Genomic DNA, 57,005 nt, shown 5'->3' on the forward strand with positions numbered 1-57,005 from the left:
CGGGCTTCGGCGGCGCCGACCTCGCGCGCAGCTTCGGCAATAATGCGGGCGGTTTGCCGTTCACCGTCGTGATCGACGCAAAAGGCGTGGTCCGGTCGACCAAGCTTGGTGAAGTCAACGTCGCCGAACTTAAGCGTACACTCGACGCGCTGTAAAAATTCGCTGCGTTTTTAACCGAAGTGTCGCTCAATAGGCAGCAAGTTAGCAGGTTGAACGCCGATCTTGCCGGAACTTCGCTCTTTCGCTACGACTTGTCCGAACTTCTGCCCTACTGATCGGACCCTGTCGGAACGGTAAAACTAGACAAAATTCTCTAAAGAGCGCTAAAGTGCGCCGAATTCCGCACAACCCGAAGCGACCATGAACACTCAACCGGTGCCGCAAGGCGACATTGCTGTCGAAACCGACACGCGTTTGGTGCGTGTCGACCAGCCTTTTCGCAGGCCATCGGGGAGCGCGCTTCAAAACGATCACGATGACGCATTCGACATGAACGCGCCTTGCGTGCCAATCGATTCTGCCGCCGCAACTTCGGCTCACGTTTGGTCCAGCGCACGGCGCTTGCAGCGAACGCGTGCCGAAGCGCTGGCCCTGCCGGTCTGCGGCTGACAGTCAGAACACCACAAAGTCAAGTTAAGCACCGGGGGCAGTCCCGGTCTCCAAGCATTGAAAGGGGAATTTTCGATGGACCTTCGTAAACTTAAAACGCTGATCGACCTCGTCTCGGAATCCGGCATCTCGGAACTCGAAGTGACGGAAGGCGAAGGCAAGGTTCGCATCGTCAAGAATGCGGCGCCGGTCTACATGCAGGCGCCTCAGCAATACGCGCCGCAAATGCAGGCCGCACCCGCGCCGTTCGCCGGCGGCGCAGGCGAAGGTTCGGCGGCGCCCGCCGCGAGCCCCGCTGCCGTCGCGCCGCAAGGACACATCGTCACTTCGCCGATGGTCGGCTCGTTCTACCGCGCGCCTTCGCCGGGCGCGGATCCGTTCGTCCAGGTCGGCGATACGGTCAAGGAAGGCCAGACCATCTGCATTATCGAAGCCATGAAACTCCTGAACGAGATCGAAGCCGACAAGTCTGGCGTCGTGAAGGAGATCCTCGTCGAGAACGGTCAGGCGGTCGAATACGGCCAGCCGCTCTTCGTGATCGGCGACTGACGCGTTACGCCGGACGACGCCGGATGCACCTCATCACGATGGCTCGCACCGTGTTTTCGATCTCCGGCTGCCCGCCGTGTCCGCGCGCTTCGCATCGGTTTTCCACGATGCCCGAACCGCGCGCCGCCGATTCGATTCCCGAGGGCGCGCCCGTCGCGCCCGTTGATGAGCCGACCCACAGCCATGTTTGAAAAAATCCTCATTGCGAACCGCGGCGAGATCGCGCTTCGCATCCAGCGCGCGTGCCGCGAACTGGGCGTCAAGACCGTTGTCGTCTACTCGGAAGCCGACAAGGAAGCAAAGTACGTGAAGTTGGCCGACGAAGCCGTGTGTATCGGTCCGGCGCCGTCGAACCTCAGCTATCTGAACATGCCCGCGCTCATCAGCGCGGCCGAAGTCACGGACGCCGAAGCCATCCACCCCGGCTACGGCTTCCTTTCCGAGAACGCCGATTTCGCCGAACGCGTCGAGCAATCGGGCTTCACGTTCATCGGGCCGCGTCCCGAAACCATCCGCATGATGGGCGACAAGGTCACGGCCAAGCAGACCATGATCAAGACCGGCGTGCCGTGCGTGCCGGGCTCGGAAGGCGCGTTGCCGGACGATCCAAAAGAGATCGTGAAGATTGCGCGCACGGTCGGCTATCCGGTCATCATCAAGGCGGCGGGCGGCGGCGGCGGACGCGGCATGCGCGTCGTGCATACGGAAGCGGCGCTCGTGAACGCGGTCAACATGACGCGCGAGGAAGCGGGCCGGGCGTTCGGCAATCCGCAGGTCTACATGGAGAAATTCCTGGAGAACCCGCGGCATATCGAGATTCAAGTGTTGGCGGATTCGTTCCGTAACGCGATCTGGCTCGGCGAGCGCGACTGTTCCATGCAGCGCCGACACCAGAAAGTGGTCGAGGAAGCGCCGGCGCCGGGCATCGCGCGGCGGCTGATCGAGCGTATCGGCGACCGCTGCGCCGACGCGTGCAAGAAGATGGGCTATCTCGGCGCGGGCACGTTCGAGTTCCTGTACGAGAACAACGAGTTCTACTTCATCGAAATGAATACGCGCGTGCAGGTCGAGCATCCGGTGACGGAACTCATCACGGGCGTGGATATCGTGCAGGAACAGATTCGCATCGCGGCTGGCGAGAAGCTCTCGATCCGCCAGAAAGACATTCAGTTTCGCGGCCACGCGATCGAATGCCGGATCAACGCGGAAGATCCGTTCAAGTTCACGCCGTCGCCGGGACGTCTCACGTCGTGGCACGCGCCGGGCGGTCCGGGCATCCGCGTCGATTCGCACGCCTACAACGGCTATTTCGTCCCGCCCAACTACGACTCGATGATCGGCAAGCTGATCTCCTATGGCGCGACGCGCGAGCAGGCGATCAACCGCATGCGGATCGCGCTCTCGGAAATGGTCGTGGAAGGCATTCAGACCAACATCCCGCTGCATCGCGAACTGATGATCGACGCCAAGTTCGTCGAAGGCGGCACGAGCATCCATTACCTCGAAAACAAGCTCGCCGCGCGCAAGGCGGCGGTGGCCGAAGAGTCGAAGGCATAAGCGAGTCGATTAGCATGAGTTACCGGGAATTGATCGCCGAGCTGGATCGCGAGCACGCGGAAGCGCTGTCGGATGCGTTGCTCGACGTGGGCGCGCTGTCGGTCTCCGTCGAGGACGCCGACGCCGACACGCCTGACGAGCAACCGCTTTTCGGCGAACCCGGCCTCACGCCGGAGACGAGCGCGTGGAAGCGTTCGCGCGTGGTCGCGCTGCTCGCCGACGACGCCGATCCCGCCGTGCTTCTCGCGGCCGCCGCGAATGAAATCGGTCTTGCCGACACGCCCGCCTATTCCCTGCGCGAAGTCGAAGAGCAGGATTGGGTGCGGCTCACGCAAGCGCAGTTCGATCCGATTCATATCGGCGAGCGTATCTGGGTCGTGCCTTCGTGGCATGACGCGCCCGACCCGGACGCGCTCGTGCTCGAACTCGATCCGGGCCTCGCGTTCGGTACGGGCAGCCATCCGACCACGCGGCTCTGCATGGAGTGGCTGGAGCAGTCGGTGAAACCGGGACAGTCGTTGCTCGATTACGGTTGCGGCTCCGGCATCCTCGCGATCCTCGCGAAGAAGTGTGGCGCGCAGCCGGTATATGGCATCGACATCGACCCGCAGGCGGTGGAATCCGCGCGTCAGAATAGCGAACGCAATCACGCCGACGTCACCTACGGTCTGCCCGACGAATGTCCTGCCGGCGAGTTCGATATCGTCGTTGCCAACATTCTGTCCAATCCGCTCAAGCTGATGGCGTCGATGCTTGCCTCGAAGGTGAAAGCGGGCGGCCGTATCGCGTTGTCGGGCATTCTCGCGCGACAGGCCGACGAGGTTGCGGCGGTCTACGCGCAGTGGATCGACATCGCTGTCTGGCGCGAGCACGAAGGCTGGGTGTGCCTCGCCGGAACTCGGCGCGAAAGCCTTTAGAATAACGCCATCGTCCACGACTAGGCCGCGAGGCCAATGGCACTCTCCTATGGCGCTGGCAACCCGCTGCCCACACTGCGAAACCGTCTTCAGGCTGGACCCGCATCTGCTCGCGCCGCATGACGGCCGCGTGCGTTGCGGCCATTGTCAGGAAGTCTTCGACGCCGCGCATCATCGCTTCGAGCTTCCGGAAGAGCACGCCGCGCCGCACGAGGCGCAACATGCGGCGATCATCGACGATGAAGTCGCCGTCGGTCCTGCAAGCTTTGCGTCCGACGCGAATGGCGATGCATCGGCGAATTCGGTGGCAGCGGAATCTCCGGGTGTTACGGCGCCGGCAGCGCCGAAGATAGCGAAGGAAGTAGAGAAGCCGGCGACGCCGAGTCCGGCAGCGCCTGCCGCTGTAAAGCCTTCTACGCCTCCCGCCGCCAAGCCGATCACGCGAAAGACACCTGCGCCGGTTCCAAGCGGACCGTCTGCATCTGCGCCTCGACCGCTCGATCTGGGCGCGAATAATCCGCCCGCGCCGCCCGTGCCTTTAGCGCCTAAAGAGGACAGCGACCGCACCGTCTACGCGAATACGCCTGCATCCACGCAACCAGCGCAGAACCATCCCGCGAAGCAGTTCGTTCGTGTCGATGCACCGCCAGCCGATCACGTCGCCCCGGCCGCACAATCTCCAACGCGCCCTGTCCCTCCGTCCGAGACACCCGCCGCACGCTTCGTTCCGCCGGACGATCGCGCGGAGCCGTTCATCGGCCCGACGCCGACCGCGGCCGAACCGCCGCGTCCCGCACCGGAGCCCGCGCCCGCCGCCGACTGGGGCAAGGACCCCGAGCCGGCCTTCGGCGCAAAATCACCGCGCCCGCCGGGCGCCGCGCACGCGGCCAGCGCCAACGAAGCGTTCCCGGTCATCCGCGAATCGCGCGATGCACTCGGTCCGCTCGATCCGCCCGATCCCGAATGGACGCGTCCGCGCACGGGCTGGCGCGCGGCGGGCATCGTGCTCTCGGTGCTGCTCGTGCTGACGCTGATCGGCCAGATATTGTGGTGGCAACGCGAATCCGTCATGGTCTACGTTCCCGGCACGCATTCGCTCTACGCGGATATCTGCTATCAGCTCGGCTGCACCATCGCGCCGCCGCGCTATATCGACGGGCTGCAGATCGAGAGCTCCGGGCTGCGTCAGGTCGACGGTCCGCACAAGCTCGAACTGAAGCTGTCGCTGCGCAATCGGTCGGATGTGTCGCTGGCTTATCCTGCGCTCGAACTCACCCTGCTCGACGACAAGAGCAACGTCGCCGTGCGCCGCGTGCTGTGGCCGCAGGATTACGCCCGACCGGGTACGATATTCGCCATCGGCCTTCCGCCGCAAAGCGCGCAGCCGGTCGTCGTGAGGCTGGATACGGGCGATGCGGTCGCCGCGAACTACAGGGTTCAAGTTTTCTATCCGTGATGCGTGCCCGCGCGGCCGCACGAACCCTGTCCCTTCTGACGCGCGCGTTGGCATCGAAGATGAACGAACGCGCGCGCTTTCCCGTCAGCATCTGACACATTCTCTGGAGCGCAACATGAGTCAAGTTACCCTCGGCGGCAATCCTATCGACGTACGCGGCACGTTTCCGGGCGCCGGACAGCAGGCGGCCGAATTCACGCTCGTCGGCGCCGATCTCGGCGACGTCAAGCTGGCGAATTTCGCGGGCAAGCGCAAAGTGCTGAACATTGTGCCGAGTCTCGACACGCCGACCTGCGCGACCTCGACGCGCAAGTTCAACGAAGCCGCCGCCGGCCTCGACAACACGGTCGTGGTAGTCGTCTCAGGCGATCTGCCGTTCGCCGCCAAGCGCTTCTGCACGACCGAAGGCATCGAAAACGTGGTGACGGCATCGACGTTTCGCGGTCACGAATTCGCGGAAGCTTATGGCGTGGACGTCACGAGCGGACCGCTCAAGGGCCTGACGGCACGCGCCGTCGTTGTCCTGGACGCAGACAACAAGGTGCTGCATTCGGAACTCGTGCCGGAAATCAAGCAGGAGCCGAATTACGACGCCGCGCTTGCTTCGCTCAAGTAAGGTCGACGGCATGCCGGACCGCCGCGGCGGTCCGGCGGTCCGCATACGGGACGCGGTGGACGCTCATAAGGGTTTCACCGCCGCGCGCCGTATGCGCACCCTCTTCCTCGGCACCTAAACTTAAAGGACGTTCGCCTTGGCTACGCTTATCTGCGGCTCGCTCGCCTACGACAACATCATGACTTTCCAGGGCCGCTTCGGCGACCACATCCTGCCGGACCAGGTGCACATGCTGAACATCAGCTTCCTGGTGCCGACGATGCGGCGCAACTTCGGCGGCTGCGCGGGCAACATCGCCTACGCGCTCAAGCTACTTGGCGGCGATCCCAAGATCATGGCGACACTGGGCGCGGCGGATGCTCAGTTGTATATCGACCGGCTCGACGCGCTCGGTATCTCGAAAGAGTACGTGCGCGTCTTGCCGGACCAGCACTCGGCGCAATGCTTCATCACGACCGACCTGGCGAACAATCAGATCACCGCGTTCCATCCCGGCGCGATGATGGAGTCGCACCTGAACCGCGCCGACGAAGCGAAGAACATCTCGCTTGGCATCGTGGCTCCGGATGGCGCCGACGGCATGCGCGAGCACGCGGCGCAGTTCGCGTCGGCGGGCGTGCCGTTCGTGTTCGATCCGGGTCAGGGTCTGCCGATCTTGGAAGGTGTCGAGCTTTGTCGCATGATTGAACTTGCCACTTACGTGGCGGTCAACGATTACGAAGCCAAGTTGTTGAGCAACAAGACCGGATGGTCGATCGAAGACATCATGAGCCGCGTCGATGCGCTCATCATCACGCGCGGCGAGCATGGCGCGCAGATCTATCACGAGGACGGCGTGCTCGAAGTGCCCGCCGTGAAAGCGCGGCAAGTCGTCGATCCCACTGGCTGCGGCGACGCGTTCCGCGGCGGCCTGCTGTACGGTATCGAAAACAAGCTTGGTTGGGAAAAGACGGGCCGTCTTGCAAGTCTGATGGGCGCATTGAAGATCGAACATCAGGGTCCGCAAACTTATGAGCCGGCACGTGCCGAAATTGAAGAGCGTTACAAGCAGGCTTTCGGAAGCAGCCTGTCGTGATTGAGTGGAGTAATGGAATGAAAACGATAAGTCGTATCGCGCTTGCAGTAGCGCTCGTCGGCTCGGTGGCGCTCACGGGCTGCGCCTACAACAGCAGTTCGCCGGACGTGTACACGGCTTCGCAGGCGCAACGTGAAGAGACGGTGCGCATGGCGACCGTCGAAAGCGTGCGGGGCGTGAAGATCAGCTCGAACAACGGTCAACCGACCGGTCTCGGCACCATAGGTGGCGGCGCGCTCGGCGGCGTGGCCGCAGCCAGCGTCATTGGCGGCGGCAACGGGTCGATCATCGCGGGCATCATCGGCGGTCTGGCGGGCGCGGTCGCGGGTAACGCGGTCGAGAACAACGTCGCCATGAAGAACGGCCTGGAGATCACCGTGCGTCTCGATAACGGCGACATGCGCGCCATCACGCAAACCTCGAACGGAGAAGTGTTCCAGGCAGGCGAGCGGGTTCGCCTGCTGTCGAGTGGCGGCGTCACACGCGTCACGCACTAAGGTATTCAGCGGAGGATTAGCCCTCGTGTGGGCTCGTCACATCGAGCGCACGCAGGTCTTTCGCGTTCCGAACGAAGCGCATGTATCGAAAGATGCATGCGCTTTTTTTGGGCTCACGAAAACGCGGCGAAGCCCCAAGTCATGCGAACGGAAAAACCCGCCGCCAGGTTTCCCTGAGCAGCGGGTTTGAGGCCGGGTAGGCCTACCCGGTCGAAAGGCACATCGGTGTGTGCCGTGGTCCTGCCAACTACGAACGTAAAGACTTACGGACGGCTGCCCGTCGGGAACGGCCATGCTGCCGCCGGATTCAACGCCGTCTTGACTGCGGCGGCCGGAGCCGGAGCAGGCGTCGATACGGTCGTTGCCGTCGTTGCAGGAGCGGCAGCCGTAGTCTTCTTCGCAGCAGCGGCCTTTTTGGCCGGAGCTTTCTTGGCTGCGGGAGCCTTCTTCGCTGCGGGAGCAGCGGAAGCAGGAGCGGCAGCGGGGGCAGGCGCGGCGGCGGGAGCAGGGGCAGCAGCGGTTTTGGCGGGAGCCTTTTTCGCGGCAGCCTTCTTTGCAGGAGCCTTTTTCGCGGCAGCCTTTTTCGCGGCAGCCTTCTTCGCGGGGGCCTTCTTCGCCGCAGCCTTCTTAGCAGGCGCCTTCTTGGCAGCAGCCTTCTTCGCTGCGGCCTTCTTCGCAGGCGCCTTCTTCGCGGCTACTTTCTTGGTGGCTACCTTCTTCGCTGCAGCCTTCTTGGCGGGCGCCTTCTTGGCAGCAACCTTCTTCGTTGCGACCTTCTTCGACGCTACCTTCTTTGCTGCCGCCTTCTTGGCCGGAGCCTTCTTCGCTGCAACCTTCTTCGCCGCGACCTTCTTCACCGCGACTTTCTTGGCTGCTACCTTCTTCGTGGCGACCTTCTTGGCTGCTACTTTCTTCGCCGGGGCGGCCTTCTTTGCGGTGACTTTCTTTGCTGCAACCTTCTTGGCTGCGGGTTTTTTCTTGGCAACTGCCATGGTTTTTCTCCTTCAGGTTTTCAGATGAGAGTCAGTTCAAACTACACCCTTCGTCAAAACCCGCTTCCCACGCGTCGCTTCTCAAGGCGCACGCTACGAAGCGGATTATTCATCGGCGTACGCTGATCCCACCTGCTTACGCTAATGAATACGGCAAGGCGCGCCGTGCCCTTTGGCACCGCGCGCCAGATAGTGTCAGCACCGCTGATACGCGGCGCCGGCCATCGCTTGATCGAGCCAGCGAGCTTGCCGCTGGCGTTTTCCGGGGGGAAGTTTGCCCATCCCATTGAAGGGATCGCAAAAGGCCTGTCTTCTATCGCAGCCGTGTACGAGCACGGGCTAGCTAAGTCACAAGGCGCACTCTGCATCAGGCGACCGTTCTCCTAAACCTTGTCGGCCGAGCGCGCGTGAGTGTCACGCCGCTGCCCGGCCGTCCCATCGATTTCGTCTGCAACACGTCCTGGGCTTGTTGTTATTCCCAGGTCAGCGCGCCGCCGGTTTGATACTCAATCACGCGTGTCTCGAAGAAGTTGCGTTCCTTCTTCAAGTCGATCATTTCGCTCATCCACGGGAACGGGTTTTCCTCGTTCGGGTAGAGCGGGTCAAGCCCGATCTGCTGGCAACGCCGGTTGCAGATGAAGCGCAGGTAGCTCTTGAACATCGACGCGTTCAGGCCGAGCACCCCGCGCGGCATGGTGTCTTCAGCGTAGCGATATTCAAGTTCGACCGCCTCCTTGAAGAGCTCGCGGATCTCGGCCTTGAAGTCGGCGGTCCACAATTGCGGCTCTTCGAGCTTGATCTGGTTGATGAGGTCGATGCCGAAATTGCAGTGCATCGATTCATCGCGGAGGATGTACTGATACTGCTCGGCAGCCCCCGTCATCTTGTTCTGGCGACCCAGCGCCAGGATTTGCGTGAAGCCTACATAGAAGAACAGCCCTTCCATGATGCAGGCAAACACGATCAACGACTTCAGCAATTTCTGGTCCGCTTCCAGCGTGCCCGTGGTGAAGGCCGGGTCCGTCAACGTCTGGATGAACGGAATCAGGAACTCGTCTTTCGCGCGGATGGAAGCGACTTCGTGATAGGCGTTGAAGATTTCGCTTTCATCGAGCCCGAGCGATTCGACGATGTACTGATACGCGTGCGTATGGATGGCTTCTTCGAACGCCTGGCGCAGCAAGAACTGGCGGCACTCGGGAGCGGTGATGTGACGGTACGTACCGAGCACGATGTTGTTCGCGGCGAGCGAGTCTGCCGTGACGAAGAAGCCCAGGTTGCGCTTGACGATGCGGCGCTCGTCGTCCGAAAGACCGTTCGGGTCTTTCCACAGGGCGATGTCGCGCGACATGTTCACTTCCTGCGGCATCCAATGGTTCGCGCAACCCGCAAGGTACTTTTCCCACGCCCACTTGTACTTGAACGGCACCAACTGATTGACGTCGGTCTTGCCGTTGATGATGCGTTTGTCCGCGACGTTGACGCGTGCTTCGCTTTGCGCGGCGATGACGCCAGCGGAAGGAGTCGCGGCTGCGGGCGGAACGAAGCCATCGGAGAAGATGTTGTTCGCTTGCGCGATCTGATGAGCAGCTTGATGAGCTTGGGCAGCACGATGATCGACATGCGCTGTACCTTGCGTACCGAAAGTCGTGCCTTGAGCGTTCTGCAACGGGTTCTGTTGCGAAGCGCTCGAGGGAGCTACGGCAGTGGTCTCGTCATCCCAGTTGAGCATAAATTCTCACCATCAATTTAGTTCGGTTTGTACCATCTTTCCATGAGCATTAAAAGAGTTTGCTCATGGAAATTCTCGTTTTCACGCGTTTTAGTTTCGGCGTTGCTTCCTGCATACAACATTTGGTTCATCACATCGTGTGTGAAGCGTCATGCAAGATCGGTGGAAGCGTGTGTGAAGCGGTCCTGATCGAGTGTGTTTGATGACATCGGCGAGCGCTTCGACCGTGTTCTCTCGAAGCTCTGAGAGCGTTGCCGCATAAGGCTTTGCGGCTGACAATCAAATCATGTCGCGTGACTTCGCGCTTGCTCGATGACTCTCTTCGCGATAGATGCCGCGTAGCGCTGACGTTCTTGCTTGCGATGTTCGAGCGATGCAATGTCGAGCGATGTCACAAGACTCAAGCGCTTGGATGATTCGTGGTGTCGATACGTCATCTCTGCATGCTCTTCGCCGTGCTTCGATGTGCTTTGCCGTGGTCTCGCGAGACGCGGATGCATGAGCTCGACGAGTGACTCGATGCAAGGGTTCGAAGCCTGTTCATGCATGCACCGAAGGCTGTTTCCGACCTCTCGGCAAAGCGCTCCGATGCGTCGAAACCGTTGCCGAAGTCTAGCATTTGGCGCATCCAATTTCCACTAGATATTGTGTCTTGCGTTCCCGGCAAATACAACCTATAGCGCTTGACGCACAGCCTCAGCGGCCTCGTAGCGGATCGAGCAGAGAGCGCAAATTGTTATGGTCGATCTCATGCATGAGCGCAAGCAGGCGACCCAGCTTGCCCTCTGGAAAACCCTCACGCGCGAACCACGCGAGATAGTGAGCGGGCAAGTCGGCGATGAGCCGGTCCTTGTACTTGCCGTAGGGCATCGTCTGCGTGACGAGTCGTTGCAGGTCTTGCGGGTCCATCGCTTCCACTCCTCTTCCATGTTCATCGCGGCGCGTTGCGAGTTTCGTACTCGTCGGCTGCTCCATATCGGTGCCATAATCGCCGCTCTCGCTGCCTCGTGTCGAACGCGATTCTCCATGCCGATCGCCAAAGCTCTCATCGCCCCTCTCATCGTCGCGTGCGCGATGTTCATGGAAAGCGTCGATGCCAATGTCATCGTCACTGCGATTCCCGAAATGGCGCGTGCCTTCGGGCGCGATCCCGTCACGCTGAAGATTGCCGTCACGAGTTATGTGCTCGGCCTCGGCGTCTTCATACCGATCTGCGGCTGGGTCGCCGACCGCTTCGGCGCACGCACCGTGTTTCGTGCGGCCATCGGCGTGTTCGTGGTCGGCTCTATCCTCTGCGCGGCGTCCACCTCGCTCGGACCATTCACGGTGGCGCGCTTCATCCAAGGCGTCGGCGGCGCGATGATGGTGCCGGTCGGGCGCATCATCATCTTCCGCTCGGTGCGGCGCGCGGACTTCATTCGCGCGATGAACTATCTCTCGCTGCCCGCAATGCTCGGACCCGCCGTGGGGCCGCTGCTCGGCGGTTTCATCACGACCTATCTGCACTGGCGGCTGATCTTCTTCATCAACATTCCGATCGGCATTCTCGGTATCTATCTGACCAACCGCTACATCGCGGATTCGCGCGAGGAGCATCCGGGCAGGCTCGACTGGTTCGGCTTCTTTCTCTCGGCGGGCGCGGGCGTGCTGCTGCTGCTCGGCTTGTCGCTCGTGGGCGGCGAGCTCGTGTCGCCAAGCGTGGCCGTTGCGATGTGCGTCGTCGGCGCGCTCATGGTCTCGTTCTACATCATGCATGCGGCGCGCGTCGAACGGCCGCTGCTCGATCTGCGCTTCTTCAAGGTGCCGACGTTTCAGGCGAGCGTGATCGGCGGATCGCTCTTTCGCATCGGGCTTGGCGCGGTGCCGTTTCTGCTGCCGCTCGCGTTGCAGGAAGGGCTCGGCATGACGGCCTTCAAGTCCGGCGCGATCACCTGCGCTTCGGCTTTCGGCGGCATGTTCATGCGCTCGCTGGCGTCGCGCGTGTTGCGGCGCTTCGGCTTTCGACGCACGCTCTTCTTCAACGCGGCGCTTTCCGGCATTGCCATCGCCGCCTGCGGGACCTTCTTTCCGGGCACGCCGACCTGGCTGATCTGGGCAGTCGTGCTGCTCGGCGGCTTCTTTCCCGCATTGCAGTTCACGAGCCTCAACTCGCTCGCTTATGCGGAGATCGAAACGCGCGATGTCGGACGCGCGACGAGTCTCGCGAGCTTCGTGCAGCAGGTATCGCTCGGGCTGGGTGTGACGATCGCCGGCGTGACGCTCGAGTTCTCGCAGTATCTGAACGGACATTCGGCTGTGCAGTGGTCGGATTTTTGGCCCGCGTTTTTCGTCGTCGGAATGTTTTCGTTTTTGTCGATGCCGATAACCGCGCGATTGCCGCTCGATGCCGGATCGGAGATTTCGCGAGGAACGCGAGGTTGATGAAAGCCTGAAGCGCCACGCTGCAAAGCCGCGAAGCAAACAGAACGATCGAACCAAAACGAAACCGGGCCGGCACCGCGCGCTTCCTTCAACGAAGCACGCAATGCCGGCCCGGCGTGAAACATAAAGCCCTACCTGATCAAACCGCCAGCAACTAGCTTACTGACAAGCTTCGCACTCGTCGAAGCCGGGGTCGCCGGGACGCATCATGCAGACGGGACCATCGGCTTGCTGAGCCGCTTCAACCGGCACGGCAGCAGCCACCACCGCCGCAGCGTTGAATCCGCCCGCCGCCGCACCGCCAACCGCGCCGCCGTTGAATCCGTCCGCACCACCGGCGCCAGCGGCACCGCTACCGCCATCGCCTGAAGGAACCGCGTTGAGCGCGCCGTGCGCCACCGTCGACTTCTCGACGTGCGTCGCCGCCATCGTGCGGAGATAGTAGGTGGTCTTGAGGCCGCGCAGCCATGCGAGCTTGTAGACCTCGTCCAGCTTCTTGCCCGATGCGCCGCCCATGTAGATATTGAGCGACTGCGCCTGATCGATCCACTTCTGGCGACGCGCCGCCGCTTCCACCACCCACTTCGCGTCCAGCTCGAACGCGGTGGCGTAGATGGCGCGCAGATCGGCCGGAATGCGGTCGATGCGCGACAGCGTGCCGTCGAAGTACTTCAGGTCCGACACCATGACTTCGTCCCACAGGCCGCGCGCTTTCAGGTCGCGCACCAGGTAGTCGTTGACCACCGTGAACTCGCCCGACAAGTTCGACTTGACGTACAGGTTCTGGAACGTCGGCTCGATACACGCCGACACGCCGATGATGTTCGAGATCGTCGCCGTCGGCGCAATCGCCACGCAATTCGAATTGCGCATGCCGTGCGTCGAGATGCGCGAACGCAGCACGGACCAGTCCATGGATTCGGACGTGTCGACTTCGACATAACCGCCACGCGCCTCGGCCAGCAACTGCAGCGTGTCCTGCGGGAGGATGCCGCGATCCCACAACGAGCCGCGATAGCTCGAGTAACGGCCGCGCTCTTCCGCCAGTTCCGTCGACGCGTAGTAAGCGTAGTAGCAGACGGCTTCCATCGAACGATCCGCGAACTCGACCGCTTCTTGCGACGCATACGGCGTGCGCAGCAGATGCAGGCAGTCCTGGAAGCCCATGATGCCCATGCCCACCGGACGATGCTTCAGGTTCGAGTTACGCGCCTTCGCCACCGCGTAGTAATTGATGTCGATGACGTTGTCGAGCATGCGCATCGCCACACTGATGGTGCGCTTGAGCTTCGCGTGATCCAGCGCGAGCGTGCCGTCCGCCTGTTTCGCCAGGTGCGCGACCAGGTTCACGGAACCCAGATTGCACACGGCGATTTCGTTGTCGCTCGTGTTCAGCGTGATTTCCGTGCACAGGTTCGACGAGTGCACGACGCCCACGTGCTGCTGCGGCGAGCGCACGTTGCACGGGTCCTTGAACGTGATCCACGGATGACCGGTCTCGAACAGCATGCCGAGCATCTTGCGCCACAGTTGCGCCGCGGGCAGCTTCTTGAACAGCTTGATCTCGCCGCGCGCCGCTTTCTCTTCGTAAGCCGTGTAGGCCTTTTCGAAAGCCGCGCCGAACAGGTCGTGCAGGTCCGGGCAGGTAGCCGGCGAGAACAGCGTCCAGTCGCCGCCTTCGTGCACGCGCTTCATGAACAGGTCGGGAATCCAGTTCGCCGTGTTCATGTCGTGGGTGCGGCGACGGTCATCGCCCGTGTTCTTGCGCAGTTCCAGGAATTCCTCGATGTCCAGGTGCCACGTCTCCAGATACGCGCACACCGCGCCCTTGCGCTTGCCGCCCTGATTCACCGCGACGGCCGTATCGTTCACGACCTTCAGGAACGGCACGACGCCTTGCGACTTGCCGTTGGTGCCCTTGATGTGCGAGCCGAGCGCACGCACGCGTGTCCAGTCGTTGCCGAGCCCGCCCGCGAACTTCGAGAGCAGCGCATTTTCCTTGAGCGCTTCGTAGATGCCGTCGAGGTCGTCGGCGACGGTCGTCAGATAGCACGACGAAAGCTGGGAACGGCGCGTGCCGGAGTTGAAGAGCGTGGGCGTGGACGACATGAAGTCGAACGACGACAGCACGTTGTAGAACTCGATGGCGCGCGCTTCGCGGTCGATCTCGTTGAGCGACAGACCCATTGCGACGCGCATGAAGAACGCTTGCGGCAGTTCGATACGCTTGCCTTCCGTGTGCAGGAAGTAGCGGTCGTACAGCGTCTGCAGGCCGAGATAGCCGAATTGCAGATCGCGGCTCGCGTCGAGCGCGGCGCCGAGACGCTTCAGGTCGAATTGCTGGAGCTTGTCGTCGAGCAGTTCGGCTTGCACGCCCTGCTTGATGAATTGCGGGAAGTATTCGGCGTAGCGCTCGCCCATTTCGGCTTGCGTCACTTCGCCTTCAAGAATTTCGCGGCGGATGGTGTGCAGCAGGATGCGCGCGGTGACCTGGCTGTACGCCGGGTCTTTTTCGATCATCGTGCGCGCGGCGAGGATGGCCGAGTCGTAGACCTGGCTCATCGGCACGCCGTCGTACAGGTTCTTCACCGTTTCGGCGACGATCGGGTCGGCGGAGACGGCATCGCCCAGATTGGCGCAGGCCGAGACGATCAGAGCCTTGAGCGCGCCCAGATCGAGCGGATGCGTGACGCCGTTGTCCACCACGTTGATGCCGCTCGCGTTCGCCCGGACTTCCGGCGCGTGCGCGCGCTCTTGCGTGCGCTTCTCGCGATACAGCACATAGGCACGCGCGACGTTGTGCTCGCCGCCGCGCATCAGCGCGAGTTCGACCTGATCCTGAATGTCTTCGATATGGAACGTGCCGCCATGCGGACGGCTTCGCACGAGCGCGCGCACGACGGCTTGCGTCAGTTGGTCGACGAGTTCGCGCACGCGAGCGGACGCCGCGCCCTGACCGCCGTTCACGGCGATGAACGCCTTCGTGACCGCGATGGCGATCTTCGACGGCTCGAACGACACCACGCTTCCGTTGCGGCGGATGACTTTGTAGTCCGCGTACGTCGTGTTCGGCGCGAGCGCTGGCGCGCCCGATGCATTGGCGCCGCCCTGCGGCCGCGCGGATGCGCCTTCGAAGGAAGTCGTGGCGTTCTCGGTGGTTTGCATGTGCAAAACTCCTGATGTTCGAGTGGTGCGGATGGTCCGCGGATTTATCACTTATGCCGCGCGCGTTTGCTGTCGTCGTTGAACCGATGCGACACGCGCGATGTTTGACGGTAAAGCCAGGCTGTGAATACAGCAGGCTCGGAACACGAATCGCGCAAAAAATAGCGCCGATAACGGCCCGCATTGTTTCTGGCGTCTCATGCGATGCCCGCGTTGGCGCGCGGTGTCGGTCGACGCGATTTCACGTTTCAACTCGCGTTCCGACTCACGTTCCGACTCACGTTTACTTGCATGCCTTCTTCACGGTGCTTCTTGCTGGCGCTCGATACACCCGATGCCCCATTCCTCGCAGATGGAAGCGTCGCGCGCACCGCCCCGGGCCAGCCAACTTCTCTTACGCCGGAAAGCCGACGGCGCCGGCTCATTAGAGCGGGCGCCGCCTCAACAACACAAGATATAGTGCAAAGTACGTCTTTCGGCACCAAGTATAGTGGACTTTCGCACAGTCTCAAAAAGTTTTATTTGCTCTGACCATGCGCTCACGGGGTTGACTTTTGCTGCGTCAAAGCACGGCAAGGGATCGGGCGTGAGCTTGCTGCGGCGCAGCGAGACGGAGCTTCCGCGAGGCGTTTATAACGAAGTCAAGATGTGTGGACAGGCGTGAATCGGGCGCGTGATTGCGCTATACGCGAAGGCCGATTTGAGTCTTTGCGCGTGCGGGACGTTCACGCCGATGCCATCCTGGCGATGCAGGCGTTAGCAGTCGGCGAGAGTTTAGATGTATGAGACTGCGCTCGCCGCACTATAGACGCCGCAAACCGCATCTCACGTTCACGGTTGGCTAAGTAGCCGCCGCATGCGCTTAGTGCGTGTCAATGGAGGATGACCGTGCTTACCGCAGCACGGCCTTTGCGGGAACAGCGCGCCTTTGCGGTCTGCAAGACATCCTCGACGTGAGGCGGCGCATGTTCGTTTCGGCACCGAAGGCTCAACGCGCGTCGCGCCCTCGCGGGCTCGCGGCATGACGTCGCGCGTGTTCATCGCAACAAAAGCGCTGTCCCGCCACCACGATCGACTCGCTGCGTGGCGTATGCACGCCGCATTGCACGCAGCGGATGAGCGGATCGGTGAGCTGCGGAGCATCGCTCGCAGCGGCGCCGCCACGCGTGCGACGCGCACCAGTGGCACCCGCAGCACCCGCAGCGCCCGATGAACCCGGCGCGCCGCTTCCCGCCGACGAACGCGCATCGGCTTGAGCGCGCTCGTTGGCGCGGCGCAGTTTCTTCAGGAGCCATTGGGTCACGAAGAAGAGCGCGATCAGAAGAATGAAGTTTCGCATCGACTTGAACAGGTTGGAAATGCCGCGCTCACACCACTGCGCGATGCAGCAGCACTTCGAAGACGAACCGGCTGCCCACGTAAGCCAGCAACAATGCGACGAACGAAGCGAGCACCCAGCGCAAGGCAGCGCGTCCGCGCCAGCCGGAAACGCGTCGCGCGGTCAGCAGTGCGCCGAACATTACCCAGGAAAGGAACGCGAACACGGTCTTGTGATCGAGACGCAGCGCGCGATCGACCAGTTGCTCGTTGAACGCGATGCCCGACACCAGCGTCAGCGTAAGCAGCACGAAGCCAGCCGCGATCAATCTGAACAGCAGCTTTTCGAGTGTAAGCAGCGGCGGCAAGGTATCGAGCCAGCTCGCGAGCCAGCCGCCATTGGCCGCATGACGCGTGTTGAGGCCGCGCATGCGCTGCAGCCGGCGCTCGAGCAGCAACATGAGCACCGCATGCAGCGCCGCGATGGCGAACAGCCCATAAGCGATATTGGCGATCAGAAAATGCAGCTTGAACATTGGCGCGGCGGAATACGAAAGCACGCGCACGCCGCCGAACAGAAGCGGCAGCAAGGACGCCACGCAAGCGAGCGGCAACACGAGCAGACGCAGGCCGTCGAGCGGAAAGAAGAAGCTTTCGATCCAGTAGATGCCCGCGCCCAGCCAGAACATGGCCGAGAGCGCGAACGCGAAGCCGAAGATCATCGCGTTCTGCGGAAAGATGGTGGTGTGCAGCAGAACGCCGTGCACCAGCAATGCCACTAATAATAAAGCGCGCCCGACACCGCTCATGCCCGATGCGCGCGACGTCGATGTCATCGAGCCTACGCCCGCAGGCACGCCCGCCAGCGCCGGTTCGACGGCGGTATGACGATGCGCGCGCCACCCCGCCACGGCTAGTCCGCCGTAGAGAAGCGCAGTGAGGGCATACAGTACAATATCCATGTTCGAAGTTTACACTAGGCCCCGGTTCCGCGACGCCTTCACCCTTGCGCCAGCATAGTGCGCAGCGCGGTGAGCGCGCCATGTCACTGTGAATTCTGGGCCGCATTCTATAGCGCTCCCCATGCTCGACAACCTCACTCAACGGATGGCGCGCGTCGTCAAGACGCTGCGCGGCGAGGCCCGCCTCACCGAGGCCAACACGCAGGAGATGCTGCGCGAAGTGCGTCTCGCGCTTCTCGAAGCAGACGTGGCGCTGCCGGTCGTGCGCGAATTCATCGCCAAGGTGAAGGAAAAGGCGCTCGGCGAGGAAGTCCTATCGAGCCTTTCGCCGGGCCAGGCGCTCGTCGGCGTCGTGCAGCGCGAACTGACTGCCGTGATCGGCGGCGACTACGAAGGCAAGGCCGCCGAACTGAATCTCGCGGTCACGCCGCCCGCCGTCATCCTCATGGCCGGCTTGCAGGGCGCGGGCAAGACCACGACCACCGGCAAGCTCGCCAAGCTGCTGCGCGAAAAGAGCAAGAAGAAGGTGCTGACGGTTTCTGTCGACGTGTATCGTCCGGCGGCTATTCGTCAGTTGCAGACGGTGACCGAGCAGGTCGGCGCGGACTTCTTCCCGTCCGAGCCGGATCAGAAGCCCGCGGATATCGCGCGCGCGGCAATCGACTGGGCCAAGCGCCACTACCATGACGTCGTGATCGTCGACACGGCCGGCCGTCTCGGTATCGACGAAGCCATGATGAAGGAGATCAGCGAGCTACACGCGCTGCTCAAGCCCGCCGAAACGCTCTTCGTCGTCGACGCCATGCTCGGTCAGGACGCGGTCAACACCGCCAAGGCGTTCAACGACGCCCTGCCACTCACCGGCGTCGTGCTCACCAAGCTCGACGGCGACTCGCGCGGCGGCGCGGCGCTCTCCGTGCGTCATGTCACCGGCAAGCCGATCAAGTTCGTCGGCGTCGCGGAAAAGCTCGACGGTCTCGAAGTGTTCCATCCGGATCGCATGGCGAACCGGATTCTCGGCATGGGCGACATTCTCGCGCTCGTCGAGGAAGCGCAGCGCGGCGTCGACACGCAAGCCGCGCAGCAACTCGCCGACAAGGTCAAGAAAGGCGGCGACTTCGACCTGAACGACTTCAAGGCGCAGCTCTCGCAGATGAAGAAAATGGGCGGCCTCTCTTCGCTCATGGACAAGCTGCCCGCGCAGTTTCAGCAAGCGGCGCAAGGCGCGGACATGAACAACGCCGAGAAGCAGATGCGTCGCATGGAAGGCATCATCAATTCCATGACGCTTCAGGAACGCGCGAAGCCCGAGCTCATCAAGGCCGCGCGCAAGCGTCGTATCGCGGCGGGCGCGGGCGTGCATGTGCAGGAAGTCAACCGCATGCTGAACCAGTACGAGCAAATGCGCGGCATGATGAAGAAGCTCAAGGGCGGCAACCTGCAAAAGATGATGCGCGGCATGAAGGGCATGATGCCCGGCATGCGCTAGGCGCGACAGAACAGGCCCGCGCTCGCGCCGAACGCCGCGAGGAGCGCGGGTTTATCATAGGGCGCACGCCGCCGTTTCTTTCCACACTAAGTAGTCCGCCTCCCCGCTTCCCTCTATGAATCGCGAAGAAGCTCTCCATATTTTCAGCCACTCCGAAGAGATCGTTTCGGTCGAAGCCGTCAACGCATCGATCGAACGCATGGCTGCAGCCATCAAGGCGGCAACGAGCGACGATTTCCCGCTCGTGCTTTCGGTCATGGGAGGCGCGGCCGTTTTCACCGGCATGCTGCTGCCGCATCTCGACTTCCCGCTCGAGTTCGACTACATCCATCTGACGCGCTATCGCAACGCCATCAAGGGCGGCAGCGAAATGCAGTGGCGCGTGGCGCCGGCCGAATCGGTGAAAGATCGCGTGGTGCTCGTACTCGACGATATCCTCGACGAAGGCGAAACCATGGCTGCTATCCGCGACCGCATCATGGCGATGGGCGCGAAGCAGTTTTTGTCGGCGGTGCTGTGCGAGAAGATCATCCCGAAGGCGAAACCGCTGCGTCCTGATTTCTGCGGCTTCGAAGTGCCGGACCGTTATGTGTTCGGCTGCGGCATGGACGCGAAGGGTTATTGGCGGAATCTACCAACCATTCGCGCGCTAACCGAAGGCGCATGAGCGTTCGTTCGGTAGTCAGTGAAAAAAAGCGGCCGAGGCCGCTTTTTTCATAGCTGATGCACGAAGGTCCGTATGCCCGTGAGCATCATCTCGACCGAAATGGCCACGAGCACGAGCCCCATCAAGCGCTCGAATGCCGTCACCGCGCGCTCGCCGAGCCAGTGTTGAATCTTCTCGGCCAGCACGAGCACGATGGCGCACACGACCATGGTGACCGTGAGCGCGCCGATCCATTCCAGCATCTTCCCCGGCGCTTGCGATGTCAGCAGCATTACCGTGGCAAGCGCGGACGGTCCCGCAAGCGCGGGAATGGCGAGCGGCACGATAAGCGGTTCGCCGCCGCGCGAGTCGCCGCCCATCGGGCCGTCAGGATGCGGAAAGATCATTCGCAGCGCGATCAAAAACAGCACGATCCCGCCGCCGATACGCAACGACAGATCCGTCAAGTTCATCGCGCGCAGGAAGCGGTCGCCGGCCAGCATGAACACCAGCAGGATCACGAACGCAATCGCCACTTCCCGCAAGATCACGACGCGACGCCGCTCGATAGCGACGCCGCGCAGTGCGTTGATGAAGATTGGAATATTGCCGAGCGGATCGGTAATCAACAGAAGCAGAATCGTCGCCGACAGGAAGTTGTATTGCACGTTACTTCGCGAGCGCCTCACGAATCTTGGCCGTCACCATGCCCGCTGCCTCGTCCACCGGCACGAGCGTGGCTTCGGTATCGCGGCGCGCCTGATATTCCAGCTTGCCGTCCTTGAGCCCGCGATCGCCAATCACGATGCGATGCGGCACGCCGATCAACTCCCAGTCCGCGAACATCACGCCCGGGCGCTCACCGCGATCGTCGAGAATTACGTCGAGGCCGGCTTCCTGCAAGGTCGCGTAGAGCTTGTCGGCCTGCTCGCGCACGGCTTCGCTGCGGTCGTAGCCCATCGGGCAGATCACGACTTCGAAAGGCGCAATGGCTTCCGGCCAGATGATGCCCTTGTCGTCGAAGTTCTGTTCGATGGCTGCGCCCAGAATACGCGTGATTCCGATGCCGTAGCAGCCCATCTGCATGGGCGCGGGCTTGCCGTTTTCGTCGAGGAAGGTCGCGCCCATCGAATCCGAGTATTTGGTGCCAAGCTGGAACACGTGGCCCACTTCGATACCGCGACAGATTTCGAGCGTGCCCTTGCCGTCCGGCGAGGGATCGCCCGCGACGACGTTGCGGATATCCGCGACTTCCGGCTCGGGCAGATCGCGGCCCCAGTTCACGCCGGTCGTGTGGGAATCCACTTCGTTCGAGCCGACCACGAAGTCGCTCATGTTCGCGACCGTGCTGTCGGCGATTACGCGCACCGGCTTTTTCGTGCCGATCGGGCCGAGATAGCCCGGCGGCGTGCCGAACCATTCGACGATCTCCGCTTCCGTCGCGAAGCGATAACCCTTGAGGCCCGGCAACTTGCCCGTCTTGATGTCGTTCAACGAATGGTCGCCGCGCAGCATCAGAAGCCAGATGGTCGGCTCGGCGCCTTCGTTGTCGGTGGCGAGAATGATCGACTTGATCGTGCGCTCGAGCGGAATGCCGAGATACTCGGCGACGGCTTCGCACTTCGCCTTGCCGGGCGTCGGCGTCTTTTTGAGCTCTTCGGCGGGCGCGGCGCGCGTGGCGACGAGCGGCACGCCTTCGGCAGCCTCGACGTTCGCCGCGAAATCCGAAGCCGGGCAATACGCGATGTCGTCCTCGCCCGTCTCGGCGATCACGTGGAATTCATGCGAGCCGCTGCCGCCAATCGAACCGTTGTCCGCCGCGACGGCGCGAAACTCCAGGCCGATGCGCGTGAAGATGCGCACGTAGGCATCGAACATTTTCCGATACGACTCGGCGAGGCCGGCCGTGTCTTTATCGAACGAATACGCGTCTTTCATGATGAACTCGCGGCCACGCATGACACCGAAGCGCGGGCGGATTTCATCGCGGAACTTCGTCTGCACCTGATAGAAGTTCACCGGCAACTGCCGATAGCTCTTGATTGCGCTGCGCGCGATCTCGGTCACCACTTCCTCGTGCGTCGGGCCCATGACGAAGTCGCGGTCGTGACGGTCCTTGAAGCGCAGCAGTTCGGGGCCGTATTGTTCCCAGCGTCCCGATTCCTGCCACAGTTCGGCGGGCTGCACGGCGGGCATCAGCAGTTCGAGCGCGCCCGCGCGGTTCATCTCTTCACGCACGATGGCCTCGACCTTGCGTACCGAACGCAAGCCGATTGGCAGGTAATCGTAAATGCCGCCCGCGACGCGACGGATCATGCCGGCGCGCATCATGAGCTTGTGGCTGACGATTTCGGCCTCGGAGGGCGCCTCTTTCAGGGTGCCGATGAAGAAACGGGATGCTTTCATTCAAGTTTTCCAAATGCGCCACGCGCTCCGAAAGCTCTGGCTCTCGAAACTGGCGATACGTGTGAACGACGGGACGGACGACGGCTTTGTACGGAGCAGAGGCGGCGCGTCGATGCGCTACTTCGGCCAACGGAAGAAGATTTTGCCGCACGCGGAGTGCTCTGGCAAAAAGTCGCTTATGCGTGCTTCGAACCCGGGCTAATGACGAAGGCCGGTTCCGCGGGTTGATTCCAATACGCCGTGCCCGTTATCTGTTTATAATCAAAGCAATTTTAAAGGATTCGAAGGTGGTTGTATGCTGGATCGTGAAGGCTTTCGCCCGAACGTCGGCATCATCCTCTTGAACGCGCGCAACGAAGTGTTTTGGGGTAAGCGGCTGCGTGAACATTCCTGGCAGTTTCCGCAAGGGGGCATCAAGTACGGTGAGACCCCTGTGCAAGCGATGTATCGGGAGTTACACGAAGAAACCGGCTTGCTTCCGGAGCACGTCAAGGTCGTCGGTCGCACGCGCGACTGGCTGCGTTATGAGGTGCCGGATAAGTTCATCAAGCGCGAAGTGCGCGGACATTATCGCGGACAGAAACAGATCTGGTTTCTGCTGCGCATGGTGGGACGCGACTGTGACATTTGCCTGCGCGCGACGGACCATCCGGAATTCGATGCCTGGCGCTGGAACGAATACTGGGTCCCGCTGGATGCGGTAATCGAGTTCAAGCGTGACGTTTATCAACTGGCTCTGACCGAGCTATCCCGCTTCTTGCGGCGTACCAACTCCCGCGTCGAACGCGGCGAGCGCGTCGCGCATCACGGACCGCGCTATCCACGCGTCGTCCAGACGATGACGATCGAAGCACCTGCCGTAACCGTCGCTGGCAACGAGGTTCAGGCAGAATGCACGATCAGCGAGGAAGTGCATATCATCGTGCAGCGGTCTTCGTGCGACTGATTACTGCGGTTCTTCTTTTACTTTGACACTGAGCACGGCACGGCGAGCAATTCGCCGTGCTGTTGCCGTATGCGCACCTGTTTTCGGGAAGATCGAATTGAAAGCCATTGGTTCATTTGCGTTGTCCGCTGCGGTATCCGTGGCCATGCTGGCCACGCTCGCTGCCTGCTCCAGCAACAAAGGCCCGTCCACTCAGGACGATGGCGTCTTCACCTATCTGCTCGACCAGAAGCCGGAGTGGACCGAGGAAAAGGTCGATACGCTTCCGCCGCTGCCCGAAGCCTCGAATCTGCTTGCGTTCAACGTGTCGCAGAATACGCCGCTGATTTTCGCCGTCGACAAGACTTCGCTTTCGGTCGGCAAGGATGGCGTCATTCGCTACGTGATCGTCGCGACGAGCCCAAGCGGCGCGCGCAATGTGAATTACGAAGGCATTCGCTGCGATACCTACGAATGGCGCCGCTACGCGAGCATCAACGATAACGGTACGGCCTGGGATCGCGAGGTCGCATTCGACTTTCGCCGCATAGAAAATGGCGAATTGAATGCGTATCAGGCGGCGCTGTATCAGGATTATTTCTGCACGAGCAAATTGCCGGTCGGCACGGCCAAGCAGATCGCCAGCAACATTCAGTACAAGCGCACACAGAGTTCCATCAACGTGCGCTGAAGTTGGGTTGCGTTGAGTTTACGTTGAGTTGAGTTGCGTCGAACATGCGCTCATGCGAAAAGGCCCGCTTTCACGCGGGCCTTTTACGCATCAAATCTCAGACGAGCACCAGATTATCGCGGTGAATCAGCTCCGGCTCCAGCATATAGCCGAGCACCGTTTCGATCTCGCCGCTCGGCCGCCGATGAATCAGCCGCGCTTCTGAACTGCTGTAATTCGTGATACCGCGCGCCACTTCGCGTCCTTCGTCGTCCAAACAGGCGATGACTTCGCCGCGATCGAACGCGCCCTTCACGTCGATCACGCCGATCGGCAGCAAGCTCTTGCCTTCGGCTGTGACCTTCTGAACCGCGCCGTTGTCGATCACCACGTGACCGCGCATTTGAAGGTGATCCGCCATCCACTGCTTGCGCGCCGCAATGCGCGCCGTACGCGCGATGAGTTGCGTGCCGATCATCTCGCCGGAAGCGAGCCGCGTGAGCACATCGGCTTCGCGGCCGCTTGCGATCACCGTGTTCGCGCCGCTATGCGCCGCGCGCTTCGCCGCGAGAATCTTCGTCAGCATGCCACCGCGTCCGAGGCTCGAACCCGCGCCGCCCGCCATGGCTTCGAGTTCTGGCGTGCCGGCGTCCGCCTGTTCGACGAGCGTCGCGCTCGGGTCCTTACGCGGATCGGCGGTAAAGAGGCCGCGTTGGTCGGTGAGAATGACGAGCGCGTCGCCTTCGATCAGATTCGCCACGAGCGCGCCGAGCGTGTCGTTGTCGCCGAACTTGATTTCGTCGGTGATGACCGTGTCGTTCTCGTTGATGATCGGTACCGCGCCCAGACGCAGCAGCGTGAGCAACGTGGAACGTGCGTTCAGATAGCGCTCACGGTCGGCCAGGTCGGCGTGCGTCAGCAGAATCTGCGCGGTGCGAATGCCGTGCGCGCCGAAGCTGCTCTCGTAGACCTGCGCGAGCCCCATTTGCCCGACGGCGGCGGCGGCCTGCAATTCGTCGATTTCGCGCGGACGTTTGGTCCATCCAAGCCGATGAATGCCCTCCGCGATCGCGCCGGAACTCACCAGCACGACTTCCTTGCCCTGCTCGCGCAAGGCCGCGATTTGCGCCGCCCAGCGATTGATTGCCGCATGATCGAGCCCGCGCCCGTCGTTGGTAACGAGGCTGGACCCTACTTTCACTACGATTCGCTTCGCAGCGGCGATGACCGAACGCATCGTGCGCATTCTCCTCGGATGTCGCGGCCCACGCGGGCGGGCCGCGTCGTTACTCTTCGTCTTCGTCTACGTCTTTGTCTGCTTGCTCTTTCACAGGCGTGTCGCGAAAGCGCACGTCCGCCGCGAGATCCTCGGCCTCGGCCGCGCGCGACGCGTCCGAGTTCTGCGAAATGTAGTCGTAGATTGCGTAGATGAGCGCCTCGCAACCCTGACCGGTCAGCGCCGAAATCTCGTACACCGGCCCGGTCCATTCGAAACGCTCGACGAAGTCGTCGATACGCGCGCGACGTTCGTCTTCCGGCACCATGTCGAGCTTGTTCAGCACGAGCCAGCGCGGCTTTTCGTAGAGCGACTCGTCGTATTTGCGCAGTTCGTTGACGATGGCCTTCGCCTCGGCAACGGGATCGACGTTTTCATCGAACGGGGCGAGATCGACCAGATGCAACAGCACGCCCGTGCGCTGCAAGTGACGCAGAAAGCGATGCCCAAGCCCCGCGCCTTCCGCCGCGCCTTCGATCAGGCCGGGAATGTCCGCGATCACGAAGCTCTTGCTCGGACCCACGCGCACCACGCCGAGATTCGGCGCAAGCGTGGTGAAGGGATAATCGGCGATCTTCGGCCGCGCGTTCGACACCGACGCGATAAACGTGGATTTTCCCGCGTTCGGCATGCCGAGCAGACCGACATCCGCGAGCACCTTCAGCTCAAGCTTGAGCATGCGGCGCTCGCCCGGCTTGCCGTCGGTCTTCTGACGCGGCGCACGGTTTGTGCTCGACTTGAAATGTAGATTACCGAGGCCGCCCGAGCCGCCTTGGGCAATCAGAATCTGCTGATTGTGTTCGGTCAGATCGGCGATGAGTTCGCCCGTGTCCTGATCCGTGATGATGGTGCCGACCGGCATGCGCAACGTGATGTCGTCGCCACCTTTGCCGTAGCAGTCCGCGCCGCGACCGTTTTCGCCGTTGCGCGCCTGATGCTTCTTCGAGAACCGGTAGTCGATCAGCGTATTGATATTGCGATCCGCAACTGCGTAGACGCTGCCGCCGCGACCGCCGTCGCCGCCGTCCGGTCCGCCGAACGGGACGAATTTTTCGCGGCGCATCGACGCGCTGCCATCTCCCCCGTCGCCGGCGATGACTTCAATTCTCGCTTCGTCAATGAACTTCATGCGTTGCTCCGTCCCGTGTTTCTGCTCGATGAGACCGGAACTTGCATTGAAGCTCAAGTTCCGGTCGAGATACTATTTTGCCGTGACTGACGTGCGCCAGCCATGGTGATAAAGAATTCCTGGCGATGCGGCGTTTCGCGCATCCAAAAAACAAAAGGCCCCGCGAACTTCGCGGGGCCTTTGTCGGTCCTGAAGCCCGTGCAGTAAAACTTAAGCTGCCGGGACGACGACGACCGTGTGCTTTCTTGCTGCGCCCTTCGTCACGAACTTGACGTGACCGTCGGCCAGCGCGAACAGCGTGTGATCCTTGCCGATGCCGACGTTTTCACCCGGGTGCATGCGCGTGCCGCGCTGGCGAACGATGATGCCGCCTGCGTTGATTGCCTGGCCGCCATAAACCTTCACGCCGAGGCGTTTCGATTCTGAGTCGCGGCCGTTGCGGGAAGACCCGCCTGCTTTTTTGTGTGCCATTTGATTAGCTCCTTAACCGATTTCCGCGTAACGATAACGATGCGACCACGCCTTAGGCGTTGATCGCGTCGATGCGCAGTTCGGTGTAGTTCTGGCGATGGCCAGCGTGCTTTTGGTAGTGCTTCCGGCGACGCATCTTGAAGATGGTCACTTTGGCATGACGACCTTGGGAGACCACGGTAGCCTTGACGGAAGCCCCACTGACCAGCGGCGCACCGAACTTAATCGATTCGCCTTCGCCTACTGCGAGAACCTGGTCGAGCGTGATTTCAGCGTCAATGTCTGCCGGTATCTGTTCTACTTTCAATTTTTCGCCAACGGCAACTTTGTACTGCTTGCCGCCGGTTTTTATGACCGCGTACATTGAGAACCTCACTCTGAATTCATTTTTCCACGCACCGCGCGAGGAAAACACGAGATTATACATAGGGTTAGAGGCTTCGTCAAAACGCATTGACAATCCAGTGCGTTGTGCATGACGGCGCGATCCTCGGCGAAAACAGTCCGATTTGACGCCGATTTCGCGAGCAAACGCCCCCGATGCTCGCGCCCGACACGCGTGGTCAGTCGGATTCGCCTTATAATCCGCCGCATCACCTTATTAGCCGATCATGTCGTCCACCGCCACTTCCCCTCCCAACGCCGCCGCACTGCTTGCCCCGATCGCCGAGGACATGCAGCAGGTCAATCGCGTCATCCGGCAGCGCCTGGCATCAGAAGTGATGCTCATCAACCAGATTTCCGAGTACATCATCGGCGCGGGCGGCAAGCGCTTGCGGCCGGCGCTCTTGCTGCTCGTCGCGGGCGCGCTCGGGGACACGACGGGGCACCGGCATGAACTGGCCGCCGTGGTCGAGTTCATTCATACGGCGACGCTTCTCCACGACGACGTGGTCGACGAATCCGACCTGCGTCGCGGCCGCAAGACGGCCAATGCGCTCTTCGGCAATGCCGCGAGCGTGCTGGTCGGCGACTTCCTGTATTCGCGCTCGTTCGAAATGATGGTGACCGTTGGCAAGATGCGCGTGATGGAGATTCTATCCGTCGCGACCAACGTCATCTCCGAAGGCGAAGTGCTGCAGCTTCTGAACATGCACGATCCGGACGTGGACGAAGCGCGTTACATGCAGGTGATCCGCTACAAGACGGCGAAGCTTTTCGAAGCGGCGGCCCAGCTCGGCGCGGTACTTTCAGGCTCTGACGCGCGCACGGAAGCAGCGGCGGCGGAATTCGGCCGGCGCATCGGCACCGCGTTTCAGATCATGGACGACTGGCTCGATTACACCGGTACGCCTGAATCCATGGGCAAGAATGCCGGCGACGACCTGCGCGAAGGCAAGCCCACGCTGCCGCTCATCTATTTGATGGAGCACGGCACGCCGGAGCAAGCGACACTCGCGCGCGAGGCGATCGAGCAAGGCGGCACGGATCGGTTCGATACGATCTTCCACGCCATTACGACTTCCGGCGCGCTCGATCACACGCTGGAGTGCGCGCGCAAGGAAGCGCACGCGGCGGCAAGCGCGATTTCTTCGTTTCCAGATTCCATTTACAAAGAAAGCCTGATAGAATTATGTTCTTACTCGACGTCGAGGCAGTCTTGAAAGAGACTAAACCGCCTCTAAAGTCCAGGTAAAAACAAATTCGGGGTGTAGCTTAGCCTGGTAGAGCGCTACGTTCGGGACGTAGAGGCCGGAGGTTCGAATCCTCTCACCCCGACCAGATTTTTCCTTACAAACAGCGGACTAGATGTCCGCTGTTTTTGTTTGTGTGCTCGGTAGTGGCAATTCGGTGGCAATCGGGCCGAATTCGCCATCGCGAAAAAAGTCGAAAAAAAGTTGGCCTACTGTTCTCAGGCACTTTCCGACAATCCACGCGCCGAGCGACAAAACATGCGCACTAGTTCGACGTATACCGTGCTCCTCAACAATTGGAGCATGGACATGGCGTCCATCGAAAACCGCTCGCAGTATCTCGTAACGGTCAAGCATCGTGACGACCTCAAGCAAACCTTCGCCCACAGCGCCAAGAAAAAAAAGCCGACGCATACGTCGAGTCGCTGAAAGGCCAACGCCTTAAGCCCAAGCTCAGCTGGTTGGACGACTATTTCGTCGTCCGCGTGCGAAGTGTGTCCGACAAGAATCAGACCCTAGTTGCCCGCATCGAAAAGGAAGCGAACGACATCAAGAATCGGCTTGAAGGCGAACGGCGGCATGGCCTGTTCGTCAATTACGCCCAGGCCCATAAGGTCGCTTATTTATTTGGAGGAGGACGCCTTCGAGCCGGGATACATCCTGCTCGAGAAACCGCTCAAGTTCGCCGCGAGATTCCCTGACCTGAAACATCTCATCCCCCTCCTTTTGCATTCGAAGATACGAGTTCTGTCGAATTCAACCCCTGTCGCACGCCCAAGCCTTGCCATCGTTCCATAACGTCCGAACGCTGCGCGAGTGTCCTATTAGGACACCGGTGAGCGATTTTTCGAAGACTTGGGGGATTCACAAACCCGATAAGCATCATCTGATGCCCATCATGCAGCAATATCACCAGTCGGCCCAATGCCCGGCTATTCGGCCAGCACGGGCTGCTGTGGCTCAGCGGCAAGACTAATGTGCTCCAGCCTCCAGCGCTTCAACTGCTTGAACATCTCGTACGTCAGCACCGACTCCGACATCGGCTCACAAAAGCGGAGTTCGATTTGCTGCCATTGCTTTGAAGGGGCGAGCAGCTTTTCCTTGAACGCCTTCCCGATGGCATCAGCGGCCGCCCTTGCAGCGCTTTCCGCAGCGACGAAATCAGGGGCCGCCTGGTGAAGGATAGTAATGTCGAGCACATAGGTGTCATCTGGACCGTTCCGAGTAACTTCCACACCTTCGTCCACGTCGAAGAAGACACCGATAATCAATTCCCCATGCGGCTTGACGGCCTTCGCGATTTTCTCCGCCAGCTTGGTTTCCTTGGTCAACCGGCGCTCGAATTCATCCGCAAAAGCGGAGCGGCGGTATCGACTCGCCAGCCACATCTGCAGGACGGCGTGGTCCTCGGAACGGAGGCGGACTTCGGACCGAGGCAAGTATTCATTTAGCCTGAGCTTGTCGATACTAACTTTGGCCGTCGCCTCGAACTCCGCCCAGAAGGGAGCCTCGCCTGCAAATTCAACGTGAAGCTTGCGCGCATTTTTGGCGTGGGTGCAGTTGCCGTCCTTCACGGTCAAACATCCCACGACGACCTCGACGACCGGCTCGAATTGCGGGTCCTGTGCGAGGTCACAGTCGTGAGTTGCAACGACGACTATCGTCTTGTCGGGACTTGCCGCATGGCGAAGCCCCAACGCATCAATTGCGGCGTCGCTGAGCAGAAATCCTTGGCGCCACGGTGTCTCACGATTCCACTCCACCACTTCGCACCTTTACGCCTGGTCGTTGGATGAAGGAAGGTCAAAGTCGGCAGTAGCTGACGTCTTTGCGCGGTTTGCAATTCGAGCGTTCATACGCTCACGCTGAGCGCTCTCGCGCTGGTGAATCTGCGCCAGCACCAACGCTGCGTCGCGCGCAGACTCTCCTGACTGGGCGACTTGCATGAGCGTTCGGCCATTGGCAAATTTCCGCTTTAGCAATGCCGCATTTACGGCGACTCCTTCGTGGGCCAGCACATCAGCAGCTCGAGCAAGGTCCTGCAACCTAGCTGCATTCTCCTCTGCAACTTGCTCCCCATTGAGCCAGTTGTAGACGGACTGACGGGACACTCCGAGTGTCGCAGCCAGGTCCGACACTGCCGGATGCAGCACGTCGCGTATCCGTGCAAGGTCTTCAGCTGGCGTTCGGACATCGTCAACTACCGCTACATCAGCGGTGCTATAGAGCGCTTGCTGAACTCCCGATTGAAGGCGCTCCAGTGACAAGTGGCCGCCCGTACCTATCACGGTCAATGCCGCCCCAGCAGCGGCGACCCACCCGACCAGCCGCACCAGGCTTGAAGTACCGCCAGTCACGGCCGGGCGTTCGGTAACCCATCCACCGTAGGACATCTCGCTGCTCATAGCGCCTCCTTCAGGCCCAAGTGGCCAAAGCGTGGTCTGTTACGATAGCCTTGAAGCACTTGTCAATTTCGTTGTGAAGGGCTGTCAACCGGGCCTCGATTTTTTCCAAATCGAACACCTCTCGCTGAGTGACGGAGGCATCCGTATCGATTACGGCGTGCAAGCCTACGTGCTGCGTAAATCGAGGGTCTATATTTGGTGCCAGCGAGGTCAGTTCAACTGGCAGACCAACTTGCCCATGACGAATAATCACGCGCGAGACAAGCTGCCCTGCAGGACTGGTCACGAGCGTTTCACTGACCGAATGTTGGTGTTGTGCGTGGTCGCGCAATGAGAGTCCGAGGACCTCTGGTACGAGAAAGTCTCGCAGCGACTCCTTTTCTCCTGACGGCAACACGGCATCCAGATACCGTAGGCCGATTCGCTCGATAAAATCCAGTTGCAGGGCGTCATGCACAGTGCCAAGACCCGCCAACAACGCACGAGAAAAGGCATCGAACGTTTCGTACTCAGTGGTCTGAAACGACAGTGCGTTCGTCTCCAGCACGAACCTTGTGCTGCCCGAAATATCGCCAAACTGATACCTCGACTGAGGTGTGAAAGTCGGCGCCGCGACCTGGCCAGGCTCAATAGCTCCAAAAGGAAGCACAAGCCGCTGGACCACCTCCTGCTTGAAGTCCGGAAAATGCTTTTCCCGCATTTTGGCTTGGATAGCCGAAATGTATGCGTCCAGATTCAGGACGGGATTGAACTGGATTTGGGCGACGGTGTAGTAGACCGGTGCGTTGCTCAGCCTCTTACCCATGACTTCCTCGATGTTGACTTGACAGGCGGGTTGACACTTTACACTGTACTTGACAGATTAACCATCGTAAAGTGCCTTCCGTGGATGCACCGCCAGACCAAAATTTTCAAGAATTTGTCGGTCCGGTCCCGGGTGTCACTCCAGCCTGCTCGCATCCGCATCTCCAGTAAACAGCGCATCTACAGCGTGCCCGCTTTCCCGGAGGCAAATCGGTGGCACCTTTGATTCAATGCCGTGCGAAGAAAAACAGGTGGCGAATAGGTGCCAATTCTTGCGCGGATTGCCACCGAACCGAAAACATCAACCGACCATCGCGTTATACTAACCCATTGATATATAATGACTCTTCCCTAGGCTGGGGTACGGATACAGGCAGCGAAAGCGCATTCGGGACGTAGAGGCCGGAGGTTCGAATCCTTCACCCCGACCAGAATTGCTGAAAAACCCGCATGGTCCGCCATGCGGGTTTTTTGTTTTGCGCGGCTGATTTACGCGTCTGCCATGGGTCCGCCAAGCGCGTGCACGCAGCAGGCAAGTCAATAAAACCGTCTGTTATAGTCGTCCCCATCACCGCCCCTACTCGATCAACGCGTGGACAACCTTCCTTTATGGGCGCAAATTTGCGCCATCTTTCTGCTGCTCATTCTTTCCGGTTTTTTCTCGATTTCCGAAACGTCGATGATGGCGCTCAATCGCCATCGGTTGAAATTCCTTGCTAGTCAAGGATCGCTGCGCGCGCGCACCACGCAAGGACTACTCGCCAAGACCGATCAACTGCTTTCGGTCATTCTCATCGGCAACAACCTGATCAATACGATCATCCCGGTTCTCACCACGTCGATTGCGCTCAAGACTTTCGGCCACAACAACATGGTCCTGTCGATCACGACGGGCATGGTCGCGTTTCTCATCATCGTGTTCGCGGAAATCGCGCCGAAAATCGTCGGCGCGACGTATCCCGAAAAAGTCGCGCTGCCCGCGAGCCTGATCCTTTCGCCGCTCATGCGCATTGCGCGGCCGCTCGTGTGGTTCGTGAATCTTTTCGCCAACGCCATTCTGAGCGCGTTGCACATCAACACGAAAGGCGGCCGCGATCAGCGCATTTCACCGGAAGAATTGCGCACCATCGTGCTGGAATCGGGCAGTTTCATGCCGACCAAGCACCGCAGCATCCTGCTGAATCTGTTCGATCTGGAGAACATTTCCGTCGATGACGTGATGATCCCGCGCCGACGCATTGAAGCGCTCGACTTCGATGCGCCCTTCGACCAAATTCTGCATCAGCTCGAAACCTGCTATCACAATAAGCTGGTGGTGTTTCAGGGCGATATCGACCGCGTGCTAGGCGTGCTCCACGTGCGCAAGACCTTGTCCGCGCTGCATAACCAAGAACTCGAACGCGAGACGCTGCGCGCGCTGCTCGCCGAGCCTTACTTCGTGCCGACCGGAACGCCCGTGTTCCAGCAGCTTCAGTACTTTCAGGAAAGCGGCCAGCGAATCGCGATCGTCGTCAACGAATACGGTGAATTGCAGGGGCTCGTGACGCCGGAAGACATCATCGAAGAACTGATCGGTGAATTCACGACGACGATTCCGCGCGGCGCAGGTTCGCGCGGCGGCTGGGACGACAAAGGCGAGTGCATCGTGGCGGGCAGCATGCCGCTGCGCGAACTCAACCGCTGGCTCAAGCTGACCCTGCCGACCGATGGCCCCAAGACGCTCAACGGTCTGATCCTCGAAACGCTGGAGGACATTCCGGACGGCGACGTGTCGGTGCGTATCGCGGGCGTGTATTTCGAAGTCATGCGCAGCGACGATCAAGCCATCCGCACGGTCAAGATTTTCCGCCCCGTCGCGCCGGTCAAACGCCCGCAGCGTTAGCCATTCGGACGACTACGCACGCGCCATGCGCCGCGAGATGATCGGAGCCTTCCGACATCGACCGGCTCACGCGCATGAATTCTCCCTTTCGCCTTGCTTCTACCGCCGATCCGGCACCCGATTCCCCTTCCGATCAAGACGCGCCCGCGGTCACGCTAGTCGCCGATACGCTGCGCGAAGCGGCGTCGCGCGGCGCGTCCGATGTCCACATCGAGCCGGGCGAGCATGGCTGGCGCGTTCGTTTGCGTGTCGATGGCGTGCTCCATGTGTTGCGGCATCCGCCGACGCATCTGCGCGATGCCGTTATCACGCGAATCAAGGTGCTGGCGCGGATGGATATCGCCGAGCGGCGCGTACCGCAGGACGGGCGGCTGCGTCTCGCGCTGGCGGGCGGCCAGATTGGCGACTATCGCGTGAGTTCGCTGCCGACCGTGTTCGGCGAAAAGTTGGTATTGCGCAGGCTCGACGCGCTGCCGCCCGCTCTTTCGCTCGATGCCCTCGGGCTCGATGCGCAGCAAAGCCGCACGGTCGAGTCCGCCATTCGCGCGCCGCATGGTCTCGTGCTCGTGACGGGTCCGACCGGCAGCGGCAAAACGCTCTCGCTCTATTGTTTCCTGCAGATGCTCAACGCCGAGGCGCGCAACATCTGCTCGGTCGAGGACCCGGTGGAGATTCAGCTCGCGGGCATCAATCAGGTGAACGTGCGCGACAAGGCGGGGCTCAACTTCGCCGTCGCCTTGCGCGCGTTCATGCGGCAAGACCCGGACATCGTGATGGTCGGGGAAATCCGCGATGCCGAAACCGCCGACGTCGCCGTGAAAGCCGCGCAGACCGGCCATCTCGTGCTCTCGACGCTGCACACCAACGACGCGCCCGCGGCTATCGCACGGCTGATCGATATCGGCGTCGCGCCGTATAACCTCGCATCCGCGCTGCGGCTCGTCACCGCGCAAAGGCTCGTGCGCAAGCTGTGCGAGGCGTGTCGCGCGCCCGCGCCACTTACGCTAGATGACGGCATCCGGCCGTTCGAACCGCGTGGGTGTCCGGCGTGTCATGGCATCGGATATCGCGGGCGCGCCGGCGTGCATCAGGTGATGCCGGTTTCCGATGACATCCGCGAACTCATCGTCGGACGCGCGGCGACGCACGCCATTGCCCGCACAGCGCAACTGCACGGCATGCCCGCCTTGCGCGATGCCGCTTTCGCACGCGTTCGCGAGGGCGTGACGAGCGTCGCGGAAGCCACCGAGGCCACGGAAATCGCATGATGCGCGACGAATCCACGGACACGCGCTTCGCGTGGCGCGGCGTCGATGCCGACGGCCGGCGCCGCAGCGGCAAGACCATCGCCGCCGATGCCGCGTCGGCGCGCGCGTCGCTTCGGTCCAACGGCGTGATCGTCATCGGGCTGGAGGCACTCGGCCGGGCCCCGGCGCCGCGCACGAAAGGGATCGAGATCACGGTCTTTACGCGTCAGCTCGCCGGTTTGCTGCGCGCGGGACTGCCGCTCGCAAATGCGCTCGACATGCTATCCAACGCCGGTTTGCGCGGCGGATTGGCGCGTCTCATGCGCACGCTCGCCCGCGACATCACACGCGGCGTGCCGTTTTCGGCGGCGCTAGCGCGTCATCCCGCTTCGTTCGATGCGCTGTATTGTCAGCTCGTCGCGGTCGGCGAAGTGGCGGGCGCGCTGCCTGCCGTACTCGGACGTATCGCCGATGACCGCGAGCGCAGCGCGTCGCAACGCGCGAAGCTGCGTGCCGCGCTGACCTATCCGGCGATGGTGCTACTGCTGTCGCTCGCGATCACGGCGGGGCTGCTGATCGGCGTCGTGCCGACCTTCAAGACGATCTTCGACGGCTTCGGCGCCGCCCTGCCCGCGCCGACCCGCTTCGTGCTCGCGCTATCGGACGGCGTCGCGCGTCATGGCGTGCCGTTCGTGGTGGTTTGCGCGTGCGTGGCGCTGATCGGCGTACATCGGCTGAAGCGGTCACCGCAGGCGCGACGGCGCGCGGATCTCGCCGCGCTGCGTTTGCCGCTCGCGGGTACGTTGCTGCGCTCGCTTGCGGTGGCGCGCTGGAGCCGCGCGCTCGGCACGCTGCTCGCGGCCGGCACGCCACTCTCCGACGCATTCGATTCGCTCACTCAGGCCACCGGAAATCGCGTGTTCGACGACGCCACCGTGGAGATCGCCGTGCGTCTGCGGCGCGGCGAGCGTCTCGCGGCCGCCATGCGCGCGCTGCGGTGCTTCCCCGATGACGTCGTGCAGCCGATCGCCGTCGCCGAGGAATCCGGCTCGCTCGACGCCATGCTGCTCGATCTCGCGAGCCTTGCCGACCGGCAGGTGGACGATCGCATCGGCACGTTTGCGAGTCTGTGCGAACCCGTGGTGATCGCCGTGCTGGGCGCGCTCGTGGGCGGTCTCGTCATCGCGATGTATCTTCCCATCATTCAGCTCGGCAACGTGGTGTAGCATCGCGGGCCAAAGCCATCGTTTCACTAACATGCAGCCTTTGTTCGATCCATCCGCCGTTCATTACGCCAGCCGCTATTTCGCGGCTTTTGCCGCGCTTCCGTACGCCGTTCAGTACGGCTTCGCCATCGTGTTCGGCCTCGTGATCGGCAGCTTTCTCACCGTCGTCGTGCACCGCTTGCCGGTCATGCTCGAACGCGCCTGGCGCGCCGAAGTCGATGCAGCGCTTCCAAATGCTCCGCAGCCCGAAGGCGATTCCTACCCTGAACGCTTCAACCTCGCCGTGCCGCGCAGTGCGTGCCCTCATTGCGGTCACGTCCTGCGCGCGTGGGAAAACATTCCCGTCGTCAGCTATCTCGCTTTGCGTGGAAGATGCGCGTCATGCGGCGCGCGCGTGAGCCCGCGTTACCCGCTGATCGAACTGACGACGGGCACGTTCGCCGCGCTTTCGCTCTACGCGTTCGGACCGGACTGGCCCGCGTTCGCCGCGTTCGGGCTGTGCGCGACGCTCTTGGCGGCCAGTCTCATCGATTACGACACGCGCTATTTGCCCGATGTGCTGACGCTGCCTCTGCTTTGGGCCGGGCTCATCGTCAATTTCGGCGCGGGCGGGTTTGCGACGCTGCACGATGCCGTGACCGGCGCCATCGCGGGCTACCTTTTCCTGTGGTGCGTCTATTGGCTCTTCAAACTCGCGCGCGGCGTCGAAGGCATGGGCTATGGTGACTTCAAGCTACTCGCGGCTATCGGCGCGTGGCTCGGCTGGGAAGCGCTTGCGCAGGTCGTGCTGATCTCGGCGGTCGCGGGCGCGGCCTTCGGCATCGTGGCGACGTGGCGCGGGCGCATGCGCTTTGAAGAACCGCTGCCGTTCGGGCCGTTCCTCGCGGCGGGCGGCGCGATCACGCTTTTTATCGGAACACCGCTTTATGCTTTGTTCGGATGACGACAAGGAGCCACGGATGTTCAGCATCGGTCTGACGGGCGGCATCGGCAGCGGCAAAAGCACGGTCGCTGACCTTTTCGCGGCGCGCGGTGTGCCGCTAGTCGATACCGATCTCATCGCGCATCGGGTGACAGCGCCGGGCGGCGTCGCAATGCCGCTTATCGCGAATGAATTCGGCCGAGAGTTCGTTGCAACCGACGGCTCGCTCGACCGCGCGAAAATGCGCACGCTCGTCTTCTCCGACGATACCGCGAAGGCCCGGCTCGAAGGCATCGTGCATCCGCTGATTCGCGCGGAGACCGAGCGTCAGCGGCAGGCTGCAACGGGCGCGTATCACATCGTCGTCGTACCGCTTCTGGTGGAATCGGGCAACTGGAAGACGCGAGTGTCACGCGTGCTGGTGGTCGATTGCCCGGTGGAAACGCAGATCGCGCGCGTCATGCGACGTAATGGCTTTGCGCGCGAACAAACGCTCGCAATCATTGCGAAGCAGGCAACGCGCGAAGCACGCCTCGAAGCAGCGGACGATATCGTCATAAACGATGAAACATCCACGCTGGACACGCTCGCCCGTCATGTCGATACCTTGCACGCCTGCTATCTCGCGCTGGCGTCCGAATGAGCGTTCGTTGCGGCCGGCATGGGCGAAATTATCGAAATGCTTCGAAATCGACCTAAATGTGGCGCGATTTGCTAGGGTAGGGATGCAGCATTAGAATGTCCTGACTTCCCTGCCGGGGAAGCAACCGACCTACGCCGAGGCGAGCGCTTGATCCTTTACGAGTATCCCTTCAACGAGCGAATCCGGACGCTGTTGCGTCTCGAAGACCTGTTCGAGCGCTTCACGTTCTTTCTGACTCAGGAAGATCCGCGGGAGCATCATGTCGCGTTGATCACGCTCTTCGAGATCGCCGAAGTCGCGGGCCGTACGGACCTCAAAGCCGATCTCATGAAGGAACTGGAGCGCCAGCGCCAGACGCTCGCGCCCTTTCGCGGCAATCCCGGGATCGAACAAGAAGCGCTGGAAGCGGTGCTGGGCGAGATCGAACAGACGCTCGCGGGCCTTGCGGACATGCACGGCAAGACCGGCCAGCATCTTGCGGACAACGAGTGGCTCGCGAGTATTCGTAGTCGTACGATCATTCCCGGCGGTACGTGCAAATTCGATTTGCCCTCGTATTACGCGTGGCAGCAGTTGCCGGTGGAAGAGCGCCGGCAGGACATCGCCAAATGGGTCATGCCCATGCTCGCTTTGCGCGACGCCGCCGCCATCGTATTGCGGCTTGCGCGCGAATCCGGCCAGGCGTCTAAAGTCATGGCCATGCAGGGCAGCTATCAGCAGATGTTGTCCGGCAGAACGTATCAACTAATGCAGGTGCGGGTGTCGCAAGAAGTTCGCGTGATTCCCGAAGCAAGCGCAAACAAGTACATGCTGTGGGTGCGTTTCACCGTGCAGGACGGCGATCTCAAGCCGCGCGCCGTCGATGTCGACGTGCCCTTTCATCTGACGCTTTGCAGCCTTTGAACCCGAGCATTTCCGTTTCGTATCGAGGATAGATCGAAGCCCGCTCCATTCGTTACGTCTCATCGTCATGACCACTGTCGTCAAATGCCCGACCTGCGCCAAGGAAGTTCGCTGGGTACCGGAAAACCGTTTTCGTCCGTTCTGCTCTGAGCGTTGCAAGCAGATCGATCTGGGCGCCTGGGCCACCGAAAAGTACAAGATTGGAGGCAACGCCCAGGAAACGCCGCCTGACGACGACACGCGCGGCAGCCTGAACTAGGCTTCTTCGGCGAGCCATTCCAGAATGGGAATCGCTGCAGGCAGCAGCGGCGCCACGTCCACCGGGAGAGTCTGCCAAGAGATAGCCTGCCCTTCGCGCCCGAGCGGCTCGCCCTTCCAATCCGTCACTTTGCAGAAAAAGAGCCGCACGTAGGCATGCGGATAATCGTGTTCGAGCGTGCGCCAAAGTTCACAGGCGACCACGTCGATACCCAGCTCTTCACGCAACTCACGGCCAAGCGCAGCCTCGACGCTCTCTCCTCTTTCCAGCTTGCCGCCCGGAAATTCCCAGTAACCTTCGTATGGCTTGCCCGGCGGACGCTGCGCAAGCAGATAGCGCCCGTCCGGCTGAACCATGACGCCGACGGCCACTTTCGTCACCTTGCGGCCATCGGGCGCAAGGTCGATGGTCGCCTCGTTCTTGTGCCTGGCGTCGGTCATGTCCGTCATTGCTTGCGTCCCGACCAGTCGCGCGCGAACTGCCATGCAACACGGCCCGAACGCGAACCGCGCTCGAGCGCCCAGACGAGCGCATCGCCACGAGCGCCGGCAATCTCGGCTTCATCGACGCCGAAATGCTTCAGCCAATGGCCGACGATCGCCAGATAATCGTCCTGCTTGAATGGATAGAAGCTCACCCACAGCCCGAAACGCTCCGACAGCGAAATCTTTTCTTCGACGACTTCGCCCGGATGAATCTCGCCATCGGACGTGTGCTTGTACGTCTCGTTTTCGCTCATGTACTCGGGCATCAAGTGCCGGCGATTCGACGTCGCGTAAATGAGCACGTTGTCAGACTGCGCGGCAACCGAGCCGTCGAGCGCGACTTTGAGCGCCTTGTAGCCAGACTCGCCTTCCTCGAAGGAAAGATCGTCGCAGAACACGATGAAGCGTTCCGGTCGCGTCGAAATGAGATCGACGATGTCGCCAAGGTCGTGCAAATCGTCTTTGTCGACTTCAATCAGACGCAGGCCGTCTTTCGAATATGCGTTCAGGCAAGCCTTGATGAGCGACGATTTACCCGTGCCGCGCGCGCCCGTCAGCAACACATTGTTGGCGGGCAGCTTCTGCACGAACTGGCGCGTATTCTGTTCGATCAGGCCTTTCTGACGGTCGATGTTCTGGAGATCATCCAGCGCAATCTGCGAAACAGCCGTCACCGGCTGCAAATAGCCGCGCCCCTGGCGCTTGCGCCAGCGAAACGCCACTGCGGATTCCCAGTCGATTTCCGGCGCCGCGGGCGGCAACATGCCTTCGATGCGCGCCAGCACCGCTTCGGCGCGCGTGAGGAATTGTTCGAGCTTGTCCATGGTGTCTTTTTCTTGGGCGCGCCGGATCAGGAGCGATAGTCGGCGTTGATGCTCACGTAATCGTGCGAAAGGTCACAGGTCCAAACGGTGGCTTGTGCGTCGCCACGGCCGAGCAGCACGCGAATCGCGATCTCGCTCTTTTTCATCACGCGCTGGCCGTCTTCTTCGCGATACTCGGGGTTGCGCCCGCCCGCTTTCGCGACGAGCACGTCGTCGAGGTAAAGATCAACCTTGCCGACGTCGAGGTCCGCCACGCCCGCATAGCCGATTGCCGCGAGAATACGCCCGAGATTAGGGTCCGACGCATAGAACGCCGTCTTCACGAGCGGCGAATGGCCGATTGCATAAGCAATCTGGCGGCACTCCGCGACGTCCTTGCCGCCTTCGACGGTGATCGTCATGAACTTGGTCGCGCCTTCGCCATCGCGCACGATGAGCTGCGCCAGTTCTTGCGCGACGGCAGTGACTGCATCGCGCAAAGCGGCGTAAGCGGGTGAATCCGTCGATGTGATTGCCGGCAGGCTCGATTTGCCCGACGCGATCAGAATGAATGAATCGTTGGTCGAGGTATCGCCGTCGATGGTGATGCAGTTGAACGAGCGATCCGCAACGTGCTTCACCAGTTCGTCGAGCACGGGTTGCGCGACGTTGGCATCGAAGGCGAGGAACCCGAGCATGGTGGCCATGTTCGGCTTGATCATGCCCGCGCCCTTGCTGATGCCCGAAAAGGTCACCGTGTGGCCGTCGATCCGAACCTGACGCGACGTGGCTTTCGGCAGCGTGTCCGTGGTCATGATGGACTGCGCGGCTTCGAACCAGTGCGCGGCCTGCTGATTGGCCAGCGCGGCAGGCAAGCCCGCTTTCAGACGATCGAGCGGTAGCGGCTCGAGAATCACGCCCGTGGAGAACGGCAGGATCTGCTGCGCGTCGAGGTTCGCGAGGCGCGCAAGCTCCGCGCAAGTCTCGCGAGCGATCACGAGGCCCGGCTCGCCGGTGCCCGCATTCGCGTTGCCCGTGTTGATGACGAGCGCGCGAATGCCCTTGCCGCCCGCGCGAACGGCTTCGAGATGCTCGCGGCAGACGATTACCGGTGCGGCGCAAAAACGATTTTGCGTGAACACGCCCGCCACGGTCGCGCCTTCATCGACGCGAATGACCAGCACGTCCTTGCGATTGGGCTTGCGAATGTTCGCCTCGGCCCAGCCTAGCGTGACGCCGGCGACGGGATGAAGCGCTGCGGGATCGATCGAGGGGAAATTGACGGCCATGTTCGCGACTCAGCTGTAGGTGACGCGTGCCGGTGAGAAGACCAGGCCGGCACAGGATGAAGGACTGACGCGCGCCGGGAGCGGAGCGACGCCGTGAAACGCGCGCGAAAGCGCCAGATGGACAAACGACGCATTGCTGCGTCGCTTGGTCCGTTTCGTCTGAGCAGCCTATTAAGCCAGCTTGCCGTGACAGTTTTTGTACTTCTTCCCGCTGCCGCACGGGCACGGGTCGTTGCGGCCGACCTTCGGCAGATCGTCGGCTGAACGTGTGACGACGCTGACGTCGTCGCCTGCGGACATAGCCTGATTGACCATCTGCGCGGCCGCGGTTGCCGCCACCGCGGCCGGCGCGGGCGCTGCCGCCGGCGCGTTGAAGTCCGCGTGCGTGAACGACACGTTCTCCAGATGGCTGCCACGCTCTTCGTACTGTTCTGCGGCTTCTTCGAGCTGCTCCGGCGACTGGATCTGCACGTTCATCACGACGCGCGTGACTTCCTGCTTGACCTCGTCGAGCATGGCCGCGAAGAGTTCGAACGCCTCGCGCTTGTATTCCTGCTTCGGGTTCTTCTGCGCATAGCCGCGCAGATGGATGCCCTGACGCAGATGATCGAGCGCGGCCAGATGTTCGCGCCAGCGGCTGTCGAGCGTCTGCAGCATGATCGAGCGTTCGAACGCGCTGAATGAATCGCGGCCGACCATGGCGACCTTCGCCTCGTACGCTTCGTCGGCGGCGGCGAGCACGGCTTCGTTGATTTCCTCGGCGTCGATGGAGTTCGACTCGTTAATCATCTCCTGCACGGCGAGATCGAGCGACCAGTCATTGCGCAGCACTTCTTCGAGCTCGGGCGCGTCCCACTGTTCCTCGATACTGCCCGCCGGCACGAAGTTGCGCACGAGGTCGCCGATCACGCTCTGACGCATGGCCGCGATGGTTTCCTGCACGTCCGTCGCTTCCAGCAACTCGTTGCGCTGCTGATAGATCACCTTGCGCTGATCGTTGGAGACGTCGTCGTATTCGAGCAGTTGTTTCCGGATGTCGAAGTTGCGCGCTTCCACCTTGCGCTGCGCCCCTTCGATCGACCGCGTGACCATGCCCGCTTCGATCGGCTCGCCTTCCGGCATCTTCAGGCGGTCCATGATCGCGCGCACGCGGTCGCCCGCGAAAATGCGCAGAAGCGGATCATCCAGCGAAAGATAGAAGCGCGACGAACCCGGATCGCCCTGACGGCCCGCGCGGCCGCGCAACTGGTTGTCGATACGGCGCGATTCATGCCGCTCGGTCCCGATGATATGCAGGCCGCCCGCTTCCTTCACGGTGTCGTGCAGCATCTGCCATTCGTCGTGCAGCTTCTGAATCAGCCGGGCCTTTTCGCCTTCGGCAATCGAAAGATCCGCCTCGATGAACGAAGCCTGCTTCTCTACATTGCCGCCAAGCACGATGTCCGTGCCGCGACCGGCCATGTTGGTCGCAATGGTCACGGCGCTCGGACGCCCCGCTTCCGCGACGATGGCCGCTTCGCGCGCGTGCTGCTTCGCGTTCAGCACTTCGTGGCGAATGCCTGCCTGAGTGAGCAGGCCGGAGAGCAATTCCGACGCTTCGATGGACGTCGTGCCGACGAGCGTTGGCTGACCGCGTTCGACGCACTCGCGAATGTCGCGGATGACGGCGTCGTAACGTTCCTTCGATGTCTTGTAGATCTGATCCTGCTTGTCGACACGCTTCGGCGCCCGATTGGTCGGGATCACGACCGTTTCCAGACCGTAGATTTCCTGGAACTCGTAGGCTTCCGTGTCAGCCGTGCCGGTCATGCCGGACAGCTTGGAATACATGCGGAAATAGTTTTGCAGCGTGATGGAAGCGAGCGTCTGGTTTTCGCTCTGAATCTGCACGTGCTCCTTGGCTTCCACTGCCTGATGCAGACCGTCCGACCAGCGGCGGCCCGTCATCATGCGGCCCGTGAATTCGTCGACGATAACGACCTCGCTGCCCTGCACGACGTAGTGCTGATCGCGGAAGAACAGCGTGTGCGCGCGCAAAGCGGCATACACGTGGTGCATCAAGGTGATGTTCTGCGGCGCGTAGAGACTTTCGCCCTCGCCGATCAAACCCCATTCGGCGAGCAGACGCTCCGCCTTTTCATGGCCCGATTCGGTGAGGAACACCTGACGCGCTTTCTCGTCGAGCGTGTAGTCGCCCGGCTTTTCGACGCCCGTGCCGTCCGCCTTCTCCTCGCCGATCTGCTGTTCGAGCAGCGGCGGGAGCGCATTCATGCGCACGTAGAGGTCGGTGTGATCTTCGGCCTGACCGGAAATGATAAGCGGCGTACGCGCTTCGTCGATGAGGATCGAATCCACTTCATCGACGATGGCGAAGTTGAGCGGCCGCTGCACGCGCGCGTTGGTCTCGTAGACCATGTTGTCGCGCAGATAGTCGAAGCCGAATTCGTTGTTCGTGCCGTAAGTGATGTCCGCCGCGTAGGCTTCCTGCTTCTGGCCGTGTTCCATTTGCGACAGATTCACGCCGCACGAAAGACCCAGGAAGTTGTAGAGACGCGCCATCCATTCGGCGTCGCGTTGCGCGAGGTAGTCGTTCACCGTCACGACATGCACGCCGCGGCCCGACAGCGCGTTCAGATACGCGGCGAGTGTGGCGACGAGCGTCTTGCCTTCGCCCGTGCGCATTTCCGCGATCTTGCCGTAATGCAGCACCATGCCGCCGATCAACTGGACGTCGAAGTGGCGCATTTTCAGGACGCGCCGACTCGCTTCGCGACAGACCGCGAACGCCTCGGGCAGAAGCACGTCGAGCGATTCGCCGCTCGCGACGCGCTGGCGGAACTCGTCCGTCTTCGCGCGTAGCTGATCGTCCGTGTATTTCTCGACGGTCGGCTCGAGGGCGTTGATCGCCACAACGGTCTTTTGGTACTGCTTGACCAGCCGCTGATTGCGGCTGCCAAAAATCTTCTGAAGGAAACCGGTGGTCATCGGATCAGTGTCTGCGTCGCGGCTTCGGATGGGCGCATGTTGCTTGCTGCGTCCGAGTTCGGAGAACCCCGGCGACTTAAGTCCATTGGGTGAAATCGAATCGGGAATTTTAGCACGCGAGTTTGGCAGACCTTACGTCCGCGTGGGCTCGCGCGCGTCGGGGGAACGCGACAGTCAACCGTTTGAAAGTTTGTTCCGGCGCGGTTGCCGAATAAGGCTTGCGCGTCGGGGAAGCGCGCGGGCGCGCGTTACAATCGAACCATTGCGTCGGGCGTTCTCAAGCCAAAAATGAGCCGTTTTTCTACAAATTCAAGGTCTGGACCGCAGCGGTTCGATCCGCGCAAGCCACAGGCGCTGGCCGATGTCCTCGATCGCACCGATGCCTTTCGCGCATTGCGGGCAGGCGTCGAGCAAGTGGCGGCGCTGCAGCGCGATCTGAGCACGCTTCTGCCGGATTATCTCGCGGCCAATGTCGAGCCCGGTTTCATCAAGGATGGCGTGCTAGCGCTTTTCGCCGCGCATAACGCGCTCGCGGCGCGGCTGCGCCATATCGAGCCCACTTTGCTCGCCGATTTGCAGCAACGCGGCTGGGCGGTCAACTCGCTGAGAGTGCGCGTGCGTCCGCAATCGATGCAGGACGCGGTGCCGCCCAAGCAAGCGCGGATGTCGGCGGCGGGCGCATCGGCGCTGCACGAGCTTGCCGAGACGCTCGCGCCTTCGCCGCTGCAGGAAGCGCTCGCGAAAATGGCCGCGCGTCATCAAGGCAAAGGCGAAAAAAAATGAGCGATGCTTTCGCACCGCTCATTCGCTTGAAACTCGCTGCCTGAAGTGACTCAGGCAAATGCCGTCTGCGTGTCGAAACTGAAACCGCGCGGCGCCTTCTGAATGTCCTCGAACGTGACCATTTCGTAAGCGTCTTCGTTTGCGAGCAATTCGCGCAAAAGCATGTTGTTCATGGCGTGGCCGCCCTTGTACGCTTTGTATGACGCGAGCAGGGGATGCCCCACGACATACAGGTCGCCAATGGCGTCCAGCATCTTGTGCTTCACGAATTCGTCGTCGTAGCGCAAGCCGTCGTTATTCAGGATGCGGTACTCGTCGAGCACGATCGCGTTGTCCATGCTGCCGCCGCGTGCGAGACCGAGTTCACGCATCATTTCAACTTCGTGCGCAAAGCCGAACGTACGAGCACGCGCGATTTCACGCACATATGACGTAGTCGCGAAATCCACTTCCAACGCCTGACCGGTCTTGTCGACGGCCGGGTGACGGAAGTCGATGGTAAAGCTCAGTTTGAAGCCGAAATACGGGTCCAGACGCGCGAATTTATCGCCGTCGCGCACTTCGACGGGCTTCGTCACCTTGATGAATTTCTTCGGCGCGTTCTGCTCTTCGATACCCGCCGATTGAATCAGAAACACGAACGAAGCCGCGCTGCCGTCCATGATCGGGATTTCCTCGGCCGTTACATCGACATACAGATTGTCGATACCGAGTCCCGCGCATGCCGACATCAAGTGCTCGACGGTGGAAACGCGCGCGCCGTCCTTCTGCAACACGGACGCCAGACGCGTGTCGCCGACGGACATCGCGGACGCGGGAATGTCGACCGGCTGCGGCAAGTCGATACGCGAGAACACGATGCCCGTGCCAGCCGGTGCGGGCTTGAGCGTCAGTTCGACCTTCCGGCCGGAATGGAGCCCGATCCCCACGGTCTTGACTACGGTCTTGATTGTTCGCTGCTTCAACATGATTTTCTTCTTCCGATATGAATTCCCAATTAAGAGAATTAATCGCACTATATAAGCTAATAGGCCGAAGTATACTCCATCCAGTGCACGTCGTCGCGCTCCAGGAGGTTTCAAGTGTTTCCCGGTGTTACCTGCCGATGACAGATTTAATGAAGTAGAACGGGCCGATGGCCGGAATGGAGGCATTTCCGGTCATCGGCCCCAAGTTGCGGCTGTTTGAGAGTGCGTCTGCGGCGTTGTACAGAGACAACGCGACGCCGCTTCACTCAGCGCAACGTCGCCAGGATGCTTTGAGCGTCGCTGACTTCGAACTTGCCGGGCGCTTCGACATTGAGCGTCTTGACCACGCCATTGTCGATCACCATCGCGTAGCGCTGGGAACGAATTCCCATGCCGCGCTCGGTCAAATCCTGATCCAGTCCGAGTGCCTGGGCAAAACGCGCACTGCCGTCCGCGATCATCTTCACCTTGCCCGCGGTTTGAAGATCGCGTCCCCACGCGTTCATGACGAACGCGTCGTTGACGGAAACGCACCAGACTTCGTCGATACCCTCAGCGGAAAACTCCTCCGCCGCCTCGACGTAGCCGGGCACGTGTCTGGCGGAACACGTCGGCGTGAACGCGCCCGGCAATCCGAAGATCACCACGCGCTTGCCAGCGGTCCGCTCGCGCGCCGAGAACCCGTTCGGTCCCACGGCGCAGCCTTCGCTCGGCTCCTCGATGAACTCGAAGAGACGCACATCCGGCAACGTTTCACCCACTTTGATCATGCTCGGTCCTTCCCTCGTCAGTGCCCGCACATTCCGGCGAAGTGCATCGTCCCGCGCTTGACGCTTTATCGCGAAGTTCGACGACACCGGCTTCATCTGCACAGTGGCAAATTCGTGGAGAGCGCCTGGCCACGGCCTGGCGTCCGATTCGATACGTCCTCGAACGCGGCCTTGGACAGTCGCCCCACGTGAAGCCTGCATTGTCGCGCTTCTCGACTCAGCGCGCGTGATAACGGGTGCTACGGCTTCGCTCGTCGCCATGATTCGGCGATGAGGCCCGTCTTAGTCCGCTTGCTTGCGCAGGAACGCCGGGATGTCGTAAGTGTCGACGCCCTTTTCCTGCAATGCCTGCACATGCGATGCCGCCGTTTCCCGCGTCGAACGCCACACTGCCGGCGTGTCCAGCTGACCGTAATCCGTCGGCTGACCATGCTGCGGCGAATACGTGTTGTGCGTTGCGTGCGCATGCGCGACCGGCTGATTGTCGGTGCCCGTGCGCAGGAGGGTCATTGGCGCTTGCTGCTGCTTCTTCGCCGCGCGGCCCAGGCCCGTTGCCACCACCGTCACGCGCAGGGCGTCGCCCATTGCGTCGTCGTACACCGCGCCGAAGATCACGGTTGCGTCGTCGGCCGCGTAGCTCTTGATGGTATTCATCACTTCACGCGTTTCCGACAAACGCAGCGAACGGCTCGACGTGATATTCACGAGCACGCCGCGCGCACCCGACAAGTCCACGCCTTCGAGCAACGGGCTCGCCACGGCCTGTTCCGCCGCGAGACGCGCGCGATCGACGCCGGCGACTGTCGCCGTGCCCATCATCGCTTTGCCCTGCTCGCCCATCACGGTCTTCACGTCTTCGAAGTCGACGTTCACGAGACCATCGACGTTGATGATTTCCGCGATGCCGGCGACAGCGTTGTTCAGCACGTCATCCGCGCACTGGAAGCACTTGTCCATTTCGGCGTCGTCGCCCATCACGTCGAACAGCTTGTCGTTCAACACGACGATGAGCGAGTCGACGTGATCTTCCAACTGCTGCGAGCCGGCTTCCGCCACGCGCATGCGGCGGCCGCCTTCGAACTCGAACGGCTTGCTCACGACGCCGACGGTCAGAATGCCCATTTCCTTCGCGATCTGCGCGACCACCGGCGCCGCGCCCGTCCCCGTGCCGCCACCCATGCCCGCGGTGATGAACACCATGTGCGCGCCACGCAATGCATCGGCGATACGCTCGCGCGCGTCTTCCGCCGCTTCCTTACCCTTGTCCGGCTTGGCGCCCGCACCGAGACCGGTCATGCCCAATTGCAGAACCGCCGGCGCGCGTGAGCGAGCCAGTGCCTGCGCGTCGGTATTCATCACGATGAAGTCGACGCCTTGTACACCTCTGTTGATCATGTGCTGCACGGCGTTGCCACCCGCACCTCCGACACCGACCACCTTGATGATCGTTCCGTTGGTTTCCGTTTCCAGCATTTCGAAATCCATGTTGCCTCCGTCAAGAATGAAGATCGGCGTTATTCGGCGAGAGATCGGGCAACCCCTCACCGCGCGCCAGCCGCCGGTACTGGCACGAATTATATTCAGCGTCTGCTGCTTTTTCTTTCGTGCTACTTATGTTTCTTATTCGATTCAGAAGTTTCCGAGAAACCAGTCTTTCATGCGCGTGAAGACCTGGCCCATCGATCCGTTCTGTACCGCGACCTTGCGGCCGCGCATGCGTTGCGAGCGTCCTTCGGCGAGCAGGCCCATGGCCGTCGAATAGCGCGGATTGCGCACGACATCTGCAAGGCCGCCCGCGTATTCCGGCACGCCGATACGCACTGGCTTCAGGAAAATGTCTTCGCCGAGTTCGACCATGCCGGGCATCATCGCCGCGCCGCCGGTCAGGACGACGCCGCTCGACAGCAATTCTTCGTAGCCGGATTCGCGCACGACCTGCTGCACCAGCGAGAACAGTTCCTCGACACGCGGCTCGACCACTGCTGCGAGCGCCTGACGCGACAGCGTGCGCGGACCGCGTTCGCCGAGACCCGGCACTTCGATCATCTCGTCGGGATCGGCGAGCGCCTGCTTCGCGATGCCGTAGCTCACCTTGATGTCTTCCGCGTCCGGCGTCGGCGTGCGCAGCGCCATCGCGACGTCGCTCGTGATTTGATCGCCGGCGATGGGAATCACGGCCGTGTGACGGATCGCGCCTTCGCTGAAGATGGCGATGTCCGTCGTGCCGCCGCCGATATCGACGAGCACCACGCCCAGTTCCTTCTCGTCTTCCGTCAACACCGCCAGCGACGAGGCGAGCGGCTGAAGAATGAGGTCGTTCACTTCGAGCCCGCAGCGGCGCACGCACTTCACGATGTTCTGCGCCGCGCTCACCGCGCCCGTCACGATATGCACCTTTACTTCGAGCCGGATACCGCTCATGCCGATAGGCTCGCGCACATCTTCCTGACCGTCGATGATGAATTCCTGCGTCAGGATATGCAGCACCTGCTGATCGGTCGGGATGTTGATGGCCTTGGCCGTTTCGATCACGCGGGCGACGTCCGTCTGCGTGACTTCCTTGTCCTTGATCGCCACCATGCCACTCGAATTGAAGCTGCGGATATGGCTTCCCGCAATGCCCGTGAAGACATTCGTGATCTTGCAATCCGCCATCAGCTCGGCTTCCTCGAGCGCGCGCTGAATGGATTGCACCGTGGCCTCGATGTTGACCACGACGCCCTTCTTCAACCCCTTCGAGTCGCTCTGACCGAGTCCGATCACCTCGTAGTGGCCCTCGCCTTTCAGTTCGGCGACGATCGCGACCACCTTCGACGTTCCAATGTCGAGGGAAACCAGCAGGTCTTTGTAGTCTTTGCTCATAGCGTGCTCATGCCCGTTTTGTCTGCTTACTTCTTGGCCTTGTCGGTGTCATTGATGAAACGCATTCCAGCTGCTCGTATCGCGAAGCCATTCGGGTAACGCAAATCCGCGTATTCGATGTCGTTGCCCCAACGCCCCGTCACCGACGGCCACGACGCGACGAAGCGCCGACTGCGTTCGAGCAATGTGTCTTCATTGCGCTCGCGGCCCAGTTCGAGCTGCGTGCCGTTCGAGAGCTTGACCGTCCACGCGAATCGCGGCGACAGCGTCACTTCCTCCGGCTGCGCGTCGAGCGGCGCGAACCACTTCTGAAAATCGTGATACCGGGCGACCACTTCCTTCGCCGTGCCCTCGGGACCGTCGAACGCGGGCAGGTCGTCGTCGAGTTCGCCCTGGTTCGCCGTGAAGAGTTCACCGTCCACGCTCACCAACTGGTCGTTGCCCCAGGTGCCGAGCGGCTTGTATTCCTCGAGTGTCACTGCGAGCGCATTCGGCCAGACGCGCCGCACGCTTGCATGACGCACCCACGGCATCTGCTCGAACGCGGCGCGGGCCGTATCGAGATCGACCGTGAAGAAATTGCCCTTCAGATGCCCCACCACGCTCGCGCGCACCGTCGGCGTGTTGATGTGCGCCGTGTCGCCGTCGATCTGGATACCGCGCAGACGAAACTCGGGACGCTGTATCGCCCAGATGCCCGCGGCGGCCAGCAGCATGAGCACGAGCATCAAGTGCAGCGCGCTGGCGGCGAGGTTCATTTGGCGAACGTTGTTCCACATGGTTCGTTTGCTTGGGTCCTGTGCGAATGCTTAGTCTTCGAGCGTCAACGACAACACCTTCACCACCAGATCCTTGTAGCTGATGCCCACCGCGCGCGCCGCTTTCGGCGGCAACGAGTGATCCGTCATGCCCGGCGCCGTGTTGACTTCGAGAAAGTACGGATTGCCGTCGAGGTCCAGCATGAAGTCGGCGCGGCCCCAGTCCGTGCAGCCGAGCATGTCGAAGGCGCGCTGCGTCAGTTGCTTCATGCGCGCTTCCTCCGCTTCGGTCAGGCCGCAGGGAATCAGGTACTGGGTGTCGTCGGCGACGTACTTCGCGTGATAGTCGTAAAACTCGCCCGCCGGCACGATCTTGATGACCGGCAAATCCAGATTGCCGGCGATACAGCACGTGAACTCGCCGCCGCCTTCGATGCTCTTCTCCACGATCACGATCTTGTCGTACTTCGCGGCTTCTTCGAGCGCGGGCGCGAGCGTTTCCGCGCTCTTCACCTTGATGACAGCGACGCTCGAGCCTTCCGTCGCCGGCTTCACGAAAAGCGGCAAGCCGAGCTTCGCAATGATCTCGTGCGTGCGCGCGTCGTAGTCTTCACCGCGATACACGGTCTCGAACGGCGGCGTGGGAATGCCGGTCTGCTGCCACACGAGCTTGGTGCGCAGCTTGTCCATGCCGAGCGCCGAACCGAGCACGCCGCTGCCCGTATAACGGATGCCGTAAAAGTCCAGCGCGCCCTGCAACTGGCCGTTCTCTCCATAGCCGCCATGCAGCGCGATAAACACGCGCTCGAAACCTTCCGCCTTCAAGTCCGAGAGCGGACGCTCCGCCGGATCGAACGGATGCGCGTCGATGCCCGCTTCGCGCAAACCTTCGAGCACGAGCCGTCCCGAGTTGAGCGAGACTTCGCGCTCGGCCGAGTTACCGCCAAGCAGCACGGCGACCTTGCCGAAGACCTTGGGATCGAGTTGATTCACGTTGCTTTTGGTTGCGTCTTTCATGTTCAGTTCTGGCTCAGCGCGAGCCGCCCGCATACACCGCCGATGGAACCCGCGCCCATGGTGATCACCACGTCGCCGTTGCGCGCAAGCGTCGTCACGGCATCGGGTACTTCGTCCACGGTTTCGACGAACACCGGTTCGACCTTGCCCGCCACGCGGATGGCGCGCGCGAGCGCACGGCCGTCGGCGGCGACGATGGGGGCTTCGCCCGCGGCGTAGACATCGGTGAGCACGAGGGCATCGACGGTGGACAACACCTTCACGAAATCCTCGAAGCAGTCGCGCGTGCGCGTGTAGCGATGCGGCTGGAACGCGAGCACGAGCCGGCGATCCGGGAACGCGCCGCGCGCCGCCGCGATGGTCGCGGCCATCTCGACCGGGTGATGACCGTAGTCGTCGATCAGCGTGTACGCGCCTTCGTTGTCGTTCGCCTTCACTTCGCCATAACGCTGGAAGCGCCGGCCCACGCCGTTGAACTCGGCGAGCGCACGCTGGATATCGGCATCCGCGACTTCGAGTTCGGTCGCAATGGCGATGGCGGCGAGCGCGTTCTGCACGTTGTGCGTGCCCGGCAGATTCAGTTCGATATCGAGCGGCGGCGCGTCTTCGCGCAGCGTCGTGAACTTCATGCGGCCGCCGCGCGCTTCGACGTTCACCGCGCGCACTTGCGCTTCGGCGCCGAGACCGTAGCGGATGATCGGCTTCGACACGAACGGCAGGATTTCGCGCACGTTCGGGTCGTCCACGCACAATACGGCAATGCCATAGAACGGCAGGCGATGCGTGAATTCGATGAACGCCTGCTTCAGCCGCGCGAAGTCGTGGCCGTAGGTGTCCATGTGATCGGCGTCGATGTTCGTGATGACTTCGATCACGGGAAAGAGGTTGAGGAACGACGCGTCCGACTCGTCCGCTTCCGCGACGATGAAGTCGCCCGTGCCGAGCCGCGCATTCGCGCCCGCGCTGATCAGCCGGCCGCCAATGACGAAAGTCGGATCGAGTCCGCCTGCCGCCAGCACACTTGCGACGAGCGACGTGGTCGTGGTCTTGCCGTGCGTGCCGGCAATGGCGATGCCCTGCTTCAGGCGCATGAGTTCCGCGAGCATGACCGCGCGCGGCACGATAGGCACGCGACGATGACGCGCGGCCAGCACTTCCGGATTGTCTTGCCGCACGGCCGTGGATACGACGACCGCGTTCGCGCCTTCGATGTTCTGTTCGTGATGCCCGATAGCCACGCGCGCGCCGAGCATCTTGAGGCGCTCGGTGATTGCGTTGTTCGACAGGTCCGAACCGCTGACCTGATAACCGAGATTGAGCAGCACCTCGGCGATGCCGCTCATCCCGACTCCGCCAATGCCGACGAAGTGAATGTGTTTGACGATATGTTTCATGACTTAATGTGCCTCTCGAGCTTGCGCGTGGGTACGCGCACCGGCCACGTCGGCGCAAACCTTCGCGACCCGTTCCGTCGCGTCCGGTTTCGCCAGCGCGCGCGAACGCTCGGCCATTGCCGTAAGCGTTTCGCGCGACTGCATACGCAACCAGCCGGCGAGCCTTTCCGCCGACAAATCGCGTTGTTGTATCAATTCCGCCGCGCCGTTCCTGGCGAGGAACGCGCCGTTGGTCGTCTGGTGATCGTCGACGGCGAACGGGAACGGCACGAATAGCGCCGCTACGCCGACCGCCGCGACCTCGGAGACGGTCATCGCGCCTGAACGGCAGATCACGAGATCGGCTGCCGCATAAGCGCTTGCCATGTCTTCGATGAACGGCATGAGTTGCAAGTCGCCGCCACGCGAAAAACCTGCCGCGGCGTAATTCGCTTCGAGCGCTTCGATATGCTTCGCGCCTGCTTGATGCACGATGCGCGGACGTTCTTCGTCGCTCAACAGGGCAAGCGCCTTCGGCACCGTTTCGTTGAGCGCAGCCGCGCCGAGACTGCCGCCGACCACGAGCACGTTCAACCGGCCCGAACGCGCGGCATAGCGTTCTTTAGGTGGCAATGTGCGCGTTAGTTCCGCACGAATGGGATTACCCGTCCATTCGGCATTGGGCAGCGCGTTCGGAAAAGCGACGAGCACGCGCTTCGCAAGATGCGCGAGCACCTTGTTCGCGAGTCCCGCGATGGAATTCTGTTCGTGCAGCACGAGCGGGCAGCCGGCGAGTCTCGTCATCACGCCCGCCGGGAACGTGATGTAGCCGCCCATGCCGAGCACGACATCCGGCTTCACCTGACGCAGCACGCGCAGACTCTGCGAACACGCGCGCAAGAGATTCACGGGCAACATGAACTTGGTCTTGATGCCCTTGCCGCGCACGCCGCCGAAGCGCACGGACTCCATCGGAATACCGTGCTTCGGGACGAGCGTCGCTTCCATGCCGCTCGCATTGCCGAGCCACACCACGCGCCAGCCCTGCGCCTGCATCCAGTGCGCGACCGCGAGACCGGGGAACACGTGGCCCCCGGTGCCGCCCGCCATGACCATCAGCGTGCGCGCGTTCGCAGTGGATGAGCCTTGCACGGTCATACCTTGCCTCCGCGCATCAGCACCCGGTTTTCATAATCGACGCGCAGCAGTACCGCGAGCGCGACGCAGTTCAAAAGAATGCCCGAGCCGCCGTAGCTCACGAGCGGCAACGTGAGACCCTTGGTCGGCAGAAGACCGAGATTCACGCCCATGTTGATGAAGGTCTGCGCGCCGAACCAGATGCCCACGCCCTTGGCCATCAGACCGGCGAAGGTGCGATCGAGTGCGAGTGCCTGACGGCCGATCTCGAATGCGCGGCGCACGATCCAGTAAAACAACAGGATCACGCAGATCACGCCGACGAAGCCGAGCTCTTCACCGATCACCGCGAGGATGAAGTCGGTATGCGCTTCCGGCAGATAGTTGAGCTTCTCGACGCTGCCGCCGAGGCCCACGCCGAACCATTCGCCGCGTCCGAATGCGATGAGCGAGTGCGTGAGCTGATAAGCCTTGCCTTGCGCGTAACGGTCGTCCCACGGATCGAGGTAAGCGAAGATTCGCTCACGACGCCAAGGCGATGCCCACACGAGCAAGGTGAAGGTGCCGACCGCCGTCGCCACCAGGCCGCCGAACAGCTTGCCGTTGACGCCGCCGAGGAACAGCACGCCCATGGCGATAGCCGCGATCACCATGAACGCGCCCATGTCCGGTTCGAGCAGCAAGAGCGCGCCGACCGCGCCGACCGCGACCGCCATCGGCAAAAAGCCCTTGCCGAAGCTATGCATGAACTCTTGCTTGCGCACGGTGTAGTTCGCGGCGTAGATGGTCACCGCGAGCTTCATGATTTCCGACGGCTGCATGTTCGTGATGCCAAGCGGAATCCAGCGGCGCGCGCCGTTCACGCCCTTGCCCACATGCGGCACCAGCACGATGACGAGCAGCACGAGCGCCACGAGAAAGAGCTTCGGCGCGTATTTGTCCCAGGTCTTGATGGGAATCTTGAACGCGATGACCGCGCCGACGAGCGCCGTTGCTATCGAGATCAGATGGCGCACGAGGAAGTGGTAGTCGCGATACTGCGCGTACTTCGGCGAATCGGGCATGGCGATCGAAGCCGAATACACCATCACGATGCCAAGGCCGAGCAGCGAGATCATCACCCACAAAAGCGAGTAGTCGTAGTCGAGCATGCGCGAGCGCGCCGGACGCACGCCGTTGACCGCGCTCGAAATGCCGCCCGCGGTTTCGGGACGTCCGACGCGCACCGAAGCGCCCGCGCGACCCGCAAGCGAATCCTGCGGAACCGCATTGCGCTGGCCAGTCAATTTCGATCCAAAGCGTTCCGACCAGCTCATAGCATGACTCCCCGCGCGGCGGCAATTTCTTCGACCGCGCCGCGAAATACGTCGGCGCGATGTGCATAGTTTTTGAACATGTCGAGGCTCGCGCAGGCGGGCGAGAGCAGGACGGCATCGCCCGGTTGCGCGAGGCGCGCGGCGGACTGCGTCGCGGCTTCGAGCGAGGCGTGATTTTCGAGCGCGACGCCGGTGGCTTCGAGCGTTTCGCGAATGCGCGGCGCGTCGCGGCCGATCAGCATGACGGCGCGCGCCCAGCGTGCGACCGGTGCTTCGAGCGGCGAGAAATCCTGGCCCTTGCCGTCACCGCCCGCGATCAGCACGATGCGTTGCGCGAGACCGTCGAGCGCCGCGACCGTTGCGCCGACGTTGGTGCCCTTGCTGTCATCCACATAATCGACGCCTTCTATCTGCGCGATCACTTCGACGCGATGCGGCTCGCCGTGATATTCGCGCAAGCCGTGCAGCAAGGCGGCAAGCGGCAGATCGACCGCACGTGCGAGCGCCAGCGCCGCCAGCGCGTTGGCGGCGTTATGCAGACCGCGAATGCGCAGCGCGTCGGCAGGCATGAGGCGCTTGCTCACCACGTTCGGCGCGGCGGCTTCCTGCTTGCGACGACGCGAGCTGACCGGTTCGTCGGCGGCGTCCTGATCCACGCCTTGCGCGAGCCAGACCATGCCGTTCTCGCGCAAAAGCCCGTAGTCGCCCACGTTGACCGGCTCGTCCAGACCGAAGCTCACCACGCGATTCGCCGCGACGTTCTTCGCGAGCGCCATGGTGCGGGCGTCGTCGCGGTTCAGCACGCGCGTCGTGCGCGCGCCGAAAATGCGGCCTTTCGCGGCGGCGTAGGCGTCGAGACCGCCGTGCCAGTCGAGATGATCCTGCGTGATGTTCAGCACGGCGGCGGCGTCTGGCGCGAAAGTGTGCGCGGTTTCGAGCTGGAAGCTCGACAGTTCGAGCACCCAGACGTCGGGCAGCGCGGTTTTATCGATGGCTTCGGTGAGCTTGTCGAGCATGGCCGGGCTGATGTTGCCCGCGACCGCCACGCGCTTGCCCGCGCGTTCGCACAGGAGGCCCGTGAGCGCGGTCGTCGTGGTTTTGCCGTTCGTGCCCGTGATGGCGATCACCTTCGGCTGATAGCCGTCCATACCGAGCTTGGCCAGCGCCTGCGCAAACAATTCGAGTTCGCCCCACACAGGAATGCCGCGTGCTTTAGCAGCATCGATCAGCGGCGCGAGGTCCGGCGCGAGCGGCGAAAGTCCCGGGCTGATGGCGACGATCTCGATACCGCCATCGAGCAATTCAGTCGAGAACGGGCCGCCGACGAAGTCCGCATCGATCTGATGGATGGCGAGCTCGGAAAGATTCGGCGGCAGTTCGCGCGTGTCGGCGATGCGCAGGCGGCAGCCGTGCCTGGCGCACCAGCGCGCCATCGCGAGACCCGATTCACCGAGTCCCAGCACAAGCACCATCGGACTTTGCCGATCCACAAACTTCTCGCCAAACATCGCTTTACCTTTGACCTGAAACGAAAATTCAAGAAACCTTCGAGCGTCGCACCATCGACACGAAAATCACCGCGAAATCAACGCAGCTTCAACGTCGACAAACCAAGCAGACACAGCATCAACGTGATGATCCAGAAGCGCACCACCAC

General features: G+C 61.8%; 53 protein-coding genes, 1 tRNA gene and 1 pseudogene (2 of these 55 cut by a window edge). 24 read left to right on the forward strand and 31 right to left on the reverse strand.

The window, feature by feature from the left end; translation table 11 throughout:
- From P9250_RS30180 to P9250_RS30215, 8 genes are all read left to right on the forward strand, one after another.
- Positions 1-155: the 3' end of a TlpA disulfide reductase family protein gene (locus P9250_RS30180; RefSeq protein ID WP_310396734.1), read on the forward strand. It extends 385 nt beyond the left edge of the window; only the last 155 of its 540 coding nucleotides appear in the window; its start codon lies off the left edge, out of view; its stop codon occupies positions 153-155.
- Between the two features lie 529 nt (positions 156-684).
- The gene (gene accB, locus P9250_RS30185) at positions 685-1,158 is read left to right on the forward strand and encodes an acetyl-CoA carboxylase biotin carboxyl carrier protein (RefSeq protein ID WP_244826261.1); all 474 of its coding nucleotides are present in this window, start codon (positions 685-687) and stop codon (positions 1,156-1,158) included.
- Between the two features lie 183 nt (positions 1,159-1,341).
- Positions 1,342-2,715, forward strand: coding sequence for an acetyl-CoA carboxylase biotin carboxylase subunit (accC, locus tag P9250_RS30190; protein WP_244826262.1), 1,374 nt, complete (start codon positions 1,342-1,344; stop codon positions 2,713-2,715).
- A 14-nt stretch (positions 2,716-2,729) separates the two neighbouring features.
- Positions 2,730-3,632, forward strand: a complete 903-nt coding sequence (gene prmA, locus P9250_RS30195; RefSeq protein ID WP_310396737.1) for a 50S ribosomal protein L11 methyltransferase — start codon at positions 2,730-2,732, stop codon at positions 3,630-3,632.
- Positions 3,633-3,681: 49 nt separating this feature from the next.
- The gene (locus P9250_RS30200; protein WP_310396738.1) at positions 3,682-5,088 is read left to right on the forward strand and encodes a DUF3426 domain-containing protein; all 1,407 of its coding nucleotides are present in this window, start codon (positions 3,682-3,684) and stop codon (positions 5,086-5,088) included.
- Positions 5,089-5,203: 115 nt separating this feature from the next.
- Complete coding sequence (gene tpx / locus P9250_RS30205) at positions 5,204-5,704, forward strand: thiol peroxidase (protein WP_250465680.1); 501 nt, start codon at positions 5,204-5,206, stop codon at positions 5,702-5,704.
- 136 nt (positions 5,705-5,840) lie between these two features.
- Positions 5,841-6,779 carry a carbohydrate kinase family protein gene (locus tag P9250_RS30210; protein ID WP_244826266.1) on the forward strand — a complete coding sequence of 313 codons (939 nt, stop codon included), beginning with the start codon at positions 5,841-5,843 and terminating at the stop codon, positions 6,777-6,779.
- 17 nt (positions 6,780-6,796) lie between these two features.
- Entirely contained in the window at positions 6,797-7,276 is a 480-nt protein-coding gene (locus P9250_RS30215; RefSeq protein ID WP_244826267.1) for a glycine zipper 2TM domain-containing protein, read from the forward strand.
- 263 nt (positions 7,277-7,539) lie between these two features.
- Here the strand turns inward: P9250_RS30215 and P9250_RS30220 are convergent, their stop codons facing one another.
- From P9250_RS30220 to P9250_RS30235, 4 genes and pseudogenes are all read right to left on the reverse strand, one after another.
- A complete protein-coding gene (locus tag P9250_RS30220; protein ID WP_244826268.1) occupies positions 7,540-8,268 on the reverse strand; it encodes a histone H1-like DNA-binding protein in 729 nt (242 codons plus the stop codon).
- 31 nt (positions 8,269-8,299) lie between these two features.
- A pseudogene (locus tag P9250_RS30225) lies at positions 8,300-8,636 on the reverse strand (hypothetical protein).
- Positions 8,637-8,740: 104 nt separating this feature from the next.
- Positions 8,741-10,000 (reverse strand): ribonucleotide-diphosphate reductase subunit beta, encoded by a 1,260-nt coding sequence (locus P9250_RS30230; protein ID WP_250465682.1) that lies wholly within the window; start codon positions 9,998-10,000, stop codon positions 8,741-8,743.
- Positions 10,001-10,696: 696 nt separating this feature from the next.
- Positions 10,697-10,909, reverse strand: coding sequence for a DUF3820 family protein (locus P9250_RS30235; RefSeq protein ID WP_250465684.1), 213 nt, complete (start codon positions 10,907-10,909; stop codon positions 10,697-10,699).
- 117 nt (positions 10,910-11,026) lie between these two features.
- Between P9250_RS30235 and P9250_RS30240 the strand changes: the two genes are divergently transcribed.
- The gene (locus P9250_RS30240; protein WP_244826271.1) at positions 11,027-12,421 is read left to right on the forward strand and encodes an MFS transporter; all 1,395 of its coding nucleotides are present in this window, start codon (positions 11,027-11,029) and stop codon (positions 12,419-12,421) included.
- Positions 12,422-12,580: 159 nt separating this feature from the next.
- On the opposite strand, the gene P9250_RS30245 is transcribed toward P9250_RS30240, so the two are convergent.
- From P9250_RS30245 to P9250_RS30255, 3 genes are all read right to left on the reverse strand, one after another.
- Positions 12,581-15,586, reverse strand: a complete 3,006-nt coding sequence (locus tag P9250_RS30245) for a ribonucleoside-diphosphate reductase subunit alpha (protein ID WP_310396742.1) — start codon at positions 15,584-15,586, stop codon at positions 12,581-12,583.
- Positions 15,587-16,574: 988 nt separating this feature from the next.
- Positions 16,575-16,925 (reverse strand): PP0621 family protein, encoded by a 351-nt coding sequence (locus tag P9250_RS30250; protein WP_244826273.1) that lies wholly within the window; start codon positions 16,923-16,925, stop codon positions 16,575-16,577.
- A 28-nt stretch (positions 16,926-16,953) separates the two neighbouring features.
- Entirely contained in the window at positions 16,954-17,865 is a 912-nt protein-coding gene (locus tag P9250_RS30255) for an inner membrane protein YpjD (RefSeq protein WP_244826274.1), read from the reverse strand.
- A 121-nt stretch (positions 17,866-17,986) separates the two neighbouring features.
- On the opposite strand from P9250_RS30255, the gene ffh reads away from it, so the two are divergent.
- Together ffh and P9250_RS30265 are read left to right on the forward strand one after the other, a co-directional pair.
- Complete coding sequence (gene ffh / locus P9250_RS30260; protein ID WP_244826275.1) at positions 17,987-19,354, forward strand: signal recognition particle protein; 1,368 nt, start codon at positions 17,987-17,989, stop codon at positions 19,352-19,354.
- A gap of 115 nt (positions 19,355-19,469) precedes the next feature.
- On the forward strand, positions 19,470-20,021 hold the full coding sequence (locus P9250_RS30265; RefSeq protein ID WP_244826276.1) for a hypoxanthine-guanine phosphoribosyltransferase: 552 nt from the start codon (positions 19,470-19,472) through the stop codon (positions 20,019-20,021).
- A 47-nt stretch (positions 20,022-20,068) separates the two neighbouring features.
- Here the strand turns inward: P9250_RS30265 and P9250_RS30270 are convergent, their stop codons facing one another.
- Entirely contained in the window at positions 20,069-20,668 is a 600-nt protein-coding gene (locus P9250_RS30270) for a MarC family protein (RefSeq protein WP_244826277.1), read from the reverse strand.
- Between the two features lies 1 nt (position 20,669).
- Complete coding sequence (locus tag P9250_RS30275; RefSeq protein ID WP_310396745.1) at positions 20,670-22,406, reverse strand: proline--tRNA ligase; 1,737 nt, start codon at positions 22,404-22,406, stop codon at positions 20,670-20,672.
- 295 nt (positions 22,407-22,701) lie between these two features.
- Between P9250_RS30275 and P9250_RS30280 the strand changes: the two genes are divergently transcribed.
- Positions 22,702-23,352, forward strand: a complete 651-nt coding sequence (locus P9250_RS30280; protein WP_244826279.1) for an RNA pyrophosphohydrolase — start codon at positions 22,702-22,704, stop codon at positions 23,350-23,352.
- Between the two features lie 106 nt (positions 23,353-23,458).
- Positions 23,459-24,022 carry a CNP1-like family protein gene (locus P9250_RS30285; RefSeq protein ID WP_370652138.1) on the forward strand — a complete coding sequence of 188 codons (564 nt, stop codon included), beginning with the start codon at positions 23,459-23,461 and terminating at the stop codon, positions 24,020-24,022.
- 97 nt (positions 24,023-24,119) lie between these two features.
- Here the strand turns inward: P9250_RS30285 and proB are convergent, their stop codons facing one another.
- From proB to rplU, 4 genes are all read right to left on the reverse strand, one after another.
- Complete coding sequence (gene proB, locus P9250_RS30290) at positions 24,120-25,238, reverse strand: glutamate 5-kinase (protein ID WP_244826281.1); 1,119 nt, start codon at positions 25,236-25,238, stop codon at positions 24,120-24,122.
- Positions 25,239-25,287: 49 nt separating this feature from the next.
- Positions 25,288-26,406 (reverse strand): Obg family GTPase CgtA, encoded by a 1,119-nt coding sequence (gene cgtA, locus P9250_RS30295; RefSeq protein ID WP_250465691.1) that lies wholly within the window; start codon positions 26,404-26,406, stop codon positions 25,288-25,290.
- 210 nt (positions 26,407-26,616) lie between these two features.
- The gene (rpmA, locus tag P9250_RS30300) at positions 26,617-26,877 is read right to left on the reverse strand and encodes a 50S ribosomal protein L27 (protein ID WP_014192314.1); all 261 of its coding nucleotides are present in this window, start codon (positions 26,875-26,877) and stop codon (positions 26,617-26,619) included.
- Between the two features lie 52 nt (positions 26,878-26,929).
- Positions 26,930-27,241 (reverse strand): 50S ribosomal protein L21, encoded by a 312-nt coding sequence (gene rplU, locus P9250_RS30305; RefSeq protein WP_244828118.1) that lies wholly within the window; start codon positions 27,239-27,241, stop codon positions 26,930-26,932.
- 247 nt (positions 27,242-27,488) lie between these two features.
- Here rplU and P9250_RS30310 point away from each other — a divergent pair, with 247 nt between their 5' ends.
- The 3 genes from P9250_RS30310 (at position 27,489) to P9250_RS30320 (ending at position 29,212) form a co-directional block, all read left to right on the forward strand.
- The gene (locus P9250_RS30310; RefSeq protein WP_244826283.1) at positions 27,489-28,481 is read left to right on the forward strand and encodes a polyprenyl synthetase family protein; all 993 of its coding nucleotides are present in this window, start codon (positions 27,489-27,491) and stop codon (positions 28,479-28,481) included.
- Positions 28,482-28,522: 41 nt separating this feature from the next.
- Positions 28,523-28,599 (forward strand) — tRNA-Pro (locus P9250_RS30315).
- A 373-nt stretch (positions 28,600-28,972) separates the two neighbouring features.
- Positions 28,973-29,212, forward strand: coding sequence for a hypothetical protein (locus P9250_RS30320; protein WP_310396749.1), 240 nt, complete (start codon positions 28,973-28,975; stop codon positions 29,210-29,212).
- Between the two features lie 231 nt (positions 29,213-29,443).
- Here the strand turns inward: P9250_RS30320 and P9250_RS30325 are convergent, their stop codons facing one another.
- From P9250_RS30325 to P9250_RS30335, 3 genes are read right to left on the reverse strand one after another with little or no spacing between them, the layout of a single operon-like run.
- The gene (locus P9250_RS30325; RefSeq protein ID WP_250526262.1) at positions 29,444-30,274 is read right to left on the reverse strand and encodes a hypothetical protein; all 831 of its coding nucleotides are present in this window, start codon (positions 30,272-30,274) and stop codon (positions 29,444-29,446) included.
- Between the two features lie 12 nt (positions 30,275-30,286).
- Positions 30,287-30,916 (reverse strand): hypothetical protein, encoded by a 630-nt coding sequence (locus P9250_RS30330; protein WP_250526263.1) that lies wholly within the window; start codon positions 30,914-30,916, stop codon positions 30,287-30,289.
- Between the two features lie 10 nt (positions 30,917-30,926).
- Positions 30,927-31,721, reverse strand: coding sequence for a TIGR04255 family protein (locus P9250_RS30335; protein ID WP_310396751.1), 795 nt, complete (start codon positions 31,719-31,721; stop codon positions 30,927-30,929).
- A 591-nt stretch (positions 31,722-32,312) separates the two neighbouring features.
- Between P9250_RS30335 and P9250_RS30340 the strand changes: the two genes are divergently transcribed.
- From P9250_RS30340 to P9250_RS30370, 7 genes are all read left to right on the forward strand, one after another.
- The gene (locus tag P9250_RS30340) at positions 32,313-33,602 is read left to right on the forward strand and encodes an HlyC/CorC family transporter (protein WP_244826284.1); all 1,290 of its coding nucleotides are present in this window, start codon (positions 32,313-32,315) and stop codon (positions 33,600-33,602) included.
- Positions 33,603-33,676: 74 nt separating this feature from the next.
- The gene (locus tag P9250_RS30345) at positions 33,677-34,870 is read left to right on the forward strand and encodes a GspE/PulE family protein (protein ID WP_310396753.1); all 1,194 of its coding nucleotides are present in this window, start codon (positions 33,677-33,679) and stop codon (positions 34,868-34,870) included.
- Positions 34,867-36,075 carry a type II secretion system F family protein gene (locus P9250_RS30350; protein WP_310396756.1) on the forward strand — a complete coding sequence of 403 codons (1,209 nt, stop codon included), beginning with the start codon at positions 34,867-34,869 and terminating at the stop codon, positions 36,073-36,075. Before P9250_RS30345 ends, P9250_RS30350 begins: the two co-directional genes overlap by 4 nt.
- 31 nt (positions 36,076-36,106) lie before the next feature.
- Positions 36,107-37,018, forward strand: coding sequence for an A24 family peptidase (locus tag P9250_RS30355; protein WP_309962378.1), 912 nt, complete (start codon positions 36,107-36,109; stop codon positions 37,016-37,018).
- 16 nt (positions 37,019-37,034) lie between these two features.
- Positions 37,035-37,640 carry a dephospho-CoA kinase gene (coaE, locus tag P9250_RS30360; RefSeq protein ID WP_250526268.1) on the forward strand — a complete coding sequence of 202 codons (606 nt, stop codon included), beginning with the start codon at positions 37,035-37,037 and terminating at the stop codon, positions 37,638-37,640.
- Between the two features lie 147 nt (positions 37,641-37,787).
- Positions 37,788-38,543 carry a cell division protein ZapD gene (gene zapD / locus P9250_RS30365; protein WP_244826289.1) on the forward strand — a complete coding sequence of 252 codons (756 nt, stop codon included), beginning with the start codon at positions 37,788-37,790 and terminating at the stop codon, positions 38,541-38,543.
- A gap of 67 nt (positions 38,544-38,610) precedes the next feature.
- The gene (locus P9250_RS30370) at positions 38,611-38,802 is read left to right on the forward strand and encodes a DNA gyrase inhibitor YacG (protein ID WP_244826290.1); all 192 of its coding nucleotides are present in this window, start codon (positions 38,611-38,613) and stop codon (positions 38,800-38,802) included.
- Here P9250_RS30370 and P9250_RS30375 read toward each other — a convergent pair.
- From P9250_RS30375 to secA, 4 genes are all read right to left on the reverse strand, one after another.
- A complete protein-coding gene (locus tag P9250_RS30375) occupies positions 38,799-39,242 on the reverse strand; it encodes an NUDIX domain-containing protein (RefSeq protein ID WP_310396760.1) in 444 nt (147 codons plus the stop codon). The genes P9250_RS30370 and P9250_RS30375 overlap by 4 nt on opposite strands.
- Positions 39,243-39,247: 5 nt before the next feature.
- A complete protein-coding gene (locus tag P9250_RS30380; RefSeq protein ID WP_244826292.1) occupies positions 39,248-40,111 on the reverse strand; it encodes an ATP-binding protein in 864 nt (287 codons plus the stop codon).
- 26 nt (positions 40,112-40,137) lie between these two features.
- On the reverse strand, positions 40,138-41,379 hold the full coding sequence (argJ, locus tag P9250_RS30385) for a bifunctional glutamate N-acetyltransferase/amino-acid acetyltransferase ArgJ (protein WP_310396762.1): 1,242 nt from the start codon (positions 41,377-41,379) through the stop codon (positions 40,138-40,140).
- Positions 41,380-41,550: 171 nt separating this feature from the next.
- Positions 41,551-44,364 carry a preprotein translocase subunit SecA gene (secA, locus tag P9250_RS30390; protein WP_244826294.1) on the reverse strand — a complete coding sequence of 938 codons (2,814 nt, stop codon included), beginning with the start codon at positions 44,362-44,364 and terminating at the stop codon, positions 41,551-41,553.
- A 288-nt stretch (positions 44,365-44,652) separates the two neighbouring features.
- On the opposite strand from secA, the gene P9250_RS30395 reads away from it, so the two are divergent.
- A complete protein-coding gene (locus P9250_RS30395) occupies positions 44,653-45,147 on the forward strand; it encodes a DUF721 domain-containing protein (protein ID WP_309844456.1) in 495 nt (164 codons plus the stop codon).
- Between the two features lie 50 nt (positions 45,148-45,197).
- Here the strand turns inward: P9250_RS30395 and lpxC are convergent, their stop codons facing one another.
- The 11 genes from lpxC to mraY form a co-directional block, all read right to left on the reverse strand.
- Entirely contained in the window at positions 45,198-46,115 is a 918-nt protein-coding gene (lpxC, locus tag P9250_RS30400) for a UDP-3-O-acyl-N-acetylglucosamine deacetylase (RefSeq protein WP_244826296.1), read from the reverse strand.
- A gap of 266 nt (positions 46,116-46,381) precedes the next feature.
- Positions 46,382-46,885 (reverse strand): peroxiredoxin, encoded by a 504-nt coding sequence (locus P9250_RS30405; protein ID WP_244826297.1) that lies wholly within the window; start codon positions 46,883-46,885, stop codon positions 46,382-46,384.
- 282 nt (positions 46,886-47,167) lie between these two features.
- Entirely contained in the window at positions 47,168-48,370 is a 1,203-nt protein-coding gene (gene ftsZ / locus P9250_RS30410) for a cell division protein FtsZ (protein ID WP_244826298.1), read from the reverse strand.
- A gap of 144 nt (positions 48,371-48,514) precedes the next feature.
- On the reverse strand, positions 48,515-49,747 hold the full coding sequence (gene ftsA, locus P9250_RS30415) for a cell division protein FtsA (protein WP_244826299.1): 1,233 nt from the start codon (positions 49,745-49,747) through the stop codon (positions 48,515-48,517).
- 26 nt (positions 49,748-49,773) lie between these two features.
- Positions 49,774-50,526, reverse strand: a complete 753-nt coding sequence (locus tag P9250_RS30420; RefSeq protein ID WP_244826300.1) for a cell division protein FtsQ/DivIB — start codon at positions 50,524-50,526, stop codon at positions 49,774-49,776.
- 30 nt (positions 50,527-50,556) lie between these two features.
- A complete protein-coding gene (locus P9250_RS30425; protein WP_244828120.1) occupies positions 50,557-51,498 on the reverse strand; it encodes a D-alanine--D-alanine ligase in 942 nt (313 codons plus the stop codon).
- 26 nt (positions 51,499-51,524) lie between these two features.
- The gene (gene murC, locus P9250_RS30430) at positions 51,525-52,916 is read right to left on the reverse strand and encodes a UDP-N-acetylmuramate--L-alanine ligase (RefSeq protein WP_244826301.1); all 1,392 of its coding nucleotides are present in this window, start codon (positions 52,914-52,916) and stop codon (positions 51,525-51,527) included.
- Between the two features lie 3 nt (positions 52,917-52,919).
- Positions 52,920-54,053 (reverse strand): undecaprenyldiphospho-muramoylpentapeptide beta-N-acetylglucosaminyltransferase, encoded by a 1,134-nt coding sequence (gene murG / locus P9250_RS30435; protein WP_244826302.1) that lies wholly within the window; start codon positions 54,051-54,053, stop codon positions 52,920-52,922.
- A complete protein-coding gene (gene ftsW / locus P9250_RS30440; RefSeq protein WP_244826303.1) occupies positions 54,050-55,348 on the reverse strand; it encodes a putative lipid II flippase FtsW in 1,299 nt (432 codons plus the stop codon). Before ftsW ends, murG begins: the two co-directional genes overlap by 4 nt.
- Positions 55,345-56,856: a UDP-N-acetylmuramoyl-L-alanine--D-glutamate ligase gene (murD, locus tag P9250_RS30445; RefSeq protein ID WP_310396766.1), complete on the reverse strand. Its 1,512-nt coding sequence runs from the start codon at positions 56,854-56,856 to the stop codon at positions 55,345-55,347. Before murD ends, ftsW begins: the two co-directional genes overlap by 4 nt.
- Positions 56,857-56,933: 77 nt before the next feature.
- A protein-coding gene (gene mraY, locus P9250_RS30450) for a phospho-N-acetylmuramoyl-pentapeptide-transferase (RefSeq protein WP_250465716.1) crosses the window boundary here: on the reverse strand, positions 56,934-57,005 show its end. Its footprint extends 1,098 nt past the window's final position; only the last 72 of its 1,170 coding nucleotides appear in the window; the start codon falls outside the window, past its right edge; it ends in the stop codon at positions 56,934-56,936.

It is taken from the genome of Caballeronia sp. LP006, assembly GCF_031450995.1.
Lineage (GTDB): Bacteria > Pseudomonadota > Gammaproteobacteria > Burkholderiales > Burkholderiaceae > Caballeronia.

What these genes read in the sequence shown, in the direction of transcription:
- accB (WP_244826261.1), top strand. Translation starts at nt 685, where the DNA reads ATGGACCTTCGTAAACTTAAAACGCTGATCGACCTCGTCTCGGAATCC.
- accC (WP_244826262.1), top strand. Translation starts at nt 1,342, where the DNA reads ATGTTTGAAAAAATCCTCATTGCGAACCGCGGCGAGATCGCGCTTCGC.
- prmA (WP_310396737.1), top strand. Translation starts at nt 2,730, where the DNA reads ATGAGTTACCGGGAATTGATCGCCGAGCTGGATCGCGAGCACGCGGAA.
- P9250_RS30200 (WP_310396738.1), top strand. Translation starts at nt 3,682, where the DNA reads ATGGCGCTGGCAACCCGCTGCCCACACTGCGAAACCGTCTTCAGGCTG.
- tpx (WP_250465680.1), top strand. Translation starts at nt 5,204, where the DNA reads ATGAGTCAAGTTACCCTCGGCGGCAATCCTATCGACGTACGCGGCACG.
- P9250_RS30215 (WP_244826267.1), top strand. Translation starts at nt 6,797, where the DNA reads ATGAAAACGATAAGTCGTATCGCGCTTGCAGTAGCGCTCGTCGGCTCG.
- P9250_RS30220 (WP_244826268.1), bottom strand. Translation starts at nt 8,268, where the DNA reads ATGGCAGTTGCCAAGAAAAAACCCGCAGCCAAGAAGGTTGCAGCAAAG.
- P9250_RS30230 (WP_250465682.1), bottom strand. Translation starts at nt 10,000, where the DNA reads ATGCTCAACTGGGATGACGAGACCACTGCCGTAGCTCCCTCGAGCGCT.
- P9250_RS30235 (WP_250465684.1), bottom strand. Translation starts at nt 10,909, where the DNA reads ATGGACCCGCAAGACCTGCAACGACTCGTCACGCAGACGATGCCCTAC.
- P9250_RS30240 (WP_244826271.1), top strand. Translation starts at nt 11,027, where the DNA reads ATGCCGATCGCCAAAGCTCTCATCGCCCCTCTCATCGTCGCGTGCGCG.
- P9250_RS30245 (WP_310396742.1), bottom strand. Translation starts at nt 15,586, where the DNA reads ATGCAAACCACCGAGAACGCCACGACTTCCTTCGAAGGCGCATCCGCG.
- P9250_RS30250 (WP_244826273.1), bottom strand. Translation starts at nt 16,925, where the DNA reads ATGCGAAACTTCATTCTTCTGATCGCGCTCTTCTTCGTGACCCAATGG.
- P9250_RS30255 (WP_244826274.1), bottom strand. Translation starts at nt 17,865, where the DNA reads ATGGATATTGTACTGTATGCCCTCACTGCGCTTCTCTACGGCGGACTA.
- ffh (WP_244826275.1), top strand. Translation starts at nt 17,987, where the DNA reads ATGCTCGACAACCTCACTCAACGGATGGCGCGCGTCGTCAAGACGCTG.
- P9250_RS30265 (WP_244826276.1), top strand. Translation starts at nt 19,470, where the DNA reads ATGAATCGCGAAGAAGCTCTCCATATTTTCAGCCACTCCGAAGAGATC.
- P9250_RS30275 (WP_310396745.1), bottom strand. Translation starts at nt 22,406, where the DNA reads ATGAAAGCATCCCGTTTCTTCATCGGCACCCTGAAAGAGGCGCCCTCC.
- P9250_RS30280 (WP_244826279.1), top strand. Translation starts at nt 22,702, where the DNA reads ATGCTGGATCGTGAAGGCTTTCGCCCGAACGTCGGCATCATCCTCTTG.
- proB (WP_244826281.1), bottom strand. Translation starts at nt 25,238, where the DNA reads ATGCGTTCGGTCATCGCCGCTGCGAAGCGAATCGTAGTGAAAGTAGGG.
- cgtA (WP_250465691.1), bottom strand. Translation starts at nt 26,406, where the DNA reads ATGAAGTTCATTGACGAAGCGAGAATTGAAGTCATCGCCGGCGACGGG.
- rpmA (WP_014192314.1), bottom strand. Translation starts at nt 26,877, where the DNA reads ATGGCACACAAAAAAGCAGGCGGGTCTTCCCGCAACGGCCGCGACTCA.
- rplU (WP_244828118.1), bottom strand. Translation starts at nt 27,241, where the DNA reads ATGTACGCGGTCATAAAAACCGGCGGCAAGCAGTACAAAGTTGCCGTT.
- P9250_RS30310 (WP_244826283.1), top strand. Translation starts at nt 27,489, where the DNA reads ATGTCGTCCACCGCCACTTCCCCTCCCAACGCCGCCGCACTGCTTGCC.
- P9250_RS30330 (WP_250526263.1), bottom strand. Translation starts at nt 30,916, where the DNA reads ATGAGCAGCGAGATGTCCTACGGTGGATGGGTTACCGAACGCCCGGCC.
- P9250_RS30335 (WP_310396751.1), bottom strand. Translation starts at nt 31,721, where the DNA reads ATGGGTAAGAGGCTGAGCAACGCACCGGTCTACTACACCGTCGCCCAA.
- P9250_RS30345 (WP_310396753.1), top strand. Translation starts at nt 33,677, where the DNA reads ATGAATTCTCCCTTTCGCCTTGCTTCTACCGCCGATCCGGCACCCGAT.
- P9250_RS30350 (WP_310396756.1), top strand. Translation starts at nt 34,867, where the DNA reads ATGATGCGCGACGAATCCACGGACACGCGCTTCGCGTGGCGCGGCGTC.
- P9250_RS30355 (WP_309962378.1), top strand. Translation starts at nt 36,107, where the DNA reads ATGCAGCCTTTGTTCGATCCATCCGCCGTTCATTACGCCAGCCGCTAT.
- coaE (WP_250526268.1), top strand. Translation starts at nt 37,035, where the DNA reads ATGTTCAGCATCGGTCTGACGGGCGGCATCGGCAGCGGCAAAAGCACG.
- P9250_RS30370 (WP_244826290.1), top strand. Translation starts at nt 38,611, where the DNA reads ATGACCACTGTCGTCAAATGCCCGACCTGCGCCAAGGAAGTTCGCTGG.
- P9250_RS30375 (WP_310396760.1), bottom strand. Translation starts at nt 39,242, where the DNA reads ATGACCGACGCCAGGCACAAGAACGAGGCGACCATCGACCTTGCGCCC.
- P9250_RS30380 (WP_244826292.1), bottom strand. Translation starts at nt 40,111, where the DNA reads ATGGACAAGCTCGAACAATTCCTCACGCGCGCCGAAGCGGTGCTGGCG.
- argJ (WP_310396762.1), bottom strand. Translation starts at nt 41,379, where the DNA reads ATGGCCGTCAATTTCCCCTCGATCGATCCCGCAGCGCTTCATCCCGTC.
- secA (WP_244826294.1), bottom strand. Translation starts at nt 44,364, where the DNA reads ATGACCACCGGTTTCCTTCAGAAGATTTTTGGCAGCCGCAATCAGCGG.
- P9250_RS30395 (WP_309844456.1), top strand. Translation starts at nt 44,653, where the DNA reads ATGAGCCGTTTTTCTACAAATTCAAGGTCTGGACCGCAGCGGTTCGAT.
- lpxC (WP_244826296.1), bottom strand. Translation starts at nt 46,115, where the DNA reads ATGTTGAAGCAGCGAACAATCAAGACCGTAGTCAAGACCGTGGGGATC.
- P9250_RS30405 (WP_244826297.1), bottom strand. Translation starts at nt 46,885, where the DNA reads ATGATCAAAGTGGGTGAAACGTTGCCGGATGTGCGTCTCTTCGAGTTC.
- ftsZ (WP_244826298.1), bottom strand. Translation starts at nt 48,370, where the DNA reads ATGGATTTCGAAATGCTGGAAACGGAAACCAACGGAACGATCATCAAG.
- ftsA (WP_244826299.1), bottom strand. Translation starts at nt 49,747, where the DNA reads ATGAGCAAAGACTACAAAGACCTGCTGGTTTCCCTCGACATTGGAACG.
- P9250_RS30420 (WP_244826300.1), bottom strand. Translation starts at nt 50,526, where the DNA reads ATGTGGAACAACGTTCGCCAAATGAACCTCGCCGCCAGCGCGCTGCAC.
- murC (WP_244826301.1), bottom strand. Translation starts at nt 52,916, where the DNA reads ATGAAACATATCGTCAAACACATTCACTTCGTCGGCATTGGCGGAGTC.
- murG (WP_244826302.1), bottom strand. Translation starts at nt 54,053, where the DNA reads ATGACCGTGCAAGGCTCATCCACTGCGAACGCGCGCACGCTGATGGTC.
- ftsW (WP_244826303.1), bottom strand. Translation starts at nt 55,348, where the DNA reads ATGAGCTGGTCGGAACGCTTTGGATCGAAATTGACTGGCCAGCGCAAT.
- murD (WP_310396766.1), bottom strand. Translation starts at nt 56,856, where the DNA reads ATGTTTGGCGAGAAGTTTGTGGATCGGCAAAGTCCGATGGTGCTTGTG.